Source organism: Rathayibacter sp. AY2B9 (genome assembly GCF_002931595.1).
Classification (GTDB): Bacteria; Actinomycetota; Actinomycetes; order Actinomycetales; family Microbacteriaceae; genus Rathayibacter.
On sequence record NZ_PSUB01000017.1, the window covers coordinates 1 to 56006 of the forward strand.

Sequence of the window (56006 nt, forward strand, 5' to 3'; positions counted from 1 at the left end):
GGCGCGGGGCGTGCCGCCGCGTCCTGCCACTCGTCGTTGACGTTGTGCGCGCCGATGCTGTCGCGGCGCGAGCGGATGTAGATGAGGGAGGCGACGGCGGGGGGCGCGGTCGTGGTGGCGGGGTCCGTGGTGGTGCCGGTCATGCGCGTGCCGCCCCGTAGACCTCGTAGGCCCCCGCGACTCCGCCGCCCACCGGCACGGAGGCGCCCGCGCGGCGCAGCACCGCCTCCAGCGCCGCCAGGGTGGTCAGCACCGCGTCCGTCCGGGCGTTGTAGCCCATCGTGCCGATGCGCCAGACCTTTCCGTGCAGCGGCCCGAAGGACGTGCCGATCTCGATGCCGAAGTCGGCGAGCATCTCCCCGCGCACCGCATCACCGTTCACGCCCTGCGGGATGCGCACCGCGACGACGTTCGTCATCTTGTGCCCGACGTCGCCGAACACCTCGAGATCGAGGCCGCGGACTCCGGCGAGCATCGCCGACCCGTGCAGCGCGTGGCGGGCGACCGTCTCGTCCAGGCCCTCCTCGACGACGATGCGGGCGCACTCGCGCGCGCCGTAGAGCATCGTGGTCGCCTCGGTGTGGTGGTTGAGGCGGCGCGGCCCCCAGTAGTCGAAGATCATCCCGAGGTCGAAGTAGTTGGAGCGGACGCGGCGGGCGCTGACAGTGTCGCCCTCGTCGCGGATCCCCGCCTCGATGCTCCTGCGCGACTCGATCACCGCGACGGCCTTCTCCGAGAAGGTGACGGGAGCCGATCCGGACGGGCCGCCCAGGCACTTCTGGAGCCCCGCGGTGACCGCGTCGAGCCCGAGCTCGTCGGTCGCGAAGGCGTTGCCCGCGAGGGAGGCGGTGACGTCGGTGTAGAAGAGGGCGCCGTGCTTCTCGCAGAGGGCGCCGAGCTCCTCCAGCGGCTGCGCCATGGTGGTCGACGTGTCGCCGTGGACGACGGCCAGCATCTTCGGCTTCACCCGGGCCAGGGCCTCGGCGATCGCCGAGACGGGGAAGACCTGCCCCCACTCGGCCTCGATCACGTGCACCTCCGCGCCGCAGCGCTCCGCGATCTCCCGGAGGAGGTGCCCGAACCGCCCGAAGACCGGCACGAGCACGCGGTCGCCCGGCTCCAGCATCGAGACCAGCGCCGCCTCGATGCCCGCACGGCTCGTGCCGTCGACGAGCATCGTCTTCTCGTTGCGGGTGCGGAACACCTGCCGGTACAGCTCCTGCGTCTCCGTCATCGTCGCCGTCATGAACGGGTCGTACTGCCCGACCAGCTGCGCCGACATCGCACGCAGGACGCGCGGATCCGCGTTGATCGGGCCCGGCCCCATCAGCAGGCGCGGCGGCGGATCGACGGGGAGGAACGGTGCGGGCGCGGTCATGGGCCACCTCTTCACGAGCGGGAGAGAAACAGTCGTTTCACCCGCAGAGCCTATGCGACGGACGTTTCGCCGGTGTTTCGCGGTGTGGCGGGGGTCGAGATTCTCGACAGACGCTCCTCCACAGACGTCTTCCGGAAGCGGGTCCTCCCGATCGGGCGCATCTGCTGCCCGCGTGTCGGTGGTCGCTGGTTCAATACGAGTATGGCGGATGGGATGCGGCAGGGACTCGAGGAGGTCCGCGCCCTCGGCGGCCGCGCGGCGCTGCTCGCCCGCTCCGCGGCTCCGCTCCACCTCGCCTCCGCCGAGGCGCTGCACGAGGCGTACACGGCTGCTCTGCGTCGCCCGGAGGCGTTCGCCCGCGGCGGGTCTCCCGCCGAGTCCCGCGACCTCGTGGAGCGCTCCGTCCGGGCCGAGCTCGCCGTCGCACTCGTCGTGTCCGAGCGGGTGGCCGCGCGCGAGCTCGAGCACGCCCGCCTGCTGGTCGACCACCTGCCCTGCACGCGCGCCGCGCTGGCCGAGGCGCGGTTGCGCTGGGAGGCGGGGCAGATCATCTGCGGAGTCGCGGCCACCCTGCCGCCGGCCTCCCTCCCGGAGTTCGACGAGCGCGCCGCGGGACTGGCCGCCTCGATGACGCCGACCCAGCTGCGGCGACGCCTCGCCCGGCTGCGGGACGAACTCCACGAGAGTCCTCTGGCCGACCGGCACGCCCGCGCTCGGGAGCACCGGTCGGTCCGGGTCTCGCCCGAGCAGGACGGCATGGCCACGCTCTGCGCGACCCTCCCCGCTCCGGCCGCTTTCGGTGCGCTCGCGCGGCTCGACCGGATCGCCCGCACCCTCCGCGACGGGAACGGCGACGGGAGCGGTGCAGCGGAGGAGCGCACGCTCGCGCAGCTGCGGGCCGACGCCCTGGTCGACCTGCTCTGCGACGGCGACGTGTCCGGCACGCCGCCGGGCGACGAGCGTCCGCGCGCGTCCGCTCGCGGCATCCGGGCCGAGGTGCGTCTGACCCTCGCCGCGAGCACCGCGGCCGGGCAGGACGAGACCCCCGCGGAACTGGACGGCTACGGCCTCATCCCGGCCGGCGTCGCGCGCGAGCTCCTCGGAGCCGACTCGGCCGTCACCCCGGTGCTCACCCATCCGAGCACGGGCGCCGTGGTCTCCGTCGGACGCACGCACCGCCTCCCTCCCCCGCGGATGCGCCTCGCCCTCCAGCTGCGCGACCGGACATGCCGCTTCCCCGGCTGCACCCGACCCGCGGCGACCGCCGAGGCCGACCACACGCTCGAGTGGCGTCACGGAGGCGCCACCGCCCTCGACAACCTGGCGTCGCTCTGCGTCGCCCACCACCACGTCCACCACCACGTCCGCCACGGCGACCGCTGGACCTACACGCTCCACCCCGACGGATCGGCCGACTGGACCACCCCCACGGGCCGCCGCGTGGTCACCCGTCCACCCGATCCGCCCGCGCCGCCAGCCCCGCCGCAGCGCAGGCCGAGCTTCAGCGGTGCGCCGCCCCCGTTCTGACGGCGGAAGGAGCCGATTCGCGACGAGGGAGAGAACGAGCTCCGGGCGTAGCCCCCCTCAGAGCGTGCCGGCCAGCTCCAGCAGCGCGAGATCCGACCCCCGCGGTCCCACCAGGCAGAGCCCCACCGGAGCGCCGCCGACACTCAATCGCGGCACCGACAGCGCCGGATACCCGCCGATCCCGGCGACGCAGGTCAGGCCGAGCGTCGCCGTCCGCGCCGCGTCGATCGCCTCGGCCGACGCATCGAGGGCCGGCGCCACCGACGACGTCGACGGCAGGAGGAGCACCCGCCCCTCGAGCGCACGGTCGAGCGCCTCCCGGAACCCCGCGACTCGCGCCCGCGCGTCCGCCTCCGTCTGCTCGTCGACGAGCGAGGCCGCATCGAAGCGCGCCTGGACGTCCGCCGCCAGCACTCCCGGATGCGCCGCGACCCACGAGCCGCTCGACCGCCACGCCTCCGCCGCCTGCACGAGCCGGAACGCCTCGAGCATCTCCGCCACGGGCGGCAGCTCGACCTCGTCGGCGCTCATCCTCCCGACTGCCGATCGGAACGCCGCCCGGACGGCCGCGTCCACTCCGCCCAGCAGCGCCGGCGCCACCGCGAGACTCCGGACCGGCGGGCCGGACGGCAGGCAGACCTCGGCCACCCGCCTCAGCGTGCCGAGGTCCCGCGTGAGCCACCCGACGGTGTCGAAGCTCGGCGCCAGCGGCAGCAGCCCCTCGACGGGCACCGCACCGAGGGTCGTCCTCAGCCCCCACAGGCCCTGGTACGAGGCGGGTACCCGGATCGATCCCGCCGTGTCGGTCGCCAGCCCGACGGCGGCCTGCCCGAGCGACACGGCGGTCGCCGGTCCGCTCGACGATCCGCCCGGGATCGCTCCGGGCACGGCCGGATTGGGCGGCGTCCCGTAGCCGGAGTTCCGGCCGGCGATGCTGTACGCGAACTCGTCGGTCTGAGCGATCCCGCGCACCGACGCTCCCGCTGCGAGCAGCTGCGCGACGGCCGGAGCGGTCGCCGCCTCGATCGGCGCGGAAGCGAGGCGGGCCGGCACTCCCGCGCCGATCCGCTGGCCCTCGATCGCGAAGAGGTCCTTGACCGCGACGTCCAGTCCGTCGAGGGTCCCGGAGCCGGCGGCCGGCACGAGCGGCGCGCCGACGGCCCGCCAGATGCGGGGGTCCAGCGCGGGCGAGGGCGCCTGCACCTGCGCGGCGCGCACCCGCCAGGTCCCGCCCTCGCGCGACCACAGCTGCGTGACGAGCCCGCGCCCGCCACGGGCCGGAGCGTTCACGCTCACCACGAGCGCCGTGCCCGCATCGACCGCCCGCACGTGCAGCTCGACCAGCTCCCGCACCGGCGCACCGCCGCGACGACCCCGGAAGCCGGTGATGACCGCGTGGCCGACGAGCAGTCCGGAGGCGTCGCCCCGGAGCGTCGTCGGCGCGTCCACGAACGCGTCGGCGAGCGCCGCGACGTCGTCAGCCCCGAGCGCCGCCTCGTACGCCAGGACCGCATCCACCAGCCCGTCCGGCAGGTCGCCCTCGAGCGTCGTCACCCGCGGGTCAGTCATCGAAGTCGGCCGTCCGGACGCGGGCGTGCACGCCCTTCACCAGGTCGACGACCTGCGAGATGTCGAAGTCGGTCGCAGCGCTGAGGTAGGCGTAGGCGTGAGCCGGGTCCATCCCGTAGCGGGCCGCCAGCAGCGCGATGGCCGCGCGGACGCACTTCTGCACGGCGACGTCCAGGTCCTCGTCCATCCCGGTGGGCACGAGGAACTCGCCGGTCTCCCCCATCGGCCCGAGCAGCTCCCCGAACGCCGCGATCGCCTCGGCACGCGGGACGACCTCCAGGCGCACCCGGACGCGCAGGCTCGCCTCCATCGCCGTCAGCGCCACCTCGCCGTCGCCCTGCGCGAAGTGGGGATCGCCGACGTACGCGAGCGCGCCCGGGACCTGCACGGGAAGGTAGAGGCTGGTTCCGGCGGTCAGCAGTGCGATGTCGATGTTGCCCCCGTGCGCACCGGGCGGCACGGAGTGCGGGCGCTCCTCCCCTGCGACGGCGACGCCCATGATCCCGAGGAACGGCCGGAGCGGGAACCGGGCGGCCCGCTCTCCTCCCGGCACCAGCGGGATCACGCCGCGGAGACCGCCCTGCGCGTCCTCGTCGACGCGCGCGAAGACGCTGAACGGCCCCTCCTGCAGCGGGTACTCGCCCGGCAGCGCCCCGCGGCCGTGCCGGTTCGAGACGACTCCGTACGGCACGCGCGGCTCGGCCTCGAGGAGGGTCATCCGGAGCAGGTCCCCCGGCAGCGCTCCCCGGACGGCGATCGGCCCCGTGACCATGTGCGGCCCGTCCGTCTCGCCGTCGCGGAACGGCCCGTCCGCGGCGAGCGCGACCGCGTCGCGCAGCACCCCCTCCGGAGCGACTCCGTGGCGGCCGAAGAAGGCGACCGGATCGCGGCCCTGGTCCTCCAGCACGCCCTCGTGGCTGAGCGTGTCGATGACGACCTCGGCCCCCGAGTCGACGGTGAGCACGGGGGCGTCCGCCGCGCACGGCAGGCGTCCCCACAGCACCGAACCCGGCTCGGCCGGCAGGTAGTCCACCCCCGGCGGCACTCCCTCACCGGGCTGCACCGCCCACTCCGTCCACCGCATGCGCGTCCGCCTCCCGCGCGGCCCGTCCGCGCCGTCCGACCCTAACCGCGCCGTGTTTCGAGCATGTGCACGCGTGTGCCACGATTCTCCAGACCCGCCCCCGACGACAGGACTCCTGTGCTCCGACGCCTGCGCACCCGCTCCGAGGGCGCGACCCTCGGCCTGATGCTCGCCCTCACCTTCTCGACCGGCATCATCGACGCCGTCGGGTACCTCGGGCTCGACCGCGTCTTCGCCGGCAACATGACCGGCAACGTCGTCATCCTCGGCATGGCCCTCTCCGGCGCGGCCGACCTGCCCGTGGTCGGGCCCCTGATCGCGCTGGGCGCCTTCATGATCGGCGCCGTGATCGGCGGCCGGGTGCTCCGCCCGGTGAAGAAGGGCTGGACCTCGCGCTCGACCTGGCTCTTCGCGGTGGTCGGCATCCTGCTCGGCGTCCTGGCGATCGTGCTCGCGGTCGTGCCCGAGCACCCCGAGCCGCTCGCCTTCACCGTCACCGGCGTGCTGGGCGGGGCGATGGGCCTCCAGGCCGCGACCGCCCGCCACCTCGCCGTCAAGGACGTCACGACGGTCGTCGTCACCTCGACGATCACGGGCCTCGCTGCGGACTCCCGCTTGGCGGGAGGCTCCGGTCAGCCGTGGTTCCGCCGCGCGGCCGCGATCGTGCTGATCGCCGCGGGTGCCGGAGTCGGCGCGCTCGCCCTGCTGGTCGGACTCTGGCTCGGCCTGGCGATCGCCGCCGTCATCACGCTCGTCGCGACGCTGCTGGGCGAGCTCGTCGTCCACTCCCGGTACGCTCCGGCACCCGCCGACGCCGCCGCCTGAGGCGGCGCCTCCCGGCGCGTCAGCGCGGCAGCTGCTGGCAGTGCGGGCAGAGGTGCGAGGAGCGGTTCATGAACGGCACCCGCACGATCACCGCGCCGCACCGGGCGCACGGCTTCCCCGTCTGCCCGTAGGCGTGCAGGCTGTGCGAGAAGTAGCCGGAGGCGCCGTTCACGTTCACGTACTGCGCATCGAAGCTGGTGCCGCCCTCGGCCAGCGCCCGTTCGAGCACCGAGCGCACCTCGGCGAAGAGGCGGCGGATGCGCGCCTCGCCGAGCGACGAGCTCGGCCGCTCCGGGTGCAGCTCCGCCGCCCACAGCGACTCGTCCGCGTAGATGTTCCCGATGCCGCTCACGAGCGTCTGGTCGAGCAGCGCCCGCTTGATCCCGCTGCTCCTCCTCGCCAGCGACGCGACGACCGAGCCCAGGTCGAAGGAGGGGTCGAGCGGATCGCGGGCGATGTGCGCGACCTGCGAGGGCACGGCGCGCAGCCAGCCGCCTCCGCGGGCCTCCTCGCCCGCGTAGCCGCCCGGCGCTCCGTCCGGGGTCGGCACCAGAGCGTCGACCGCCATCGAGCCGAAGATCCGCTGGTCGACGAAGTGCAGGGCGAGCTCGCCGTGCTCGGGGTGCTCGATCCCGATCCGGATGCGCGCCAGCCGCGGCAGCGCCGCATCCGCCGTGCGCAGCAGCACCTGACCGCTCATGCCGAGGTGCACCAGCAGGGCCTCGTCGCGGCCGACGGGCAGCCAGAGGAACTTGCCTCGCCGCACCGCCGCTTCCAGCGTGCGCCCGACGAGCAGGCGCTCGAAGGTCCCGTGCGGATGCACGTGCCGCTTCAGCGAGCGCTCGTCGACGATCTCGACGCCGGTCACCAGCGAGCCGGTGACCGCGGGAGCGAGACCCGCCCGCACCACCTCGACCTCGGGCAGCTCGGGCACGGTCAGTCCGAGACCGCGGGAGCGGCGGGTGCGCCGGGGGCCGCCAGACGCGTCCACGCGTCGAGCGCGGCGGCCATCTCGGCCGCCTTCTTGCTCGTCCCCTCGCCGCGGGCCGTGACGAGTCCGCCGACGATCACGGTGGCGACGAACACCTTATTGTGGTCGGGGCCGGTGGCGGCGATCTCGTAGCGCGGGGCCGGCGCACCGCGCTCGGCGGCCGCCTCCTGCAGGCTCGTCTTCGGATCCATCGAGACGCCGAAGCGGAGCGGATCGGCCCGCAGAGGGGCGATCAGGCGCAGCACCAGGTCGCGGGCCGCGTCGGGACCGGTGCCCAGGTAGACGGCGCCGATGATGGCCTCGACGGTGTCGGCGAGGATCGACGCCTTGTCGCGGCCGCCGGTCAGCTCCTCGCCGCGTCCGAGGCGGAGGAACTCGCCCAGGCCGATGCCGCGAGCGATCTCGGCGAGCGCGACGGTCGAGACGAGGCTCGCCCGGCGCTTGGCCAGGTCGCCCTCGCTGAGGGCGGGGTACTCGGTGTAGAGCATGACGGTCACGGCCTGCCCGAGGATCGAGTCGCCGAGGAACTCGAGGCGCTCGTTGTGCGGGATGCCGCCGTGCTCGAAAGCGAACGACCGGTGCGTCAGGGCGAGCTCGAAGAGCTCACCGTCGAGGCTCACGCCGAGCGTGGCCTCCAGACGCGACCGGTCGTCGCTGGAGGGTCGTGCGGAGGTCTGGTTCACCATGGACCGCGGTCCGTTCGTCGAGAGGCGGTGCGCCCCGCGCCGTGCGGACCAGGAGCGGGATCAGACGTCGGCGACCTTGCGGCCCTTGTACTCGAGGAACAGCGCGGTGCCCGCGGAGTCCTCGACGACCTTGGCGCGGTGGGGAAGGCTGTAGACGACCTTGCCGTTCTCGATGGTCTTGACGAGGGTGGGGACCTCGGCCTTCCACTGCGAACGACGGGCGTGGGTGTTCGCGCGGGACTTCTTCCTCTTGGGAACAGCCATGATTCTCTCTTCTCTACCTCTAGTCGGATTCGGTGCGGGCGGTCGCGCCCTCACCGCTGTCTGCGGAAGCTCTGTCGGTGGAAGCTCCGGGCGCTGCGGCCCCGCCGTCCCCCTCGCTCAACCCTGCGAGCGCGGCCCACCGGGAGTCGCGCGGCGCCTCGGGTTCGGGCGTGGAGGAATCGGCCAGCCGCTCCCCCGTGACGGGGTCGAGGCCCGGACAGTCCGGCCGGCAGACCGGCTGGAACGGCAGCGACAGAACCACCGCATCCCTGACCAGAGGTTCAAGATCCACGTGGTCGTCGTGAACCTCATAGTCGAAAGCTTCGTCAGAAGAGTACGCGAAAAGTTCCTGGAACTCGACATCGACAGGCAGGGAGATGTCGGTCAGGCACCGGCTGCACTCGCCGTCGGCCCTCGCCGACACCTCGACACTGGCCAGGATCCCCTCGTGCACGGACTCGAGCCGGACGTCGAGATCGACGGCCGATCCCTTGCGGACCGCGACGATCCCCTCGCCGAACTGCTCCGGCGCCTCGAGCTCGAGGCGGTGCTCGCGCATCTCGCCCGGCCGCCTCACGAGGTCGCGCACGTTCACGGTGAACGGCGTCTTCTTGAAAGTAGTCACGAGGGTCCAGCCTACCCCTCCCGGGCCCCTCCGGGGCGGGAGGGGCCGGGAGGGGCGGAGTCCGGGCTCAGGCGCCGCCGGCCTCCAGCGTCACGTCGATCGGCGCGTAGTCGGCACCGCTCGTGTCCACTCCCTCGTCGGCGAGCTCCGCGAGCGCCTTCTCGACGTACTCGTTCGAGTAGGCGGTGGCGGGCGGGTCCGCGCTGATGATCGTCGCGCCCGTCTCGTTCTCCGTCTCCTTCGCGATGTCGACCGTCTGCTGCCACGCGGCCTCGTCGATCATCCCGACGCCGCTCGTCGAGGGCCAGATCAGCTTGTTGACCTCGTTGGTCATCCAGAGCTGGTGGCTGGTGCCGAGCGTGGATCCGGCCGCGGTGACGATGTCGGCCGCCGCCTGCGGGTCGTCCTTCGCGAAGATCCAGCCCTTGATCGAGGCCTTGATGAAGGCGACCGTCTGCTCGGCGTACGCGTCGTCGTCGGCGAGCCTGCCCGCGTCCGCCCAGATCGCGTCCTGGAGCATCGCGGTCCCGATGTCGTTCCAGCTGATGACGTTCAGGTCGTCCGGCCGGTACAGCTCGCCTGTGGCGGGGTTCACGGTCTCGAGGACCTGGGCGTACTCGTTGTAGGTCATCGCCTGGGCCGCGTCGATGTCGCCCGCGAGGAAGCCGTTCATGTCGAACTGCTGCTGCACCAGCGAGATGTCGTCGAGGGAGACGCCGTCCTTCTGCATGCCGGCGAACAGCTCCCACTCGTTGCCGTAGCCCCAGCTGCCCACGCTCTTCCCGGCGAGGTCGGCGGGCGAGGTGATCCCCTTGTCCTTGAAGGAGATCTGCGTGGTGGCGCTGCGCTCGAAGATCTGCGCGACGTCGGTGATCCCGGCCCCCTGCTCGATCGAGCCGAGGACCTTGGGCACCCAGGAGATCGCGTAGTCCGCGTCGCCCGAGGCGAGCACGTCCTGGGGGACGATGTCGCCGCCTCCCTCGGCGATCGTCACGTCGAGGCCCTCGTCCTCGTAGTAGCCCTGGTCGAGCGCGGCGTAGTACCCGGCGAACTGCGCCTGGGCCACCCACTGCAGCTGCAGGGTGACCGGCGTGAGGCCGCCGGAGCCGGAGTCCGACCCCGGGTCGGAGCCGCCGGAGGCGCTGCAGCCGGTGAGCGCGAGGCCCACGGCCGCGAAGGCGGCGGTCGTCGTCAGGGTGATGCGGGTGCGTCTGGTCACGGGTCCTCCTGGTGCGGTCTGCGGGGTCGCCGGTGCGGCGCGCCCCGTGGTGCGGCGGTGCAGGTGGTGCTGTGGTGCAGGTGGCGCTGATGATGCGGGCGGTGCGGATGGTGCGTCGGGTGGAGTCGGGAATCGGGAATCGGGAATCGGGAGGATCGAGGAGGGTGCGGGGACGCGCGGCGCCGCGCTCAGCGCAGCCGGCTGCGGCGCAGCGCGAACGCCTCGAGCGCGGCCGTCACGCAGTAGAACGCGAGGCCGACGAGCACAGCGCCCAGGACGTAGGCGTAGGCGAGCGCGTAGTCGCTGCCCGAGGCCGCCGTCGTGATCGACTTGCCGAGCCCGCCCACGGGTCCGCCGAAGTACTCGGCGACCAGCGCCGAGATCACCGCGAGCGAGGAGGCGATGCGGAGCCCCGTGAAGACGTAGGGCACTGCTCCCGGCAGCGTGATCGTGCGGGCGGTCTGCCAGGGGGTCGCCGCGTAGGCCTTCAGCAGGTCGCGGTGCACCGGAGCGGCCTGCCGCAGCCCGCGCAGCGTCGTCACGTACACCGGCACGAACACGGCGAGCGCCGCGACGAGCTGCCTCGCGGTCTCGGCGTTCGCTCCGAACATCGTGTAGAGCACCGGAGCGAGGGCGACGATCGGCACGACGGCGGCCGCGGCCACGATCGGCGCGACCAGTCCGTCGAAGACCCGCGCGAGCGCCGAGAGCCCGGCGACCACGACCGCCAGCACCGCGCCGACCAGCAGGCCGACCAGCGCGTTGCGGCCGGTCACCGCGCTGCCCTCGGCGACGGAGCCGAGGTTCGCGGCGAACTCCTGTCCGATCGCCAGCGGCGACGGGAGCACGAACGGCTGGATCGCCAGAGCGGTGACCCCGGCCTGCCAGAGCAGGACCGCGGCGATCCCGAGCACGAGCGGCGCGAGCACGCTGCGCGCCAGCGCCGTCGTGCTCACCGGTTCTCCACTCCGCGCGGCACGGCGGCGGGATCCCCGTGCAGCAGCTCGCGCACGGCGCTCACGTCGCGGAAGAACGCCGTGTCCTCCCTGACCGCCGCGTCGCGCTCGGATGCTCCGGGGAGTCCGACCGGGAGGACGTCGCGGATCCTGCCCGGCCGCGGCGACATCACCACGACGCGGTCCGAGAGGAACACCGCCTCCGGGATCGAGTGGGTGACGAAGACGACGGCGGCGCCGGTCTCGCGCCGGATCCGCAGCAGCTCCGTCTGCATCCGCTCGCGGGTCATCTCGTCGAGCGCCCCGAACGGCTCGTCCATGAGGAGCAGACGCGGGCTCTCGGCGAGCGCCCGCGCGATGGCGACGCGCTGCTGCATCCCGCCGGAGAGCTGGTCCGGGTAGGAGTCGGCGAAGTCGCCGAGCCCGACCAGCGCCAGCAGCTCGTCGACGCGCGAGCGCCGGGCGGTCGCGGCGACGCCGTGCAGCTCCAGCGGCAGGGCGATGTTCGCCCGGATCGTGCGCCACGGCAGGAGGCCCGCCTGCTGGAACGCGATCCCGTAGTCCTGGTCGAGCCTCGCCTGCCGGGCCGTCTTGCCGAACACGGCGATCGAGCCGGAGTCCGGCTCGTCGAGGTCGGCGATCAGCCGCAGCAGCGTCGACTTGCCGCAGCCGGACGGGCCGATCAGCGAGACGAACTCCCCCGCGGCCACCTCGAGCGAGACGTCCTGGAGCGCCGTGACGCTCGCGGCGCGGGCGGTGGTGAAGGTCCTCGTGACGGAGTCGACGACGACCGCGGATCCTGCAGGGCTCATGCGGGCTGCTCCCCTCGGCTGTACGGACGGAGGAGGGTGCCGAGCAGAGCGACGGAGCCGGCGGCCGCGAGGCCCACCAGTACCGCCCCGAGGATCGGCGCCCAGGGCTTGGCGGGGTCGCCTCCGGCAGCGGAGGCGAACTCGATGATCATGCGGCCGATCCCGCCGCGCAGGCCGATCGAGACCTCGGCGACGATCGTGCCGACGACGGCGCTGACCGCTCCGAGCCGGAGGGCCGGCAGCAGGTAGGGCACGCTCGCCGGCAGCCTCAGGCGCACCAGCGTCTTCCACCAGCCGACGCCGTAGACGTGCATCAGCTCGACCTGGTGGGCCGTCGGCGAGCCGAGCCCGCGGAGCGCCCCGATCGAGACGGGGAAGAACGCGAGGTAGGAGGCGATCAGGGCCACCGACATCCAGTTCTCCCAGGTCACCGGTCCGAGCTCGAGCTGCGACCCCCAGCGCCGCACCAGTGGGGCGATCGCGATCAGGGGCACCGTCTGGCTCAGCACGATCCAGGGCAGCACCGCCGACTCCGCCGTGCGGAACCGCTGCATCAGGAGAGCCAGGAGCAGTCCGACGACGGTGCCGACGACCCAGCCGACCGCGGCGATCCCGAGCGAGAAGGCACTCGCCCCCAGGACGGCCGACCAGAGCGCCGGGGCGTTCCGCGCTCCGGTGACCGGCTCGCCGAGCCGGGCCGCGATCTCCCAGAGGTGGGGCATCGCGATGGCGCTCGTGCGCGGGAGCACCGTGACTCCTCCGACGACCACCCCGGCCTCGGGCCCGAGCGCCTTCCAGCCCTCCCACACGAGCGCGAGCAGGAGGAGCCCGCCGGCGCCGAGCACGAGCCCGCGCGCGAGGGCCGGTCTCATGCGCGGGCCACGATGTGCTCGCGCAGCTCCGGGATGACCCGCTCGCCGTACACGCGCAGCGTCTCCTCCTTGTTGTCGTGCTGGAGGTATCCCGCGAACTGCGTCACGCCGATGTCGGCGAGCGCCCGGAGCTTCTCGATGTGCTCGTCCGCCGTGCCCAGCACGCAGAAGCGCTCGACGATCTCGTCCGGCACGAAGGCGGTGTGGCTGTTGCCCGCGCGGCCGTGCTCGTTGTAGTCGTAGCCCTCGCGCCCGGCGATGTAGTCCGTCAGCGCCTGCGGCACCGCTCCGGAGGCGCCGTAGCGGCCCACGATGTCGGCCACGTGGTTGCCGACCATCCCGCCGAACCAGCGGCACTGGTCGCGCATGTGCTCCCGGTCGGTGCCGATGTACATCGGCGCCGCGACGCAGAACTGCAGCGACTCGGGATCCCGGCCGGCGTTCGCCGCCGCCTCCTTGACGGCGCCGATCATCCAGCGCGCGATGTCCACGTCGGCCAGCTGCAGGATGAAGCCGTCGCCGACCTCGCCCGCGAGCTTCAGGGCGAGCGGGCCGTAGGCGGCCACCCACATCTCCAGGGACGAGCCCCGGCTCCACGGGAACTGCAGCGTCTGGCCGTTGTACTCGACCGGACGGCTGTTGGCGAGCTCGCGGATGACGTGGATCGACTCCCGCAGCGTCTTGAGCGTCGTCGGAGCTCCTCCGGTCACCCTCACCGCCGAGTCGCCGCGTCCGATCCCGCACACCGTGCGGTTCCCGTACATCTCGTTGAGCGTCGCGTGCAGCGAGGCGATGACCGTCCAGTCGCGCGTGGCGGGGTTGGTGACCATCGGGCCGACCGTGATCCGGTGCGTCCTCTCGAGGATCTGCGAGTAGATCACGTAGGGCTCCTGCCAGAGCAGGTGCGAGTCGAAGGTCCACGCGTAGTCGAAGCCGTGCGTCTCCGCGAGGACGGCGAGCGCGACGGTGCGCGAGGCGGGCGGGTTGGTCTGGAGGACGACTCCGAAGTCCATGGGGTTCCTTCTGCTCGATCAGGTGCTGGCTCGGATCGGGTGCCGGCTCAGATCAGGTACTGGCTCAGACCGCGCGGGATGTACGCCCCGTCGCCCTTCGTGCCGACGTAGGAGCCGTCGTCGACGACGACCCTGCCGCGGGAGATCACCGTGTCGACGTGGCCGTCGATCTCGAAGCCCTCCCAGGCCGAGTAGTCCATGTTCATGTGGTGGCTTCGGCCCTCGCCGATCCCGATCGAGGTGTGCCCGCTCGGGTCGTAGACGACGACGTCGCCGTCGGCCCCGGGCTGGATGACGCCCTTCCTCCCGTACATCCCGAACATCCGCGCCGGGGTGGTCGAGGTGAGCTCGACCCAGCGCGGCAGGGAGATCTGCCCCGACACCACGCCCTGGTACATCAGGTCGATCCGGTGCTCCACCGAACCGATGCCGTTGGGGATCTTCGAGAAGTCGCCGATCCCCATGTCCTTCTGGCCCTTCATGCAGAAGGGGCAGTGGTCGGTCGAGACCATCTGGATGTCGTTGGTGCGCAGCGACTGCCACATGTGGTGCTGATGCCCCTCCGCCTTCGAGCGCAGCGGCGTGGAGCACACCCACTTCGCGCCCTCGAAGCCCGGCGCGCCGAGCTGCTCCTCGAGCGAGAGGTAGAGGTACTGCGGGCAGGTCTCCCCGAAGACGTTCATGCCACGGTCGCGGGCCTGCGCGATCTGCTCCACCGCCTGCTTCGCGGAGACGTGCACCACGTACAGCGGCGCGCCGGTGAGGTCGGCGATCATGATCGCGCGGTGCGTCGCCTCCTCCTCCGCCTGCCAGGGTCGAGAGGTGCCGTGGAAGTACGGCGCGGTGTTCCCGGCGGCGAGGGTCTGCTTCACCAGCTCGTCGATGAGGGCGCCGTTCTCGGCGTGCATCATCATCATCGCGCCGTTCTCCGCGCCCTTCTGGAACGCCCGGAGGATCTGCCCGTCGTCCGAGAGGAACACGCCCTTGTAGGCCATGAACAGCTTGAAGCTGGTCACCCCCTCGCGCATCAGCTCGTCCATCGCGACGAGCGAGGAGTCCTGCACGTCCGAGAGGATCTGGTGGAAGCCGTAGTCGATCGCGCAGTTGCCGGCCGCCTTCTCCTGCCACGCCTGGAACCGGTCGACGACGCTCTCGCCCGGGTACTGCACCACGAAGTCCACGATCGACGTCGTGCCGCCCCAGGCCGCGGCGCGCGTGCCGGTCTCGAAGGTGTCCGAGGCGGAGGTGCCGCCGAACGGCATCTCCATGTGCGTGTGCGCGTCGATCCCGCCCGGGATGACGTACTTGCCGCTCGCGTCGATCACCCGGTCGACGTGGGCAGTCAGGTCGAAGCCCAGCAGCGTGGAGCCGGGGGCGAGGACGGCGGCGATGGTCTCGCCGTCGATCAGGACGTCTGCGGCTCCGGTGCCGGTCGCGTTGACGACCGTCCCGCCGGTGATGAGGGTCTTCATCGGTCTTCCCCGTCTCGGTCTGCGGTCACGGCTTCGGGATGCTGGTGTACGACTCCGGCCGGCGGTCCCGGTAGAACTGCCAGTCGTCGCGCATCTCCTGCACCATGTCCATCTCGAGGTCGCGGATCAGGATCTCCTCGGCCTCGCCCGAGCCCCGCTCCCCGACGAACTCCCCCCGCGGATCGATGATCTGGCTGGTGCCGTAGAAGTCGACCGCGAGGTCGCCGTACTCGTTGTCCTCCCGGCCGACGCGGTTGGGCTGCAGCACGAAGTAGCCGTTCGCCACCGCGGCCGCCGGGCCCTCGACCTCCCAGAGGCGGTTCGACAGGCCAGGCTTGGTGGCGTTGGGGTTGAAGACGAGGTGGGCGCCGTTCAGGCCCAGCTCCCGCCAGCCCTCCGGGAAGTGGCGGTCGTAGCAGATGTGGACGCCGACCTTGCCGACGGCGGTGTCGAAGACCGGGTAGCCGAGGTTCCCGGGCCGGAAGTAGAACTTCTCCCAGAAGCGGTCCAGGTGCGGGATGTGGTGCTTGCGGTACTTGCCGAGGATCGTCCCGTCGGCGTCGACCACGACCGCGGTGTTGTAGTAGACGCCGGTCTGCTCCTCCTCGTAGATCGGGAGGATCATCACCACGCCCAGCTCCTTCGCGAGGGCCGCGAAGCGCTGCACGATCGGCCCGTCGGCGGGCTCGGCGTAGCGGTAGTACTTCTTGTCCTGCGTGATGCCGAAGTACGGGCCGTAGAACAGCTCCTGGAAGCAGACGATCTGCGCGCCGTCGGCTGCGGCGTCCCGGGCCATCCGCTCGTGCTTGTCGAGCATCGACTCCTTGTCGCCGGTCCAGGTCGTCTGGGTGATCGCTGCGCGGACGATGGTCATCGGTACCTCCATGCTCGGGCGTCCCTGTCCGGCTCCGGTGTGCTCCGCCGGGCGGTGCGGAGCCGGGGACGTGGACCCACTGTGGTCCCCGCCGGGCCCGAAGGCAATGACGGACCGTCCGGCTCCGGGGACAGGGCTTCATCGTCGGGGTTCGACGTTTCCCCGGTGTTTCCGGCGCGGATCCGCAGCATTAAGGCTCGCCGGGGGAGGAATCCGTCGGTGCCGCTAGCGTGGGCGGATGCGCATCACGATCCTGGCCGGAGGCGTCGGCGGCGCCCGCTTCACCTCGGCGGTCCGCGAGCACCTCCGCGATCTCGAGGCCGCCGGCGGCGAGGCGAGCGAGATCACCGTCGTCGTCAACACCGGCGACGACATGTGGCTCACCGGCCTCAAGGTCTGCCCCGACCTCGACTCGATCACCTACGCGCTCGGCGGAGTGAACGACACGGAGCGCGGCTGGGGGCGGGCCGGCGAGAGCGAGCGGGTCTCGGCCGAGCTCACCGCCTTCGGCGTCGGCTGGCCGTGGTTCACCCTGGGCGACCTCGACCTCGGCACCCACATCGCCCGCAGCTCGATGCTGCGCGACGGCCTCACCCTCTCGGAGGCGACCGCCCGGATCACCGCCCGCTGGCCGCTGGGGGTCCGCCTGCTGCCGATGTCGGACCAGGACGTCGAGACCCACGTCGAGGTCGACCTTCCCGGCGAGGGCGTGCGGCTCCTCCACTTCGAGGAGTGGTGGGTGCGGCTTCGGGCGTCAGCGCCCGCGCGCCGCTTCGTCCAGCAGGGGGTGGAGAGCGCCCGCCCCGCCCCGGGCGTGCTGGAGGCGATCGCCGACACCGACGCGGTGCTCGTCGCCCCCTCCAATCCCGTCGTCTCGATCGGCACGATCCTCGGAGTGCCCGGGATCGCGGACGCCCTCCGCCGGACCTCCGCACCCGTCGTGGGCGTCTCCCCCGTCATCGGAGGCGCGGTGGTGCGCGGCATGGCCGACGCCTGCCTCAGAGCGATCGGCGTCGAGACCTCCGCCGAGGCCGTCGGCCGGCACTACGGAGCCCGGAGCGGGGGCGGCCTCCTCGACGCCTGGCTCGTCGGCGAGGAGGACGCGGACGCGGTCCCGGCGCTCGATTCGGCGGGGCTCCGCGCCCGCTCCGTGCCGCTCTGGCTGACCGGCCGGGACGCCTCCGTGCGGCTCGCCGCCGACGCTCTCGCCGCCGCGAGGGGCTGAGCGGAGCCTCCTCCCCGGGCCGCGCACCGCCTGTCGCAGCGCGGATGCGGTCACGCCTCCCACGGGGCGCCCCGTTCCCTTGTACGGTCGGAGGCGGACGAACTCCCCGATTCACCCCCGCATCGGATCCGGAGCCCCTCGGTCGCGCGCCCGACCGCGTCCTCACCACGTCTCCGAGCCCTGCGGAACCGCGTGCCGTCCCGTCAGGAGGACACCATGGAGCCCAGCTCGAGGATCAGCACCGAGCGGATCGAGCCCGACATCGTGGTGATCCGCCCCGTCGGCCGGCTCGACCTGTCCACGGCGTGGGAGCTCGAAGCGGTCCTCCAGCGCGCGCTCGAGGCGGGAGAGGTCCGCGTGGTCGTCGACCTGGCGGCCGTCGAGTTCCTCGACTCGTCCGGGCTCGGCGTCCTCGTCGCCGGACTCAAGGAGGCGCGGAAGGCGGGCGGCGAGCTGCGCGTGGCCGCCGCCGGCGAGCAGCCCGCCATGGTGCTCGGCCTGTCCAACCTCGACCGCCTGCTCGGGAGCGCCGAGACCGTCGAGGAGGCCTACCGTGCCTGAGCGCTCCTTCGTCGTGCGCACGCCGCCCGAGGACGGCGTCACCGCCGTCCACGAGGCGCTCGAGGAGCTGTGGCTCGAGGAGCCGGGCGTCGCGCCGGTCGACCGGATGTCGTTCGAGACCGCGCTGGTCGAGCTGACCTCGAACATCGTCCAGCACGCCCGGTCGTACCGGCACATCATCTGCCTGGTCGAGATCCGCGTCGACGCGACCGAGCTGCGCGCCTCGCTCAACGACTCCGCCGAGGAGGCGCCCGCCGAGGTCGCCGACCCCCGCGACATGCCGGACGAGTGGGACGAGGCAGGCCGCGGGATCCCGTTCATCCACGCCCTCGTCACCGAGTTCTCCTACCGCCGTGTCGACGGGCAGAACCTCTGGGCACTCGCCCGGACCCGCACGTGAGCGAGCCGACCGAGCGCGCCCGCCTCGCCGCGATCGCCGAGCTCGGGATCGGCCTGAGCACCCCCCAGGAGCGCTTCGACAGGATCACACGCATCGCCCGCCGGCTCCTGCGCGTCCCCCTCGCCGAGATCAACATCCTCGAGGAGTCGACGCAGTTCACGAAGTCGCCCCAGCGCTCGGCGCGGGCGAGCAGGATGCTGCGCGCCGACTCGATGTGCGACGTCACGGTCCAGCAGGGCGACATCCTCGTCGTCGAGGACGCCACCGCCGATCCGCGGTTCGCCGACCGCGGAGTCGTCACCGGATCCCCTCACGTGCGCTTCTACGCGGGCCGCCCGCTCGTCGTGGGGGACGGCCTCCGCGTCGGCACGATCTGCATCATCGACAGCGAGGTGCGCGGCTTCTCGGAGGAGGAGCGCGAGATCCTCGAGGACCTCGGCCGGTGGGCCGAGCGGGAGCTGCGCGAGATCGCCTTCTCCGGACGCGCGAGCGAGACGCAGGAGCGGCTCCGGCCCCAGCGCCTCGACCTCGGCGAGTGGAGCCTCGACTCGCTGACCACGCCGCTGCACGACGTCGCCGGCGACTACACGGCGTGGCGTCGCAGCGGGGACGACCTCTCCCTCGAGCTGGTCGACGTGATGGGCAAGGGGGTCTCGGCGGCGATCGTCGCCTCCGCGATCCGCTCCGCGTTCCAGGCGCGGCCGGAGCTCCCTCCCGCGGCAGCCGTCGAGGCCGTCAACCGCCAGCTCCTGCCCGACCTGACCGCGACCGGGATGTTCGCGACCGCGCTGATCGCCCGGGTCGACCTCGCGAGCGGCGCCGTCGCGTTCGTGGACAGCGGCCACGGCCTCACCCTCCTGCTGCGCGCCGACGGCACCACGGAGCGGCTCGCCTCCACCGGCGTCCCGCTCGGCATCGCCGCCGACGTCTCCTGGGAGGAGGAGCAGCGCGTGCTCGCCCCCGGCGACGCGCTCTTCTCCTGCAGCGACGGCCTGCTCGACGTCTTCGGCGGGCGCCTCGACGCGCTCGACCGTCTCGCCGAGCTGGTGCGGAGCAACGACGACCCCGCTCTCTTCGAGCGTCTGCATGCTCTCGCAGACGACGCGCACGACGATGTGACAGCGTTGGTGCTGCGGCGCTCCGCAGCGCCCGCCCCCTCCTGATCCTGATCGAAAGGACCTCCCCCATGCCTGGTGCACTCGTCCTCGCCGGCGGCGGCCTCGCCGGAATCGCCTGGGAGCTCGGCGTCCTCCGCGGCCTCGCAGACGCCTCCCCCGAGGCGGCCCGCCTCCTGCTCGATCCGTCGACGACCTTCATCGGCACCTCCGCGGGCTCCGCGGTCGCCGCGCAGCTGAGCACCGGCACCGGCCTCGACGAGTCGTACGAGGCCCAGCTCCAGGAGGAGTCCGCCGAGATCGGAGCGGACGTCGACGGTGAGCGCCTCCAGGCCCTCTTCGCCGCGGCCGTCGAGGGCGCGACCTCGCCCCAGGACGCGCGGCGCCGCATCGGCACCCTCGCGCTCGAGGCCGAGACGCTCCCCGAGGACACGCGCCGGGCCGTCATCTCGGCCCGCGTGGGCGACGCCGACTGGCCCGAGCAGCGTCTGCTCATCACCGCGGTCGACACGGCCACCGGTGAGCTGCGCGTGTTCGACCGCGAGAGCGGTGTCGGCCTCGTCGACGCGATCTCCGCCAGCTGCGCCGTCCCCGGGGTCTGGCCTCCCGTCAGCATCGACGGCGTCCGCTACATGGACGGCGGCGTGCGCTCCGGCAGCAACGCCGACCTCGCCGCGGGAGCCGACTGGGTCCTGATCGTCACTCCGCTGCCGGGAGTCGGCACGCCCGGCGCGGGCCTGATCCCGACCGGCGAGCTCGACGCCCTCGCGGACTCGCGGGTCGAGGTGCTCTACGCCGACGAGGAGTCGGTGCGCGCCTTCGGCCCGAACTCGCTCGACCCGGCCGTCCGCGCCGCCTCCGCCCGCGCCGGACGTGCTCAGGGCGCCCGTCTCGCCTCGCGGATCGCCGCGCTGGTCGGCGCCCAATAGCCGGTCTCAGCGCCGCACGCTGTAGCGCGTGAAGACCGTGCCGTCGGCGAAGCGGTGCTCCTCGCGCAGGTCGAGGCGCGCGTGGAACCCGCACGGGAGGAAGTGGGTCCCGCCGCCCACCGCCACCGGCACCGTGTAGACCTGCACCTCGTCGACGATCCCGGCCAGCAGCGCGTGCCGGGCGAGGGTCGGCCCGCCGATCGAGACGTCGTGGTCGGCGGCGCTGACCTGCGCGGCGACGACGACCGGGTCGAACCCGCCCTCGACGCGGGTGCGGCGGGTCTCGGCCGACTCCAGCGTCGTCGAGTACACGACCTTGTCGGCCGCCCGCCACATCTCCTGGAACTCGCGGATGAACGCGAACTCCTCCGCCAGTGCCCAGGTCTGCTCCCACGCGCGCATGACCTCGTACATGCGCCGCCCGTACAGGTACGTGCGCACCCGCCCCTCGCGCTCCGTGATGAAGCGGTGCACGGCGGGTCGCGGCTCCGCCCAGGCGAATCCGCCGTCCGCGTCGTTCACGTAGCCGTCGAGCGACGCGATCGAGCTGTAGATGAGCGCGCCCACGTCGGCCTCTCTCCGTGGCCGGCTTCGGGACCGCCCACGGGCGCGACCGTAGGCCTCCCGCCTCCGTCCGGCAATGTCCGCCGGGGCCTCTGGCGCGGATCGACGGGTCGCCGCTGCTCCCGACGGCGCTCCCGGCGGTCGGCGCCCCCTCCCGGACCGCGTACCGTGGTCGTGCCGCAGGGAGCGGCCGTGAAGGGTTCGGGATGAAGATCAGCCAGCTGCGCCACTTCGTGGCGGTCGCCGAGGAGCTGCACTTCGTGCGCGCCGCCGAGCGCCTCGGCATCTCGCGGCAGAAGCTCGACTCCTCCGTCGCCGCCGTCGAGCTCGACCTCGGCAAGCCGCTCTTCGAGCCCGGTGCCGCCGCCACGACCCTCACCGCGGCCGGGCGGCAGCGCCTCGCCTCGGCCCGCGAGGAGCTCGCCGCGCTCGGCGACGAGCCGGAGGCGGCCCCGAAGTCGGGAGGCAAGGCCAAGGCCTCCAAGGGGACCGGGCGCGCCCCGATCGTCAAGGGCCAGCCGAAGCCCTACAAGCGCCGCCAGTCCCGCTGACGCGCAGTGTCCGATCGTCGGATGTGGTGGGCCCTACCGGGCTCGAACCGATGACATCCACGGTGTAAACGTGGCGCTCTACCAACTGAGCTAAAGGCCCCCGTCGCGGGAGCACCCGCGGACGATCGACTCGATCCTACGGCAGGCGGAGCGGCCCCCTGCGGGCACTAGCCTCGGCACATGACCGCCGACAGCGACTCCCGGGCGAGGCGGCGCGCCGAGAGCCGCTGGCCCGCCTCCGCCGCGATCCTCGTGGCCGTCGCCCTGAACGTGGCCGGCCACAGCGCCGACACCTCGGTGGTCCGCCTCGTCGCCGCCGGCATCACGCTCGCGCTGCTCGTGCCGCTGTTCGTCGTCAACCCGCACCGGCTCGACAGCGAGACGCGCTGGTCGCGCGGGGTCTCCATCGCCCTGGCGGTCGTGCTCGCCGTGGCGAACCAGGTGAACGTGGTCGCCGTGGTGATCGACCTCGTCGACGGGACGGCCGACGGCCCTCCGCTGCTGCTCACCGCGCTCCAGGTCTGGGTCACCAACGTCGTCGCGTACGCGCTGCTGTTCTGGGAGCTCGACCGCGGCGGTCCGGTCGCCCGCGGAACGCTTACCCGCACCGAGCTGCCGGCGGCCGACTTCGCCTTCCCGCAGGACACCTACCGCGACACCGCGCCCGAGGTCGCCGCGACCTCCTCCGAGCGCGCCGACTGGCGGCCCGGCTTCGTCGACTACCTCTCGGTGTCGACGACGAACACCATGGCGTTCAGCCCGACCGACACGATGCCGCTGTCGAGCCGGATGAAGCTCCTGATGATCGCCGAGGCGTTCACCGGATTCGTCCTGCTGGCCCTCGTGATCTCCCGGGCCGTCAACATCCTCAGCTGACGACCGGGGCGGTCCGCCTCCGGAGGGTCAGACGTGCGCGGGGGCGAGCGCGTCGATGGCGGCGCGGTAGGCGTCGATCGAGCGAGGCTCGCCCGGGGCGGTCATGAACGTGTCCCGGATGACGCCGGCCTTGTCGATGAGGAAGGTCGCGCGGGTCGCGTAGCCCTTCGCCTCGGTGAACACGCCGTACTGCTTGGCGACGTCGCCGTGCGGCCAGAAGTCGGAGAGGAGCGTGAAGTCGTAGCCCTGCTTCTCGCCCCAGGCGCGCAGCGTGTGCTTGGAGTCGACAGAGATGCCGATCAGCTCCACGTCGGCGTGCTCGAAGAGGGAGAGGTTCTCGCGCAGCGCGCAGAACTCGCCCGTGCAGGTGCCGGAGAAGGCGAGGGGGAAGAACACCAGGGCGACGTTGCGCCGCCCGTGGAAGTCGCCCAGCTGGATGCGCTCGCCGTACTGGTTCGCGAGTTCGAAGTCGGGAGCCAGGGTCAGCTTCTCGAGAGCCATCGGTCCGATGTCCTTCCGTGCGCACGAGAGTCGCGCGAGCACGAGGGGCAATGCTAGACCCGCTCCGCGCAGACTCCAAGGAACGGCCCGTCTCCCCCGATCACGGGCCGGTCGACGCGTCCCGTCTGGCGCTCTCCTACAGTCGTCGGCGCCCATTCCTCGTGGATCACCACAGTGCGATTCCAGGTTCGGGGCACGGGAATCGCTAGGCTGACGGAGGTGCCCGCGCGCGGCTCGTCATCCGAGCCCCGGATCCGCGGATCCGCACCGCTTCATGAGAGTGATGTCTCGGGCACGATCTGCCCCCAGAGAGAGGTCGAGGGTGACTGTTAACGATCAGGACCCGTATTCCGTCGGTCACGTGGACTCGGACCCCGAGGAAACGTCGGAGTGGAACGAGTCGCTCGATGCGCTCGTCGAGGAGCGGGGCCGGGGTCGCGGGCGCGACGTCATGCTCAGCCTCCTCAAGCGCTCCAAGGAGCTCCACCTCGGCGTGCCGATGGTGCCCACCACGGACTACATCAACACCATCGCGCCCGAGAACGAGCCCGACTTCCCGGGCGACGAGGACGTCGAGCGCCGCTACCGCGCGTGGATCCGCTGGAACGCGGCCATCCTCGTGCACCGCGCGCAGCGTCCCGGCATCGGGGTCGGCGGCCACATCTCGACGTACGCGTCGAGCGCCTCGCTGTACGAGGTCGGCTTCAACCACTTCTTCCGCGGCCAGGACCACCCGGGCGGCGGCGACCAGGTCTTCATCCAGGGCCACGCCTCCCCCGGCCCGTACGCGCGCGCCTTCCTCGAGGGACGCCTGAGCGAGCACCAGCTCGACGGATTCCGCCAGGAGAAGTCGCACCGGGGCGGCGGGCTCTCCAGCTACCCGCACCCGCGGCTCATGCCGGAGTTCTGGCAGTTCCCGACCGTGTCGATGGGCCTCGGCCCGATCAACGCCATCTACCAGGCGCAGGCGAACAAGTACCTCACCAACCGCGGCATCAAGGACGCCTCCGACCAGCAGGTCTGGGCGTTCCTCGGCGACGGCGAGATGGACGAGGTCGAGTCGCGTGGTCAGCTCCAGGTCGCCGCGAACGACGGCCTCGACAACCTGAACTTCATCGTCAACTGCAACCTCCAGCGCCTCGACGGACCCGTCCGCGGCAACGGCAAGATCGTGCAGGAGCTCGAGTCGTACTTCCGCGGCGCGGGCTGGAACGTCATCAAGCTCATCTGGGGCCGCGAGTGGGACGACCTGCTCGCCCGCGACACCGAGGGCGCGCTGCTCGACCTGATGAACAAGACGCCCGACGGCGACTTCCAGACCTACAAGACGGAGGACGGCGCCTACGTCCGCGAGAACTTCTTCGGCCGCGACCCGCGCGCCAAGAAGCTCGTCGAGGGCTACTCCGACGAGCAGATCTGGGGCCTGCGCCGCGGCGGCCACGACTACCGCAAGATCTACGCGGCCATGAAGGCCGCGACGGAGCACAAGGGCCAGCCCACCGTCATCCTCGCCCACACCATCAAGGGCTACGGTCTCGGCCGCAGCTTCGAGGGCCGCAACGCGACCCACCAGATGAAGAAGATGACGCTGGACAACCTCAAGTCGTTCCGCGACACCATGCGCATCCCGATCACGGACGCGCAGCTCGAGGAGAACCCCTACCTCCCGCCGTACTACCACCCCGGTCAGAACGACGAGGCGATCGAGTACCTGCAGGAGCGCCGCCGCGCGCTCGGCGGCTACCTCCCCGAGCGCCGCTCGAAGTACACGCAGCTGAACCTCCCCGAGGACTCGGCCTACGCGGTCGGCAAGAAGGGCTCGGGGACGCAGGAGATCGCCACCACCATGGCGTTCGTCCGCATCCTGAAGGACATCCTCCGCTCGAAGGACTTCGGCAACCGCGTCGTCCCGATCATCCCGGACGAGGCGCGCACCTTCGGCATGGACGCGTTCTTCCCGAACGCGAAGATCTACAACCCGCGCGGCCAGCACTACACGTCGGTCGACCGCGAGCTCCTCCTGGCCTACAAGGAGAGCCCGCAGGGCCAGATCCTCCACGTCGGCATCAACGAGGCGGGCGCCCTCGCGGCGTTCACCGCGATCGGCACCTCGTACTCGACGCAGGGCGAGCCGCTCATCCCGGTCTACGTCTTCTACTCGATGTTCGGGTTCCAGCGCACGGGCGACGCGATCTGGGCGGCCGGCGACATGATGTCGCGCGGCTTCATGATCGGCGCCACCGCAGGACGCACCACGCTGACCGGCGAGGGCCTCCAGCACGCGGACGGGCACTCCCCGATCCTCGCGGCGACCAACCCCGCCGTCGTGAGCTACGACCCGGCCTACGGGTACGAGATCGCGCACATCGTGCAGTCCGGTCTCGAGCGCATGTACGGCGGGAAGCACACCGACCCGAACGTCATGTACTACATCACGGTCTACAACGAGCCGATCGTGCAGCCGAAGGAGCCGGAGGACGTCGACGTCGAGGGCATCGTCCGCGGCATCCACCGCATCTCCTGGGGCCAGTGGGACGGGCCGAAGGCCCAGCTCCTCGCCTCGGGCGTCGCGGTGCCGTGGGCGATCGAGGCGCAGAAGCTCCTCGCCGAGGACTGGGGCGTCTCGGCGGACGTCTGGTCGGTCACCTCGTGGAACGAGCTGCGCCGCGACGGCATCAAGGCCGAGCAGCACAACTTCCTCCACCCCGAGGACGCCGAGCAGGTGCCGTACGTGACGCAGAAGCTGGCCGACGCGAAGGGCCCCTTCGTCGCCGTCTCGGACTTCTCGCACCAGGTCCCCGACCAGCTGCGCCAGTTCATCCCGGGCGACTTCGCGACGCTCGGCGCGGACGACTTCGGGTTCTCGGACACCCGTGCGGCGGCGCGGCGCTACTTCCAGATCGACGGCCCCTCGGTCGTCGTGCGGACGCTGCAGCTGCTCGCCAAGCGCGGCGAGGTCGACCCCTCGCTCGCCGTCCAGGCGATCGAGAAGTACCGCCTCCTCGACGTCAACGCCGGCACCACCGGCAACGCGGGCGGCGAGAGCTGACGGACGAGTCCGTGCTCTCGCAGGAACCCGCACCGTCGAGTGCGCGGGCTCCTGCTCCTGCGGCGGAGCGTCCGGCCACCCGGCCGGGCGCTCCCCGCACGAAGGAGCAGACCCTCGCCTGGCTGCGCACCCTCGCCGGTGAGCTCTCGACGCAGACGATCAAGCGCCTCGAGGACACGCTGCCCTGGTACGGCAGCATGCCCCCCGGTCGGCGCTCGGCGGTCGGCCTCGTCGCCCAGGCCGGCATCACCTCGTTCATCTCGTGGTTCGACGACCCGTCGGCCACGCCGTGGATCGCGGCGGACGTGTTCGGAGCCGCTCCCCGCGAGCTGCTGCGCTCCGTCTCGCTGACGCAGACGCTGCAGCTGATCAAGGTGACGGTCGAGGTCGTCGAGGACCGGATCAAGAACGGCGGGGAGGACCTCCGCGAGGCGATCCTCCTCTACTCGCGCGAGATCGCCTTCGCCGCGGCCGACGTCTACGCGCGCGCCGCCGAGGCCCGAGGTCTCTGGGACGCGCGCCTGGAAGCGCTGGTCGTCGACTCGATCCTCACGGGCGAGGCCGACGACGAGCTGCCCAGCCGGATCGCCGCCCTCGGCTGGCACGGCCACGGCGAGGTCGCCGTCCTGGTGGGCACCGCCCCCAAGATGCTCGACGTCGACCAGCTGCGCCGCACGGCGCGGCACATGGACGCCGACGTGCTGATCGGCGTGCAGGGCAGCCGGCTCGTCCTGGTCATCGGCCGCGCCGAGCCGAGCGAGAACGCCACGGAGGAGACCGGACCGCCGGTCGCGTTCCTCGAGATCGCGGAGGCGCTCGAGCCCGGCTTCGGGACGGGCCACCTCGTCCTCGGCCACGAGGTGCCGACCCTGGTCGAGGCGTCCCGCAGCGCCCGCGCGGCCCTCGCCGGCTTCGCGGTCGCCCGCTCCTGGCGGAACGCGCCGCGACCGGTCAACGCCGACGACCTCCTTCCCGAGCGCGCCCTCGCCGGCGACCCGCTCGCCCGCCAGAGCCTCATCACGCAGATCTACCGGCCCCTGCAGAAGCACTCGACCGAGCTGCTGACCACGCTGTGGGCCTACCTCGACAACGGCCGCTCCCTCGAGGCGACCGCCCGCGAGCTGTTCGTGCACCCGAACACGGTGCGCTACCGCCTCAAGCGGGTCGCCGAGGTGATCGGCTGGGACGCGACGGGCGCCCGCGAGGCGCTCATCCTCCAGTCCGCCCTCATCCTCGGCTCCATGAGCGACCCGGACGGCGCCGTCCGCCGGAAGCCGTCCCGCCGCTGAGGCCGTCTGCTCGCCGAACCCCTCCCGCCCCTGAACACTTGTAGACCCGCGACAAGCTCTTTGTGCTTTGTCAGTGGCTCCACGCGCCGCACGTGCGAGCGCAGATCGGAAGACTGGATACCGTGATCGTCGTCGTCGCCCCGGGTCAGGGCTCCCAGACCCCCGGATTCCTCGCCCCCTGGCTCGAGATCCCCTCCGTGGCCGAGCAGGTCGCCGCGCACTCGGAGGCGGTCGGCATCGACCTCGCCGCGCACGGCACCGTCTCGGACGCGGACACCATCCGCGACACCGCGGTCGCCCAGCCCCTGATCGTCTCCGCGGGACTCGTGAGCCTCGCCGCCCTCCTCGAGGGTGGACGGCGCGATCGCATCGCGGGCATCGCCGGCCACTCCGTCGGCGAGATCACCGCGGCCGCCGGAGCCGGAGTCCTCACCGAGGCCGACGCGCTGGTGTTCGTCCGCGAGCGCGCCCGTGCCATGGCCGCTGCGGCCGCCGCCGAGCCGACCGCGATGAGCGCGGTCCTCGGCGGCGACGAGCAGGCCCTGATCGCCCGTCTCGACGAGCTCGGCCTCGAGCCGGCCAACTACAACGGCGGCGGGCAGATCGTCGTCGCCGGCGCGGTCGACGCGCTCGAGGCGCTCAAGGCGGAGCCGCTCCGCGGGACCCGCGTGATCCCCCTGCAGGTGGCCGGCGCCTTCCACACCCGCTACATGGCGCCCGCCCGCGACTCCCTCGCCGGCGTCGCCGCCGGGCTGACCCCCTCCGACCCGACGCTCCGTCTCTGGACGAACCGCGACGGGTCGGTCGTCGACTCCGGCGCCGCGTTCCTCGAGCTGCTCGTCGGCCAGGTCGCCTCCCCCGTCCGCTGGGACCTCTGCATGGCGGCCTTCGCCGACGCGGGCGTCACCGGGATCATCGAGCTGGCACCCGCCGGCGCGCTGGTCGGCCTCGCCAAGCGCGGCCTCAAGGGCGTGCCGAGCATCGCCATCACGACCCCCGACGACGTGGACGCCGCCCGCGCCTTCCTCGACGAGCACGCCGCCTAGCAGGAGAGACCCCATGACGACCCCTTCCCTCACCCAGTCCAGCGGCAGCGCGTACACCCGGATCCTCGGCATCGGCGCGGCACGCGGCGACCTCGTCGTCCCGAACGACGACCTGATCGAGCCGATCAACTCCTCCGACGAGTGGATCCGCCAGCGCACCGGCATCATCGAGCGCCGCCGCGCCTCCGCCGACATCCACGCGGTCGACCTCGCGACCACCGCCTCCCTCGAGGCGATCGAGAAGGCGGGCATCCGCCCGGACCAGATCGGCGTCGTGCTCGTCTCCACGATCAGCAACACCGTGCAGACCCCGTCGCTGGCTGCGCTCCTCGCGGACCGCATCGGGGCGAACCCCGCCCCGGCGTACGACATCTCGGCAGCCTGCGCCGGCTACACCTACGGCATCGCCCAGGCCGATTCCTTCATCCGCTCCGGCCTGGCCGAGTACGTGCTCGTCGTCGGAGCCGAGAAGCTGTCCGAGCTGGTCAAGTCGACCGACCGCAGCATCTCCTTCCTCCTGGGCGACGGCGCGGGCGCCGCGGTCGTCGGCCCCAGCGACACCGCCGGCATCTCGAAGACCGTGTGGGGATCCGACGGCTCCAAGTGGGACACCGTCGGCATGGACAACCCGCTCGCGGCCTACCGCGACGGCACCGCCGAATGGCCCACCCTCCGCCAGGACGGCCCGTCGGTCTTCCGCTGGGCGGTCTGGGAGATGGCCAAGGTCGCCAAGCAGGCGCTCGCGGAGGCGGGCGTCCAGCCCGAGGACCTCGCCGCGTTCATCCCCCACCAGGCGAACATGCGCATCATCGACGAGCTCGCGAAGCAGCTGAAGCTGCCCGAGACCGTCGCTATCGGCCGCGACATCGAGACCACCGGCAACACCTCCGCCGCGTCGATCCCGCTCGCCACCCACCGCCTGCTCGAGGAGCACCCGGAGCTGCACGGCGGACTCGCGCTGCAGATCGGCTTCGGCGCCGGACTGGTGTTCGGCGCGCAGGTCGTGGTGCTCCCGTGACCGGCGCGACCCCACCCCTAAACTGACCTACGGTCACTGACGAACACCCGAAGAACCCCCAAGGAGAGAACCATGGCACTGTCCAACGAAGAAGTCCTCGCCGGCCTGGCCGAGCTTGTCAACGACGAGACGGGCATCGCCACCGACTCCGTCGAGATGGACAAGTCGTTCACCGACGACCTCGACATCGACTCCATCTCGATGATGACCATCGTCGTCAACGCCGAGGAGAAGTTCGACGTGAAGATCCCCGACGACGAGGTCAAGAACCTCAAGACGGTCGGCGACGCGGTCCGCTTCATCGTCAAGGCGTCCGAGTAGTCGTCGCCAGCGCACCCCGTCCTCGTGGCGGACACCCCGGCCGGCGATCGTCGGCCGGGGTGAGCCCGGCACCCACCCACACGGAACAGAGAAGCTCGTCATGACCAAGAAGATCGTCGTCACCGGAATCGGTGCCAGCACTCCCCTCGGCGGGACCGCCCGGGAGTCCTGGAACGCACTCCTCGCCGGCGAATCAGGCGTCCGCTCCCTCGAGCAGGACTGGGTCGCCCAGTACGACATCCCGGTCACCTTCGCCGCCCAGGCCAAGGTCCGCCCGGAGGAGGTGCTCTCCCGCCCCGAGGCGAAGCGCCTCGACCCCTCCAGCCAGTTCGCGCTCATCTCGGCCCGCGAGGCCTGGGCCGACTCCGGCATCACCGACGTCGACCCGCTCCGCGTGGGCGTCGACTACTCGACCGGCATCGGCGGCCTCTGGACCCTCGTCGACGCGTGGGACACCCTCCGCGAGCGCGGTCCCCGCCGGGTCCTCCCGATGACCATCCCGATGCTCATGCCCAACGCGGCCGCCGCCGCCATCAGCATGGCCATCCCCTCCCGCGCCTACGCCCGCACCGACGTGTCGGCCTGCGCCTCCAGCACCGAGGCCCTCGCGAACGCCTACGAGCACATGCAGCTCGGCCTCGCCGACGTGGTCGTCGCCGGCGGCACGGAGTCGGTCGTCCACCCGCTCCCGATCGCCGCCTTCGCGTCGATGCAGGCCCTCTCGCGCCGCAACGACGACCCGGCGACCGCCTCGCGCCCCTACGACGTCTCCCGCGACGGCTTCGTCCTCGGAGAAGGCGCCGCGACGCTCATCCTCGAGACCGAGGAGCACGCCCTCGCCCGCGGAGCCCGCATCTACGCGGAGCTCGCCGGCGGCGCCGTCACCAGCGACTCGTACCACATCACGGCGCCGGACCCCGAGGGCTCCGCCGCCGCCCGCGCCATGATCGGCGCCCTCGAGCAGGCCGGAGCCGCGCTCACCGACGTCACCCACGTCAACGCCCACGCGACGAGCACCCCGGTCGGCGACATCGCCGAGTACCGCGCCCTGCTGCGCGTCTTCGGCGACCACCTCCCGAACATCGCCGTCTCCGCGACCAAGGCGTCCACCGGCCACCTCCTCGGCGGCACCGGCGCGCTCGAGGCCATCTTCACCGTGCTCGCCCTCCACGAGCGCACCGCACCCCCCACCATCAACCTCTTCGAGCAGGACCCCCAGATCCCCCTCGACGTCGTCACCAGCCCCCGCGCCCTCGGCGACGGACCGCTGGTCGCCATCTCGAACTCGTTCGGGTTCGGGGGGCACAATGCTGTTGCCGCTTTCCGGACGGTGTAGCGGGGCGTAGCCCCGCTCCACCGTGCGGAAAGCGGGCTGCGCCGCTCCTTGCGCGGCGCAGGCGCGTCCGCTGAGGAGGGGGGCGGGGTTTCCGAGGGCCGGTGCGGTGCGGCGACGGTGATCCGCTGGAACGCGGATCCCCGGATACGCCTCGTGCCGCGAGGGAGCTGCGCCGCCGTCTGGTGCGGGCTGGTGAGCACGCAGTGCTGGTGGGGAGCGCGGGCTTCGCCGCGGCTCGGGTCGGATGATCGGATCAACGAAGCTGTCCGGGTGGGAGCGCGGGCTTCGCCGCGACTCGAGCCTTCGGTGTCGTGCGCAACAGAGGTGCGGGCGGCTCCACGAGTCTTCCGACGCCCTCCGCCGGAACGCGGTGCTCCGCCGACCGTCTGGTCGACGTGCCAGCGAGCGGCAACCGCGAGGCGACGACGCGACTTCGAGGCGGACCTCTGCCGGAACGGGGGTCCGCTGGCCGCCTGGTTCAGGGGTGCGGGAGCGAGCGGCCCCCGCGAGGCGTATCCGCCGATCCGCGTGCCAGCGGATCGGCGTCGCCGGACGCAAGCCGCTCCACGGAACCCGACCACCCGCCCGAGCCGACTGCGCGACGCCGCGCGAGGAGCGGCGTCGAATGAACTCAGCCGACCCCGTGCATCCAGACGACGGGCGCGAAGTCGCCGCCGTAGCGGAAGGGCTCGAGCTCGTCCTCCCAGGCCTGGCCGAGGGCGAGGCGCAACTCGCGGTGCAGCTCGATGGGGTCGGCGCCGGCGAGCTCCATGGCGGAGCGGATGCGGTCCTCGGGCACGACGGTGTTGCCCGCGCTGTCGGTCTGCGCGTAGAAGATGCCGAGCTCGGGAGTGTGCATCCAGCGGCCTCCGTCGACACCGGGCGAGGGCTCCTCGGTGACCTCGTAGCGGACGTCGGCCCAGCCGCGGAGAGCGGACGCGATGACGGCACCGGTTCCGACCGGGCCCTCCCAGGCGAACTCGGCGCGCAGGGTGCTGCGGAGCACGGGCTGCTCGATCCAGGCGAAGTTCACGGCACGACCAAGAGCGCGACCTGTCCCCCACTCGAGGTGGGGGCAGAGCGCGCGGGGGGCGGAGTGCACGAAGAGCACACCCCGAGTCTGCTGCGCCACCATGGTGTCCTCCGTTCGTCCCGGTGCGTCTTCCCCAACGACCCGGACCACGGAACACTCTGCGGTGCGCCTTCTTCGATTATGACGGTGGACGTGCCACCACGCCCGATCATGCAGGAGCGGCGGACCTCCGTCAAGGCGGCTCGCCGCGCCTGCTCGACCGGCCGCGGGCGGCTCCTGCCTATACTCGGGTCGTCCGCGCCGCCGGACGCCGCACACCGCCAGACGCCCGCCGGGAGGAGCACCGTGTCCGTCCGCGACGGCCTGCTCGCCCTGCTCACGCTCGGCCCCGCCTACGGCCTCCAGCTGCACACCGAGCTCCTCGACCGTGCCGCGCACCGGCCCCGGGTCAACGTCGGCCAGATCTACTCGACGCTCGAGCGCCTGCGCGAGCGGGGCCTCGTCGTCTCGGCCGGGTCCACCGACGACGGCCTCCCCCTGCACGCGCTCACCGACGAGGGCCGCGCGGAGGCGGCCGCCTGGCTGACGGGTGACGGAGCGTCCCCGGAGGAGGACTGGGACGACGTCCTCGACCGGGTGCTGCTGGCCTCGAGCCTGTCCGGTGCCGACCTCGCCGCCGTCCTCGACGCGTACGAGAGCTCGCTGCCCGCCACCGCCGACGAGCAGGCGGAGGAGGAGGACGCGCACCCGCAGCGCCGCCTCGCCGCGATCGCCGCCGGCGTGCGGGAGGAGGCCCTGCGGCGCCTCCTCGAGGCGGCCCGCGACGAGCTCACGGGCGACGGGCCGGGACGGGGCGTCCGCGGATACGCTCTCGAGCGTCCCCGTCGGGGCCGTCGAGCCTCGAGCTAGGACGAGACAGGCGCGGGTGCCGTCGCCTAGGGTGGTTCGCATGTCCCGCACCCCCCTCGGTCTCCGCGTCCCCTCCCGGGCGCGCCGGCGCCTCGTCGCCGCCGGAGCGGGCACGGTCCTCGTCCTGTGCGCCGCCCTCGCCGCCCCGCTCTCCGCGTCCGCCGCCTACGACCCGTCCGACTACCCCTCGTGGTCCGATGTCGAGGCCGCGAAGTCGAGCGAGAGCGCCACCGCCGCCGAGGTCGACCGCATCACCGCCTTCCTCGCCGACCTGCGCGACCAGGCCGCCGCCCTCACCGACGCCGCCATCAGCCGGGCCGCGGAGGCGGACGCCGCGCAGAGCGCTCTCGACGAGGCGACCCAGCGCGTGAGCGCCCTGGAGGAGCGCGCCTCCGCCGCCCGCTCGGACGCCGACGCAGCGAAGGAGCAGGCCGGCCGTCTCGCCGCGCAGCTCTACCGCAACGGCGGGACCGATGCGACGCTCAACCTCCTCATCGGCGGCGACGAGTCGAGCGAGCTGCTCTACCGCCTTGGCACCATGACGCAGCTCACCCAGCAGACCAGCCGGCTCCAGACCGCGGCGCAGTCGACCGAGAACCAGGCCGTCTCCCTCGCCGCGCAGGCCGAGCAGGCCCGGGGCGAGCGCGTCTCCCTCGCCACCGCCGCGGCCGACGCGCTCTCGGCCGCCCGCTCCGCGCAGGCCGAGGCCGACGCCAAGGTCGCCGACCAGGAGAAGTACAGCCAGGAGCTCTACACCCAGCTCGCCTCGCTCAAGAACACCACCGCCGAGATCGAGCGGGAGTACGCCGACGGCCAGGACGCGAAGTCGGCGTTCGAGGAGCAGCAGCGCCTCTCCCGCCTCGCCGCCGAGGCCGAGGCCGCCCGCCAGCGCGCCGCGTCGGCTCCCGCCGCGGCCGCGGCTCCGGCAGCGCCCTCCAACAGCGGAGGTGGCGGAGGCGGCCCGGTCGAACTCGGCGACGACGACCCGACCGGCGCGCGCAACAGCTCCGCCAAGACCATCGCCGCCCTCGGCACCTACGCCGGACGCACGGACGGCCTCTCCCCGGCGCAGGCCCAGGCCTACGCCCGGACCGCCGTCGGCCGCTTCGGCTGGGGCGCCGACCAGGTCGACCGGTGCCTCATCCCGCTGTGGAACGGCGAGTCGGGATGGCGCTGGAACGCGCTGAACCGCTCCTCCGGCGCCTACGGCATCCCGCAGGCCCTCCCGGCGAGCAAGATGGCCAACTCGGGAGCCGACTACCAGACGAACGCGGCGACGCAGGTCGACTGGGGTCTCTCGTACATCAAGAGCGCCTACGGCTCGCCCTGCAACGCGTGGTCGAGCTGGAACAACCGCTCGCCGCACTGGTACTGATCCCGCGTCTCACTTCGCCTGGTCGTAGGAGTCGACGACGGCTACGGTGACCGGGAAGTCGACCTCGCCCTCTCCGAAGAGCGAGCGTCCGGCGCGCACCGCCGCCTCGCGGACGATCGCGGCGACCCGCTCGCCGACGTCGGCGGGAGCGTGCACGATCACCTCGTCGTGCAGGAAGTAGACGAGGTGCGCCCGGCCGACCGCGCCGCCCTCGGCGCGCAGTCGCGCCCGCAGCTCGCCCATCCAGCAGAGCGCCCACTCGGCCGCGGTCCCCTGCACCACGAAGTTGCGGGTGAAGCGTCCCCACTCGCGCGCTCGCGCCGCATCCGCCGAGAGCCCCTCGGGTCCGGGAGGCGAGCTGCGCCCGAGCCACGTCGAGACGCTCTCGCCGCGCTCCCCCGCCCGAGCCGCCGCCTCGACGTGCGCGACCGAGCGCGGGTAGGCACGGGCGAGCCTCGGGAGCAGCCGCCCGGCCTCGCCGCTCGTCGCCCCGTACATCGCCCCCAGCATCGCGACCTTCGCCCGCGGCCGATCGGGGACCACGCCGGCGTCGACGATGCCCTGGTAGAGGTCGCGGCCCCGCCCGGCGGCGGCCATGGCCGAGTCGCCCGAGAGCGCGGCGAGGATGCGCGGCTCGAGCTGCGCGGCATCCGCGACCACGAGGCTCCAGCCCGGATCCGCGGTGACCGCGGCGCGGATCTGCCGCGGCAGCTGCAGCGCCCCTCCGCCCGAGGTCGCCCAGCGGCCGGTGACGACGCCGCCCACCACGTACTCCGGCCGGAACCGTCCGTCGCGCACCCACGCGTCGAGCCAGGCCCAGCCGTTGGCGGTGAGCAGCCGGGAGAGCTTCTTGTACTCCAGGAGGGGCGGCACCGCGGGGTGCTCGAGGGACTGCAGCTCCCAGGAGCGCGTCGACTCGACCGGCAGCCCCGCGCGCCGCAGCGCCTTGAGGAGCTCGGAAGGCGAGTCGGGATTGAGCTCGGGCGCGCCGAGCTCGTCGCGCAGGCGGTCGGCCAGCGCCTCCAGCAGGGCCGGGCGGCCGCCGAAGAGCGGGCGGGGGCCGAGCATCCCGGTGAGCACCCGGTCGTGCACATCGGCGCGCCACGGCAGCCCCGCGTGGGCGATCTCGCGAGCGATCAGGGCGCCGACGGACTCGGCGGCGAGCAGCAGGCGGAGCCGGCCGGCCTCGGCGGCGCCGGAGAGCGCCTCCTCCTGCCGGGCCAGCTCGAGGACGGGGTCGAGCTCGTCGGAGCCGCCCGCCGCCTCCTCGAACCCGATCAGCGTGTCCTGCGCGGCGGGGGCCGCGGCTCCCGCGTCCCACGGGTCGAGGGGCGAGCGCGCGAGAGCCGATGCGGCGGCGGAGACCGAGCGGCGGAGGATCGCGCGGGCCAGCCGGAGGTCGTGGCACCGGGCGACGACCACGCCGGCCGACAGCAGTGCGGGGTACCAGCGCGCGGTGTCGTCCCAGACCCAGCGCGGGCGCTCCGGCTCCCGCTCCCGGATGAACGCCGCCAGCTCGGCCGGGCCCCTGCCGCTCCCGGCCTCGGCGCCGCCGACGGGGTCGACCGCCCGCCACGCCCCCGTGGGGCCGCCGACGAGTGCGAGGAGCATCGGGCCATTCTCCCCCGTGGCGGACACGGAGGCCGCCGTCGCGGGGACGGCCGGGCCCCCTCTCGCTGAAGGAGTCACGGCGACGGCCGCGAGGGCGGGTAGCCGGGGAAGGGCTTCTCCTGCGCCGTCGGCGGCTGATGGGCCCACAGGGCGGCCGCGATGGTGTCCATCGAGCGGGAGTAGCCCACGAGCGTCCGCCTCTCCGGCTCCGCCGCCCAGGTCACCGCGCGGAACCAGGTCTCGCGGTACGGGCCGGTCTCGATGCGGCGCACCAGGCCGATCCGGCCGGTGCGCAGGGCGTCGACCATCACCCACTCGTCCTGCCCGCTGCTGCGCAGCATCTGGAGCGGACTCCACTCGATCATCGCGCCTCCCACCGGTCGATCCGCGGCCGTGGCGAGCACGAGCGCCGCGGCGTACACTCGCAGACTATCGAACACATGTTCGAACGGCCAACCGGGTCCGGCGAGTGAACGGGAGCACGACGATGGCGGTGATCGACGAGACGGCGCTGGTCTCGACCGACGGCGAGGGAGTGCCGATCGCGCTCGAGTGGCGGGGCGGGAGCTACCGGGTGACCGACCGGCCGACGGTGTGGACCTGCACGAGCGAGTGGTGGGCGCCCCTCGAGGGGTTCCCGCCGACGTTCGGGCGCACACCGGTGAGCATCGGCGGCTGGCGCTTCCAGGCGACGGACCTCGCGACCGGCGGAGCGTTCGTGCTCGACGTGGTCGCGTCGACGGAGCCGCAGTGGAGCGTGGTGCGGATCTACGAGTAGTGCCGGCGCGAGGCCGGCCGGGCGGCTACTTGTCGGCCGACCAGGGCGCCCGCGTCATGGCGATGAGAGCCGCGACTCCGGAGACGAGGCCCACACCGGCGATGGCGGACACGACGAGCCAGAGAACGAGTTCCATGCCACCAGTCTACCGAGCCCCGGAGCGGATCCTCTCCTCCCCGCTTCCATCCCCCGGCTGTGGAATAGCCTGGGCAGAGTGACCGACGCCCCCACCCGCGCGAGTGTCGGACTGCGCTCGGAGCGCGGCCCGATCCTGCTGTCCCTGATGATCTCGACCGCTCTGGTCGCCCTCGACGCCACGATCCTCTCGACGGCCGTGCCGTCCATCGTCGCCGACCTGGGGGGCTTCGAGCAGTTCCCCTGGCTGTTCTCGATCTACCTGCTGGCCCAGGCCGTCTCGGTCCCCCTCTACGGCAAGCTCGCCGACGTGATCGGGCGCAAGCCCATCATGCTGATCGGCATCGCCCTGTTCCTGGTCGGCTCGCTCCTGTGCGGCCTCGCCTGGAGCATGCCCGCGCTGATCGCGTTCCGAGCCCTGCAGGGCCTGGGGGCCGGAGCGATCCAGCCGATGGGCATCACCATCGCCGGCGACATCTACACGGTCGCCGAGCGTGCGAAGACCCAGGGCTACCTCGCGAGCGTCTGGGGCATCTCCTCGGTCGTCGGGCCGACCCTCGGCGGCGTGCTCTCGGACCTGGGCGCCTGGCGCGGCATCTTCCTCGTCAACATCCCCCTGTGCCTCCTGGCGGCGTTCCTCCTGATCCGCAGCTTCCGCGAGACCACGCGGGGCGAGAAGCAGCGGATCGACGTGGCGGGCGCCTCCGTGCTCGCCGTGGGCACCGCGCTGCTCATCCTCGGGCTGCTCGAGGGCGGCAGCGCCTGGCCGTGGCTCTCCCCCGCCGGAGTCGGCGTGTTCGTCGTCTCGGCCCTCGCGTTCGCCGGCTTCGTCGCGATCGAGCGGCGAGCTGCCGCCCCGGTGCTCCCCCTCTGGGTCCTCACGCGGCGCGTGCTGATCTCGACCAGCCTGGTCTCGGTGACCGTCGGCGCGATCACGCTCGGCGTCACCTCGTACTTCCCGACCTTCGCGCAGGGCGTGCTCGGCAGCTCCGCCCTCGGCGCGGGCTTCGCCGTCGCGGCGATGACGCTCGGCTGGCCGGTCGCGGCGAGCCTGTCGGGCCGGCTCTACCTGCGCATCGGCTTCCGCAACACGGGCTTCCTCGGAGCGGGGCTCGTCGTGATCGGCACGGCGCTGACCGTCCTGCTCGGCGCCTCCTCGACGCTGTGGGAGATCGCCGGCTTCTGCGTGCTGATCGGCGCCGGCATGGGGCTCGTGGCGACTCCGACGCTGATCCGGGCGCAGTCGAGCGTCGACTGGAACGAGCGCGGAGTGGTCTCCTCGACCAACTTCTTCGCCCGGAACATCGGCAGCGCCGTCGCCGTGGCCGTGTTCGGCGCGATCGTGAACGCGAAGGCGGGCGGCGGCGTCCCCGCACCGGCGGACCTCGCCGAGGGCACCCGCTTCGTCTGCATCGCGCTCACGGTCCTCGCCGTGGGCATGCTCGCCGCGGTCTGGGCGATGCCGAAGGAGGGGCGCACCGCGCCCGGAGAGGATCGGGCGGCGGAGGCCGAGCCCGACGCGGCCCGGCCGGACGCGGCCCAGCCCTAGCCGTCAGGCGGCGCCGTCGGTTCTCGTCGTCAGCCGGAGCGGCGCGCCGCGGCCGTCGCTCGCAGGCGGTCGCGGTGGATGCGGCGCACCCGGTGCGTCCAGCGCTGCAGGGACGATCCCATGCCGGGGTGCCGCGCCAGCGTGTGCAGAGCGCGGTCGAACCGGCGGAGCATGTCGGCGAAGGCGCCGAAGGGGCGGGCCGAGATGCCGACCTCGAGGTGGCGGTCGAGTACGATCCGGTGCCGGAGTCCCAGGTGCACGCTGATCTCGACGTCGTCGTGCACGTAGGCGTCGTGCCGGTGCATCTCCTCCGCGATCTCCTCCCACGCCGACCGGCGGACGGCGCAGTTGGAGCCGAAGAGCGGCCAGTTTGCCAGCGCCGACCCCATCAGCACGAAGTAGGCGTCCATGTAGGCGACCCGCGCGATCACCCGGGCGATCGGGCCGAGCTCGTCGAAGCGTCCGGGACCGGTCACCGCTCCGACCTCGGGGTCGGCGAAGTGGCCGGCCAGGCGCGCCAGCCAGTCGGGTCCCGGGCGGGAGTCGGCGTCGAGCCGTGCGAGGACGTCGCCGTGCGCCTCGTCGAAGCCGTGCGCCGTGCTCGCCGGGATCCCGGCTCCGTCGTGCCGCACCACCCGCGCGCCCGCCGCTCGCGCGACGGCGGCGCTGTCGTCGGTGCTCCCGTCGTCGACGACGACGATCTCGAACGGCGCGAGCGTCTGCTCGCGGAGGAGCTCGAGCAGCTGCTCGAGGTGGCGGGCGTCGTCCTTCACGGGGACGACGACCGAGATGCGCCGGTGATCCATCCGCCCAGTCAACGCGATCGGGGCGCTCAGCGGGGACACCGCCACGCGTCTCGCGCGAGCCCGGACCTGTCAACCGGCTCCCGAGCGCGCCGGATCCGCTGATGGGATCGACCCGTGTCCGCCGGATCGGCGGCCCGATCGAGACAGGAGACGACATGAACCAGGGACCTCGAGACTTCCGGCCCACCCGTGCACTGGTGACCGCCTCGGACTCCGGAATCGGCCGGGCGACCGCGGTGGGACTGGCCGAGGCGGGCATGGACGTCGGCATCACCTGGCACAGCGACGAGGAGGGCGCGCAGGGCACGGCGGAGGAGGTGCGCTCCCTCGGCCGGCGCGCCGAGATCGCGCGCCTCGACACGACGGATCTGGAGGGCGCGGGCGACGTGATCGACGACCTCGCGGATCGACTGGGCGGGCTCGACGTCGCCGTCAGCAATGCGGGCGGAGGCGGAGGCGAGCCCTTCCTCGAGCAGAGCCTCGACAGCTGGCGCTCGACCGTCGCCCTGAACCTCGACGGAGCGTTCGTCTGCCTCCAGCGCGCCGCGCGGCGCATGGCGGCCCAGGGCACGGGCGGCAGGATCATCGCGGTCACCAGCGTCCACGAGCACCAGCCGCGGGTCGGCTCCGTCGCCTACACCGCCGCCAAGCACGGGCTGGGCGGCCTGCTGAAGGTCGCCGCACTCGAGCTCGGCTCCCTCGGCATCACCGTCAACGCCGTCGCCCCCGGGGAGATCGCCACGCCGATGAACGACGCCGAGGACGTGGACCCCGTCACGATCGACCGCCCCGGCATCCCCCTCGGCCGCCCCGGCGACGCCCGCGAGATCGCGGCGGTGGTCGCCTTCCTGGCCTCTCCCGCCGCCTCCTACATCACCGGATCCTCGTACGTCGTGGACGGCGGGATGCTGCAGATGGGGCCGCAGGCCGGCTCCCACCTCCGGCAGGACGACTGGCGCGAGGCCTGAGCCGCCGACCACGGCGCCCGCCCGCCGGGTACTCTCGAAGAGGTGCTCCGGCGGGCGGGGCGCCTGCTCCGGGATGTAGGTGACGCACGTGTGGTTCCGGCGTCGACGCAGGTTCAAGATGGAGCCGTACGACCCCGATGAGAACCCGTCGCGCGAGCCCGCCTCCGTCGAGGAGGCCGCCGAGGAGGGCCTGATGCTCGCGCAGTACGCGAGTCGCATGGCCGTGAAGAACCGGGTGCTGATGGACGGCCTCGGTGCTGACGTCCCCTTCGACTCGGGCCGCTACTCCGTCGTCGCCGCGGAGGAGCTCGAGAAGCTGGCGCGCGAGTCCGAGGCGGCCGCCGAGCGCCTGCGCGGCATCGCCGCCGACGTGACCTCCGTGGGCGGCCGCTCCGACCACGTGCACGACTACCGCTCGGCCGACGTCGACAACCTCGACCACCGCGAGCGGCTCTCGCTCCTCGTCGCCGACTCCCTCCACAGGCGCGCGCAGGACGAGGAGTACCTCGCGACGCTCGTCGACGACGCCCGTCAGGACGCGTGGCGCGAGCTCGCGCAGTCGATCGAGGAGACCCTCGACCGCACCTCGCGGATCGACCCGGACGACGAGGAGTACCGCCGCGACCGCTCGGTGCGGATGGCGCTCGTGGTCGTCGACGACCTGGTCAAGCTGGCGGAGGAGCGCGGCGTCAGCCTCGAGGACTGACGGGCTCGTCGTGGGACTCCGGGACGGGGCTCAGGCCCAGCCGGCGCGGAACGACTCGGTCGCCTCGGCGGAGCGCTCCCGGACCGACTCCAGCAGCTCCTCCATGGTGGAGCTGCGGAGGAACGCGAGGCGGTCGAGCTCGGTGACCGGTGCGACGCCGGCGAGCTGCCAGGCGTGCGCGGCCGGATCCTCGGCGAGCTCGACGACCGCCCCGTAGCGCTGCTCGACGAACTCGCTCGCGACCGCCAGTGCCGTGCGGACCGCCGACTCCGCCGCAGCCAGCGCGGGGGCGTGCTTCTCGTCCCACTCCAGATCGGGCAGCAGGCGGACCTCGGCGCGCGGGTACGGGTCGTCCTCGTACCAGCGGACGACCTCGAAGCGCTCCTCGCCCACGGAGTCGAGCGTGACGAACGACTCCGCCCCGTCGATGTTCAGGATGCGCGCGCGGGCGCCGACCGCGAACCGCTGGTCGCCGCCGCCCACCTCCTGGCCGCGCTCGATGAGCACGACGCCGAACGCGAGGGTCTCGTCCTCGAGGACGTCGCCGAGCATCCGCAGGTACCGCGGCTCGAACAGCCGGAGCGGGAGCGGCATGTGCGGCAGGAGCACGGAGCCGAGCGGGAACATCGGAAGATCAGGCACGGGATCAGGCAATCACGTCGAGCGGAGAGCGGCCAGTACGGGCGCGGCGCGTCGGGACGTGCTAGCGCATCGCGCCACCGTGTCGTCCGCTCGCGGATGCTCGCCACGCCCCGGACGATCTCCGACGGCCCGGCCTCACCCTCGAGGCTCCCACTCAGACTGGGAGCATGGATCTCGCTGACCTCCGAGCCGTCGTCCGAGCGGACCTGGCCGCCAAGGGCCACGCCTCCGACCGGCTCACCGTCCTCGTCCTCCGGCTCGGGCAGTACTCGAGCTCTCGGAGGACCCGGCTCCCCCTCCACCTCGTCTACCGCCTGGTCGATCTCGTCTGGACCCGCATGATCGTCGGAGCCGAGCTGCCGCCGACCGCTCAGGTCGGGCCCGGCCTGCGGCTCCCCCACTGGGGCCGCGGCGTGATCCTGCACCCGCGCACGGTCATCGGGAGGAACGCGTTCATCTACCACGGCGTCACCATCGGCGAGTCGAAGGGTCGGACGCCCGTCATCGGCGACGACGTCTACATCGGCGCCCGCGCGACGATCGTCGGGGACGTGACCGTCGGCGACCGTGTGCGGATCGGAGCCGGCGCCGTCGTCGTCCGCGACGTCGCCTCAGACTCGTCCGCCGTCGGCGTGCCGGCGAGGACCGCGTCGGCGGCGCCCTGAGGCACGGCACGCCGGTCCGACAGGAGCGGACCGCCCGCTCCGACGAGACCGGCATCAGGTGGAGGCCCGACCCGGCGCTGGAGAGGAGGAACGACCGCGGGTGGAGCGGAGTAGGGCGTACGGGACTTGAACCCGTGACCGACGGATTATGAGTCCGCTGCTCTGACCGGCTGAGCTAACGCCCCGCGGCGGCCGTCCGAGCGGCCGTCAGGTGGCGGCGGGTGCGGACGCTGCGTCGGAGGCCGGATCGGCCACCGGCTCCCCACGATACAGGCTCTCGAAGGTGCTGATCGTGCGGTTGATGTCGTGCGCGGCGACGATGCGGAGGGACGCGCGCTTCATCGCCTCGAGGTCCTCCTGATCGGCCGTGAGCACGGCGGTGAGGCGCTCGGCGAGGGCCTCGGCGCTGCCCGGAGCGAAGAGGTAGCCGTTCTCGCCGTCGTGCACGAGGTGCGGGAGGGCCATCGCGTCGGCGGCGACGACGGGGAGGGCCGAGGCCATCGCCTCCATCGTCGCGATGCTCTGCAGCTCGGCGATGGACGGCATGGCGAACACGGTGGCGCGGGTGTACGCCTCCTTGAGCTCGGCGTCCGAGACGTAGCCGGTGAAGCGGACGCGGTCGGCGATGCCGAGGGTCGCGGCGAGCTGCTGGAGGTTGCGCATCTGGTCGCCGCCGCCGACGATCTCGAGCTTCGCGTCGAGCGCCGGGTCGAGCAGGGCGACGGCGCGGAGCAGGACGTCGATGTGCTTCTCGCCGGTCACGCGGCCGACGAAGAGGATCGAGTCGCCGGCGCGCGCCGCGAAGTCGGGCGTGTAGTTGTCGGCGTCGATGCCGCAGGAGATGGCGTGGACGCCCCGGAGGCCCGTGTACTTCTCGAGGAACTGCGCGGCCTTGCGGGTCGGCGTGGTGACCGCCTCCGCCCGGCCGAAGGTGCGGCGCGCGGCCCGCCACGCCATCGCCACGGCCTTCGCCTGCACGGCCTTCGGCAGGAGGGTGAACTCGAGCATGTTCTCGGGCATGAAGTGGTTCGTGCCGACGATGCGGATGCCGCGCTTGGCCGCCTCGATCCCGAGGCCGCGGCCGACGATGATGTGCGACTGGAAGTGCACGACGTCGGGCTTCACCTCGTCGAGGATGCGCGCGCTGTTCTGCCGGATGCGCCACGGCATCGCGAAGCGCAGCCAGTCGTGCGGGTACCAGCGCCAGCTGTAGAGCCGGTGCACGATGATCCGCTGGCCCTCGTGCGTCTCGACCCGGGTGCCGCTCCAGCCGTCGGCCGAGGGGGCGACGACGTGGACCTCGTGGCCGCGCTGCGCGAGACCGGCGGCGAGGCGCTCGGCGAACTTCGCGGCTCCGTTCACGTCGGGAGCGAAGGTGTCGCAGCCGATCACGACCGTCAGCGGTCGGGAGTCGGGCGATCCCGGTCGGGACGCGTCGCGGGGATCTGACACGGGAGGTCCTATCGGTGTCGTGCCGCTCGGGGAGAGAAGGGAGCGATCGGCGGAGGTCGGTCGGTTTCGTGGCTCTCGGCGCGGACCCATTGTAGGCAGAGGAGTCCTCACCACTCGGGATCCCGCGCCGTCAGCGCGCCTGCGGGTGGTGCTTGGCGAGGAGGAAGACGCCGTAGATGGCGACGGCACCGGCCGCGATGAAGAGCGGGATCGCCCACGGGGCCGCGTACTGCGCCTCCCCGAGCACGACGATGCCGATCGCGACGGCGACCAGCGGGTCGATGACGGTGAGGCCCGCCACGACGAGGTCCGGCGGGCCGGAGGAGTAGGCGTTCTGCACGAAGTACCCGCCGAGCGCGGTCGCGGCCAGGAGCGCCACGATGCAGACCACCGTCAGCGGGTCGAACTCGCCGTACTTGATGCGGTTGAGCACGACCTTCGCGAGAGTCGCGACGAAGCCGTAGACCACTCCGGCGCCCACGATGTAGAAGATCGCCTTCGCTCCGCGGCGGAAGACGCGGAAGGCGATGACGAAGACCGTGAGCACCACGGCGAGGATCACGAGGATCGTGATGAGCTCGGGCGTCTGGATGGACTTGTCGACCGCGTTGAACGCCGCCACGAGGACGAACGTGCCGACGCCTCCGACGCAGAGCACGATCGCCCGGATCGACGCCGCGTTCAAGCGCACCCGGCTGACCCGCGCGTTGACGACCGCGGTGATCACGAGCGCCACCGCTCCGAGCGGCTGCACCACGATGAGCGGGGAGAAGCCGAGGCTCGTCAGCTGGAAGACGATCGCGAGACCCAGGAGCAGGGTGCCGATCACCCACGAGGGGCGCGAGAGCAGCGCGACCAGCTGGCCGCCGCTGAGCCCGGAGGAGCCGGAGCGCTTCGAGAACCGCTCCACCTTCGCCACTCCCCGGTGCTGGAACTGCGCGCCGAGGGAGAGGAACACCGCGCCCACGAGAGCGATCGGGATGCCGATGAACTTCGCCGGGTCGTTGAGGAGTTCGGCGAGATCGGCGGGCATGGGGTCGACCCTACCCAGAACGCCTCCGCGAGTCCTCCGACGCACGGGTGAGGGGCTGAGCCCAGCGGATGATCCTCGCGGACCCGGTCGACGGCCCCGCGGTACCCTGTCCCCCATGGCCGTCCTCCCCATCCGCATCGCCGGCGACCCCGTCCTGCACTCCCCCGCCGCCCCCGTCACCGAGTTCGACGATGCGCTGCGCACTCTCGTCGCCGACATGTTCGAGACGATGGACACCGCCCCCGGAGTCGGCCTCGCCGGCCCGCAGGTCGGCGTCCCGCTGCGACTGTTCGTCTACGACTACGCCGACGACGACGGCACCCCCCGCCGCGGCGTCGCGATCAACCCCGAGCTGTTCGTCACGCCGACCCCGCTCGGCGAGGCGGACGAGGACACGGAGTCGGAGGGGTGCCTCTCCTTCCCCGGCGAGCGCTTCCCGCTCCGCCGCTCCGAGCGCGCGATCCTCCGCGCGGTCGACCTCGAGCAGGAGCCGTTCGAGATCGTCGCGGACGGCTGGTTCGCCCGCGTGTTCCAGCACGAGTTCGACCACCTCGACGGCGTGCTCTACATCGACCGCCTCGAGCACGACTACCACAAGCCGGTCGCGAAGATCACCCGGAAGCGAGGCTGGGGCGGCCCCGGCGTCTCGTGGCTGCCCGGCGTGGAGCACCTCGAGGACTGACTCAGGCCAGGTCGACCCCGTGCACGCCGTTGTGGTGGCGGATCGCGGGGAACGAGGCGGTGACGCTCCGGCCGACGCCGGGCGTCCGCTTCTCGGTCACGTCACCGCCGAAGAGGGCGGCCCGCTCGCGCAGCTCGGCGAGCGCGGGGCTGTCGATGCGCTCGGTGAGCGAGCGCAGGTCCGCCTCGAGAGCGCTGGCGTCCTGCTCCGCCGCGCCGTGCTGCTCGCGGTCGTCGTCGACCTCCACCCGGAGGCCCGTGGTCGTCCATCGGGAGCTGATGCGGACCTCGGTCCCCGCGCCGCCGGTCTCCAGCGCCGAGTCGAAGGCGTACTCGAGCACCCGGAGCACGGCCACCTCGGCGCCGTCCTGCAGCGGGAACGGCTCGCCGAACGACTCCTCGCGGACGCTCAGGCCTCGCTCGCGGGCGCCCTCGATCAGGGGGACGGAGCCGCCGGTGCGCGGCAGCTCCCCCGGATCGACGGAGGCGACGGTCGCGATGCGGCGCAGCTGCGCCAGCGAGGCCTCGGCCGCCCGCACGGCCCGCTGCGCCGACCGCGCGGCTGCGGCGGGGTCGCGGTCGATCGTGAGCCGGACGCTCTCGGCCTCCTCGACGACGTGCGCGGCGCTGCGGACCGCGAGCTGCTCGAGCTCGCCGACGATGCGGAGCCTCGCCTCCTGCTCGCCGACCGCCAGCTCGAGGCGGACGACGCGCGCCGCCTCCTCCGCACGGCTCTCGGCGGCACGGCGCTCGGCGCCGACGGCGCGGCGCCACAGCACGACGACCGCGACCAGGGCGATCAGGGCGAGGACGAGGACGACTTCGAGCACGACGGCCTCCGGGGGGACGGGACGGGTTCGGCACAGGAGCGCCGGAGAGAGATCGTACCCGCGCCGCGGACAGCGGACCTGAGGCCGCGGAGGGGGTTGCGGAGCCGTACTCAGCCGTCGGAGCGCACGGAGCGGGTGACGGTGAAGCGGCGGTCGCGCGCTACCACCGTGGTCGGCCCGACCGCGCGGCGCAGCTCGGCCGGATGCGCGAGGTGGGAGTTGAAGACCGTCCACAGCACGCCTCCGGGGCGCAGCACGCGGCCGGCCGCGCGCAGCATGCGCCGGGCGACGAGGTCGGTGACGGCACCGTCGGAGTGGAACGGCGGATTGCAGAGCACGACGTCGACGGAGGACGCCTCCAGCGTCGAGGCGTTGTCGTCGCGGAGGACGCGGACGGCGAGCCCATTGGCCGCCGCGGTCGCCCGGGCGGACTCGACCGCGGCACGCGAGGTGTCCGTCGCGGTCACGGCGAGGTCGGGGCGGGCCCGGGCCACCACGGCGGCCAGGACGCCGGTTCCGCAGCCGAGGTCGAGTGCGGTGCCCGCGGGAAGGGAGTCGACATCGAGGGCGGCGAGGAGGGCGCGGGTGCCGAGGTCCAGTCGCGCCCCGGCGAAGGCTCCCGGCAGCGCGACGACCTCGAGGTCGAGCTCGTCCAGACGGCGCCGCTCGGGCCCTGGCGCGGGCGGCTGGTCGGGGAGCGCGCCGCTCGCGAGCAGGGCGCGCGACTTCTGCCGGGCGAGGGAGACGTCGATCCGCTCGTAGCGCACGGCGAGCACGTCGTTCATCGTGCGGGTCATGTGCTTGATGCGGCCGGCGCCGATCAGGGTCGCCGCCGGGTTCGCGAGTGCGGTCCCGGCCGCGACGGCGGCCAGCGCGTCGAGCGAGCGCGGCAGGCGCAGGAGCACCGCGTCGGCGTCGCGGACGGCCTCCGCGACGGAGTCGACGATCTCGATCGGCGCGAGATCGACGCCCGACCCCCGCACCGTCTCGAGGTTCTGCGCGAGAGCGCGCTCGGCGGTGATCGAGTCCTGCACGACGCGCACGGCACGGCCGTCGGCGGCGAGGCCGAGGCTCAGTGCCCCGTAGGCGTCCCCGATCACGGCGAGGCGGCCGCGATCGGCGGCGAGGTCGAGCAGCAGACGGTCACTGGCGTCGACGGCGACGAGATCCGGCGCCTCGACGTCGGGGCGGCGGCGCAGGAGAGCGAGCACGTCCTCGCGCATCGCCCCTCCGATCGTCGGTCCGAGCGGGTGGGCCCTCGAGGGCGACCGCTCGCGGGCACGAAAAAAGGGCCCGAGAGTGGAGTCCCGGACCCTTCGCTCCCCGACTTGGACTCGAACCAAGAACCTACCGGTTAACAGCCGATTGCTCTGCCAATTGAGCTATCGAGGATCATCCGACCGCCCGGAGGCGATCAGCGCGGTACTACTTTAGCAAACTCTCCGCGAACGCAAAATCGGGCGCGCACTCAGTAGCCGGAGCCCGGGTCGACGCGGCCGACGAACCGCCCGCCGGCGGCACAGGCGGCCACGTTGGCGCGCACGCGCTCGGCCAGGAGCGGCGCGGTGATCTCGGGGGTGTCCGCGCTGTGGGGCGTGATCAGGCACCGGGGCTCGCTCCAGAGCGGATGCCCGTCCGGCAGCGGCTCGGGGTCCGTCACGTCGAGCGCGGCGCCCGCGAGACGGCCTTCGGCGAGGGCCGCGACGAGCGCGTCCGTGTCGACGAGGCTCCCCCGGGCGACGTTGACGAGCACGGCGTGGGCGGGGAGCCGCGCGAGCAGACCCGCGTCGACCATCCGCTCCGTGCCCGCGGTGGCGGCGGCGGCAAGGACCAGCACGTCGGCGTCCGCCGCGGCCTCGGCGAGCCGCGACGCCGGCAGGGTGCGGGCCGCGCCCTCCACCGGCTCGTCTCCGCGGCGGACGATCGTCACCCGGCAGTCGAAGACGGCGAGCAGCCGCAGGAGCTCGCGAGCGATCCCTCCTGCTCCGACGATCACCACGGAGGCGCGGTGCAGCGTGACCGCCTTCTTCGGCCCCCACGACGCGGCGCGCGCCCGCTCCGGCAGCGAGCGCAGGAGGGCGAGCACCAGCGCGAGCGCGTGCTCCGCCACCGGCTCCGCGTAGGCGCCCTTGGCGCTGGTCCAGACCACGTCCGCGCGAGACGCGGCGAGCACGGGCGCGAAGACGTCGACGCCGGCCCAGGGCAGCTGCACCCAGCGGATCGACGGGTGCTCCTCCAGCACAGCGGCCAGCTCGTCCGTGCGGCCGTAGGACAGCCAGAGCAGCGCGTCCGGACTCCCGTCGAGTCCGACGACCACTCCCCCGCCCGACTCGACCGCCTCGGCGAACACCGGTTTCGGCCGCGGGAGCACCGCGACGCGCGGGACGGTCACTGGTCGGCCGCCTCGACGCGCTGCGCTCGGGAGGCGTCGAAGCGCTCGTACTCGGCGAAGGCCGCTCCGAGCTCGCGCACGTAGGGGTGCCGCGCCTCGATCAGCACGTCCAGCAGCGGCCCGTACGCGACGACCTCGCCGCCGACCAGCACTGCGATCCGGTCGGTCGCCCGGCTCAGCACATCGATGTCGTGGCTGACCACGACGGCCGCGAATCCCTCCCGGCGCCGCAGGTCGGCGAGGAGGTCGACGATCGACTCGCGCACCGTCGCGTCGATGCCCGAGGTCGGCTCGTCGGCGATCAGCACCTTCGGCCCGAGCACGAGCGAGCGGGCCACGGCCACGCGCTGGCGCTGGCCGCTGGAGAGCTCGTAGGGGTAGCGGTCGAGCAGGAACAGCGGCAGGTGCACGGAGTCGAGCAGCGTCGCCACCCGCACCGCCGCGGCCTTCGGGTCGTAGTGGCGGTCGCGGAGGAAGATCGGCTCGGCGATCAGCTCCGAGACGGTCAGCTCGGGGCGGAGGGTCGCTCCGGCGTCCTGCGCGAGATGCGCGACGTCGACGGTGAAGCGCTTGAGCTCGCGGGCGGGGAGCGAGCGGAGGCGGTGCCCCGCGACCGTCGCGTCCCCTCCGATGATCACCGGGCGCGTGCGGCCGCCGTCGTGCCCCAGGCCGTCGCCGCCGAGCACGCGCGCGAGCGTGGACTTGCCCGAGCCGCTGCCGCCGAGGATCCCGAGCACCTCCCCCGGCTCCACGCGGAGGCTCACTCCCCGCAGCGCCGTCCACCGGCGGCTGATGCCGCGCGGCGGGTACTCGACGCTGAGGTCGTCGACGACGATGGGGGCCGGATCCTCGGCGGTCCGGCTCACGCCCGGCGCTCCGCCTCGACGATGCTGCGCAGGAGCTCGCGCCTCGAGGCCTGCTCGACCGGGTCGGGCACGGGCAGGGAGGCGAGCAGGCGCTGCGTGTAGGGGTGCTTCGGCGCGGCGAGCACCTCGGCCCCCGTCCCCTCCTCGACCAGCTCGCCGCGGTAGAGCACCGCGATGCGGTCGGCGAGCAGGTCGACCACGGCGAGGTCGTGGCTGATGAACAGCGAGGCGAAGCCGAACTCGCGCTGCAGCTCGGCGAACAGCTCGAGCACGCGGGCCTGCACCGACACGTCGAGCGCCGAGGTGGGCTCGTCGGCGATCAGCAGCTTCGGCTCGAGGGCGAGGGCCCGGGCGAGGCTGGCGCGCTGGCGCTGGCCGCCGGAGAGCTCGTGCGGGTAGCGGTCGCCGTAGGAGCGGGGCAGCTGAACCGCCTCCAGGAGCTCGTCGACGCGCGAGCGCGCCCCGGCGGCGTCGCCGGCCCGTCCGTGCACGATCAGCGGCTCGGCCACGCACTCCGCGATGGTGAGCAGCGGGTTGAAGCTCGACGCCGGGTCCTGGAACACGAAGCCGATGTCGCCGCGGACCGGCCGGAAGGCGCGCTCGCGGATGCCGCGCATCTCCTTGCCGAGGACCTTCAGCGACCCGCCGGTCACCGGCGTCAGGCCCGCGATGGCGCGCCCGATGGTGGTCTTGCCCGAGCCGCTCTCGCCGACGAGGCCCAGCACCTCGCCCGCGCGGATGCGCAGCGAGACGCCGTCGACCGCGACGAAGCCGGGACGGCCGAGCCGGCCGGGGTACTGGATCCGCAGGCCCTCGGCGGCGACGAGCGTCTCGGTCTCGGGGGCCTCGGCGCGCTCGACGGCGCGGACGCGGGCGCGCTCGACGCCCTGGCCCACGTGCGGGACGGCGGCGAGGAGTTTCCTCGTGTACTCGGCCTTCGGCGCCGAGAACAGCTCGGAGACCGTCGCCTCCTCGATCAGCTCGCCCTGGTACATCACGGCGACGCGGTCGGCCAGATCGGCGACGACGCCCATGTTGTGGGTGATCAGCACGATCGAGGTGCCGAACTCGTCGCGGCACCGGCGGAGCAGGTCGAGGATCTCGGCCTGCACGGTCACGTCGAGCGCGGTGGTCGGCTCGTCCGCGACGATCAGGCCGGGATCCAGGACCAGGGCCATCGCGATGACGACGCGCTGCTTCTGGCCGCCCGAGAACTGGTGCGGGTAGTAGTCGACCCGCTTCTCCGGCTCCGGGATGCCGACGGTGCGCAGGACGTCGATCGCGCGCTTGCGCGCCTCCTTCTTCGAGACGGAGCCGTGAGCGCGCAGTCCCTCCGCGATCTGCCAGCCCACCGTGAAGACCGGGTTGAGGGCGGTTCCCGGCTCCTGGAAGACCATGGCGACGTCGGTGCCGCGCAGCTCCCGGAGGCGGGCCTTCGGCACGGAGACGACGTCGGTCGCCGCGCTGCCGTCCTTCTTCGAGAGCAGGACCACTCCGGAGGCGGTGGCCGTCTCGGGCAGGAGGCCGAGGATGGTCTTCGCGGTCACGGTCTTGCCGCTGCCGGACTCGCCGACGATCGCCAGGACCTCGCCGCGCTCGACGCGCAGGCTCACCCCGGCGACGGCGCGGACGGCGCCGCGGTCGCTCGCGAAGGCGACCTCGAGGTCGGTGATGTCCACGATCGGACGCGCTGAGGCGTCCCGGACGATGCGCTGGTCGCTCATCGCGTCTCCTCCACTCCGGCGACGGGGTCGTGCCCCGGCGTCTCCAGGCCGTCGGCGGCGAGGACGCCGCCCGGCACGACGGACGTCGCGGCGACGTCGCCGGCACCGGCGGCCACCGCGCGCCGACCGCGCAGGCGCGGGTCGGCGAGGTCGTTCAGGCTCTCGCCCACGAGGGTGATGCCCAGCACCACGAGCACGATCGCCAGGCCCGGGAAGACCGAGGTCCACCAGATGCCGCTCGTGACGTCCGACAGCGCCTTGTTGAGGTCGTAGCCCCACTCCGCGGCCGACGTCGGCTCGATGCCGAAGCCGAGGAAGCCCAGGCCGGCGAGGGTCAGGATCGCCTCGGAGGAGTTCAGCGTGAAGATCAGCGGCAGCGTGCGCGTCGCGTTCCGCAGGACGTGGCGGAACATGATCCGCGGCGTCGACGCTCCGATGACCTTCGCCGACTCGACGAAGGCGTCGCCCTTGATCCGCACGGTCTCGGCCCGGATCACGCGGAAGTACTGCGGAATGTAGACCACGGTGATCGAGACCGCTGCGGCGAAGATGCCGGCCCAGAGGTTCGACTGCCCGCCGGAGATGACGATCGACATCACGATCGCCAGCAGCAGGGTCGGGAACGCGTAGATCGCGTCGCAGATCACGACGAGCACGCGGTCGAGCCAGCCGCCGAGGTAGCCGGAGACGAGGCCGAGGAAGACGCCGAGGAAGATCGACAGGACCACGGCGACGACGATCACGAGGAACGCGGTCTGCGCTCCCCAGATCACTCGCGAGAGGACGTCGTAGCCGCCGACGGTGGTGCCGAGCAGGTGCTCCGCGCTCGGCGGCTCCTGCGCGCCGAACGACTCGCCGCCCGAGCGCAGCTGCGAGTAGCCGTAGGGCGCGATCAGGGGCGCGAACAGGGCCACCAGCAGGAACGCGCCGGTGATGATCAGGCCGGTGACGAGCATTCCCCGCTGGAGGCCGACGCTCTGCCGGAGCTGGTGGACGACCGGCAGGCGGTCGACGAGGCGGCGGCGCGGACGCGCCGGGGAGGTGGTGCTCATGCTCAGTACCTCACTCGCGGGTCGATGAGCGCCGCGATGACGTCGACGATGAAGTTGGTGAGCGCCACGATGACGGCGAGCAGGGCGACGATGCCCTGCACGGCCACGAAGTCGCGGGCCTGGAGGTACTCGGCGAGCTGGAAGCCGAGGCCCTTCCACTCGAAGGTGGTCTCGGTGAGGACGGCGCCGCCGAGCAGCAGGGCGATCTGCAAGCCGATCACAGTGATGATCGGGATGAGCGCCGGCCGGTAGGCGTGGGTGCGGACGAGCCGGAACTCGCTGACGCCGCGCGAGCGCGCCGCGTCCACGTAGTCGGTGCCGAGCGTGCCGATCACGTTGGTGCGCACCAGGCGCAGGAAGATGCCCGCGGTGAGCAGTCCCAGTGCGACGGCGGGGAGCACCGCGTGCGAGAGCACGTCCGAGATCGCGGCCGGGTCGCCGGTCTGGATCGCGTCGATCAGGTAGATGCCGGTCTTGTTCTCGAGGAACTGGAGCGAGAGCTCGGTGCTCGTCGAGGCGCGCCCGGCGACGGGGAACCACTTCAGCCAGACGGAGAACACCAGCTTCAGCAGCAGGCCCGCGAAGAACACCGGGGTCGCGTAGCAGAGGATCGCCAAGATGCGCAGCACCGCGTCGGGGGTGCGGTCGCGGTGGTAGGCGGCGAGCATCCCGAGCGGGATGCCGACCAGGAACGCCACGATCAGGGCGTAGAAGGCCAGCTCGACCGTCGCGGCGCCGTAGGTGAGGAGCACCTCGGTGACGGGGCGGTTGTCGCTCAGGGTGGTGCCGAAGTCGCCGGTCAGCAGCTTGCCGAGGTACTCGAGGTACTGCACGATCAGCGGCCGGTCGTAGCCGGCGGCGGCTACGCGCTCGGCGAGCTGGTCCGCGGTCAGGCGGCCGCCGAGGGCCGCCGTGATCGGGTCGCCCGTGGAGCGCATGAGGAGGAACACCAGCGTCACGAGGATGAAGACGGTGGGGATGATGAGCAGGAAGCGGACGAGCAGGTAGCGCCCGAGTCCGCCCCCGGAGCCGCGCGGTCGCCGGGTGGGCGCCGTCGCCGCAGCCGTCGTGGCTGTCGTCACGTGATGCCTTTCGTGGAGAACGGCCGGCGCCTCCTGTCGGGGAGGCGCCGGCCGCGAGGGGGGTGGATCAGCCCTTGCTGAGTGCCGCGTAGCGGAACTTGAACGAGGCGTCGAGGGTGTCCTCGGCTCCGCTCACGGTGCTGCCGACGACCGCGACCTGCGAGCCCTGCAGGTAGGGGACGGTCGAGAGCTGCGCCGCGACCTTCTCCTGGATCTGCTCGATCAGCGCGGTGCGCGCGTCGGCGTCGGTGGTCGAGACCTGCTGCGCGATCAGGCTCTGCACCTCGGCGTCGTCGAAGTGGTTGGCGAGGAAGTTCTCCTTGATGAAGAACGGCGAGAGGTAGTTGTCGGCGTCGGAGTAGTCGGGGAACCAGCCGAGCTGGTACGCCGGGTAGACGTCGCTCGAGCGGTCCTTCGAGTACTGCACCCACTCCGTGGTCTGCAGGTTCACGGTGAAGAGGCCGGTCGACTCCAGCTGGTCCTTGATCAGCGCGTACTCGTCGCCCGAGGACGGACCGTAGTGGTCGTTCGAGTACTGCAGGTTCAGGGTGACCGGAGCGGTGACGCCGGCGGCCTCGAGGGTCGCCTTCGCCTTGTCGGCGTCGGGCGCGCCGTTGCCGTCGCCGTAGAGCGACTTGAGCGGCTCGACCGCGCCGGTCAGGCCGGCGGGGACGTAGGAGTAGAGGGGGGTGTAGGTGCCCTTGTAGACCTGGTCGGCGATCTCGTCGCGGTCGATCAGGTCGGCGACGGCCTGGCGCACGGCGAGGGCCTTGGCGCTGTCGGCCTCACCGGTCGTCGCGCCGAAGGGCTGGGTGTCGAAGTTGAAGACGATGTAGCGGATCTCGCCGCCGGGGCCGTCCACGACCTTAACCGTGTCGTTGCCGCGGAGGTCGTCGATGTCCGTCGCCGAGAGGCTGCGGAACGCGACGTCGATGTTCCCCTCCTGGATGTCCAGCTTGAGGTTGGACGAGTCCGCGTAGTACTTGACGTTGACGGTGTCCGTCTTCGCCTCGCCGAGAACGCCCTGGTAGTCCGGGTACGCCTTGTACTGGATGAGGTTGTTCACGTCGTAGTTCGCGATCGTGTACTGGCCGGCGAAGGCGTCGCCCGAGACGATGTCGGCGTCCGCGGTCAGCTCGTCGGCCGAGAAGACCTCCTCGTCCACGATCGGGCCGGCGGGGCTCGAGAGGATCTGCGGGAAGGTCTGGTCGTTCTCGGACTTCAGCGTGAAGACCACGGTCGTGTCGTCCGGAGCCGCGACGCTGTCGAGGTTCGCCAGGAGCGAGGAAGGGCCGTTCTCGGCCGCGATGCCGACCTGGCGGTCGAAGGAGAACTTCACGTCGGAGGAGGTGAGGTCGTGGCCGTTGGCCCACTTCAGTCCCTCCTTCAGCTTCACGGTGTACTCCGTGGGAGCGGTGAACTCCGCCGACTCGGCGATGTCGGGCTCGACGTCCGGGCTGCCGTAGGGGGTGTTCATCAGGAACGGGAACACCTGGTTCATCACGGCGAACGAGCCGTTGTCGTAGGAGCCCGCGGGGTCGAGCGTCGTGATCTTGTCGGTGGTGCCGATGGTCAGGGCCCCTCCGGCGCTGCCGCCGGACGAGTCGTTCCCGCCGGCGGCGCAGCCCGTCAGCACGAGCGCGACCGCGGCGAAGCCTGCGGCGGCGGCCAGTGCACGGGTGCCGCGAGTGGATGCGGAATTCATCTCCGTCTGCCTCTTCCTGTCAAGGATGGGATGCGGGCGCGCTCCGGGCGCGCGGACTCTCGGCGCACAGATCTCCTGTGGGCTGTGGCGTCACGACACTGGACGCCCGCATTGCTGTTCCTCATAGGTAACACAGTTGGAAGCGCTCTCCGAACCGGCACGGGCGTGCGGCCGATTTCTTCACACGACCGCAACACGCTCACTCCGTGCGCAGCGCCCGCTTCTCGCGCTCGAGCTCGACCAGGCGCACCTGCACCGCGCGCGCCATCACCGGATCGGCGGACGCGCGCTGGAGCGCCCCGCGCAGCTCGGCGATCTCGCGGAGCAGGTCGCGCTCGATGAGCGAGATCGCCACGTCGCGGGAGTAGCGGGCGAGCCCCTCCTCGTCGGCGGCCGGGATGGGCGCCACCGCGAGCTGGCGCACCAGCGAGGCGAAGGGGCCGGGGACGTCGTCGGCGACGTGCTCGACCCAGTCGCGGTCCTCCGCCCGCTCGAGGTTCGCGACCACGGCGTCGCGGACCACGCGGAGGGTCTCGTTGGTGACCGCCGCGTGCGCCGCCCTGGCCAGGAGCTCCGGACCCATCGCCTGCGGAAGCTGGAGCATCGCCATCAGCGCCTCGCGCTCGATGCGCGTGACGACGTCGACGGGGAGGTCGGCGATGCGGGCGCCGAGGGGCGCCTCGGCCGCGGGTGATTCGCCGCCGCCCCGCCCGCCCTGCTGGTCGCGGCCCTCGGGTCCGGAGGAGCGGGGCCGGGATCCGGCGGAGCGCACGGCGGAGTTGACCTCGGTCATGTCCAAACCGAGCATCCGGGCGAGCTCGCGGGAGTAGCCGGGCCGCAGCGCCGGGTCGCGGATCTCGGCGACGACCGGGGCGGCCGCGCGCAGGGCCGCGATCCGGCCCTCGACCGTCTCGAGGTCGTAGCGGTCCAGCAGCTGCCGGATCACGAACTCGAACATCGGCTTCTTGTCGTCGATGAGGCGGCGGACGGCGTCGTCTCCGCGGTTCAGGCGGAGGTCGCAGGGGTCCAGGCCCTCGGGCGCGACGGCGACGAAGGTCTGCGCG

The 56006-nt window shown here is 72.6% G+C and carries 55 protein-coding genes and 3 tRNA genes (1 of these 58 running past the window's edge); 23 read left to right on the plus strand and 35 right to left on the minus strand.

Translation table 11 applies throughout. The features are described 5' to 3' along the window. Positions 1-139: 139 nt before the first annotated feature. Positions 140-1378, minus strand: a complete 1239-nt coding sequence (locus C5C25_RS13900; RefSeq protein WP_244229434.1) for an alanine--glyoxylate aminotransferase family protein — start codon at positions 1376-1378, stop codon at positions 140-142. A gap of 213 nt (positions 1379-1591) precedes the next feature. On the opposite strand from C5C25_RS13900, the gene C5C25_RS13905 reads away from it, so the two are divergent. Beyond that, entirely contained in the window at positions 1592-2905 is a 1314-nt protein-coding gene (locus tag C5C25_RS13905; protein WP_104250949.1) for an HNH endonuclease signature motif containing protein, read from the plus strand. Positions 2906-2962: 57 nt separating this feature from the next. Here C5C25_RS13905 and C5C25_RS13910 read toward each other — a convergent pair whose 3' ends face one another. Both C5C25_RS13910 and C5C25_RS13915 read right to left on the minus strand, forming a co-directional pair. Then, positions 2963-4474 (minus strand): AtzH-like domain-containing protein, encoded by a 1512-nt coding sequence (locus tag C5C25_RS13910; RefSeq protein WP_104250950.1) that lies wholly within the window; start codon positions 4472-4474, stop codon positions 2963-2965. After that, on the minus strand, positions 4467-5558 hold the full coding sequence (locus C5C25_RS13915) for an acetamidase/formamidase family protein (RefSeq protein WP_104250951.1): 1092 nt from the start codon (positions 5556-5558) through the stop codon (positions 4467-4469). The genes C5C25_RS13910 and C5C25_RS13915 overlap by 8 nt, the downstream gene beginning before the upstream one ends. Positions 5559-5675: 117 nt before the next feature. Here C5C25_RS13915 and C5C25_RS13920 point away from each other — a divergent pair, with 117 nt between their 5' ends. Continuing rightward, entirely contained in the window at positions 5676-6383 is a 708-nt protein-coding gene (locus C5C25_RS13920; protein ID WP_308470800.1) for a YoaK family protein, read from the plus strand. A gap of 19 nt (positions 6384-6402) precedes the next feature. On the opposite strand, the gene mutM is transcribed toward C5C25_RS13920, so the two are convergent. From mutM to C5C25_RS13975, 11 genes are all read right to left on the minus strand, one after another. Continuing rightward, a complete protein-coding gene (gene mutM, locus C5C25_RS13925; RefSeq protein WP_104250983.1) occupies positions 6403-7317 on the minus strand; it encodes a bifunctional DNA-formamidopyrimidine glycosylase/DNA-(apurinic or apyrimidinic site) lyase in 915 nt (304 codons plus the stop codon). A 2-nt stretch (positions 7318-7319) separates the two neighbouring features. Beyond that, on the minus strand, positions 7320-8060 hold the full coding sequence (gene rnc / locus C5C25_RS13930) for a ribonuclease III (protein WP_104250952.1): 741 nt from the start codon (positions 8058-8060) through the stop codon (positions 7320-7322). A 60-nt stretch (positions 8061-8120) separates the two neighbouring features. After that, entirely contained in the window at positions 8121-8324 is a 204-nt protein-coding gene (rpmF, locus tag C5C25_RS13935; RefSeq protein ID WP_104223482.1) for a 50S ribosomal protein L32, read from the minus strand. A gap of 19 nt (positions 8325-8343) precedes the next feature. Continuing rightward, a complete protein-coding gene (locus C5C25_RS13940; RefSeq protein WP_104226701.1) occupies positions 8344-8883 on the minus strand; it encodes a DUF177 domain-containing protein in 540 nt (179 codons plus the stop codon). Positions 8884-9016: 133 nt separating this feature from the next. Next, entirely contained in the window at positions 9017-10168 is a 1152-nt protein-coding gene (locus tag C5C25_RS13945) for an ABC transporter substrate-binding protein (RefSeq protein WP_258069423.1), read from the minus strand. Between the two features lie 188 nt (positions 10169-10356). Continuing rightward, on the minus strand, positions 10357-11124 hold the full coding sequence (locus C5C25_RS13950; RefSeq protein WP_104226660.1) for an ABC transporter permease: 768 nt from the start codon (positions 11122-11124) through the stop codon (positions 10357-10359). Beyond that, positions 11121-11936, minus strand: coding sequence for an ABC transporter ATP-binding protein (locus C5C25_RS13955; RefSeq protein ID WP_104226661.1), 816 nt, complete (start codon positions 11934-11936; stop codon positions 11121-11123). The genes C5C25_RS13950 and C5C25_RS13955 overlap by 4 nt, the downstream gene beginning before the upstream one ends. Next, entirely contained in the window at positions 11933-12808 is an 876-nt protein-coding gene (locus C5C25_RS13960; protein ID WP_104250953.1) for an ABC transporter permease, read from the minus strand. The genes C5C25_RS13955 and C5C25_RS13960 overlap by 4 nt, the downstream gene beginning before the upstream one ends. Next, positions 12805-13821 (minus strand): TIGR03842 family LLM class F420-dependent oxidoreductase, encoded by a 1017-nt coding sequence (locus C5C25_RS13965; RefSeq protein WP_104238194.1) that lies wholly within the window; start codon positions 13819-13821, stop codon positions 12805-12807. Before C5C25_RS13965 ends, C5C25_RS13960 begins: the two co-directional genes overlap by 4 nt. A gap of 47 nt (positions 13822-13868) precedes the next feature. After that, positions 13869-15293, minus strand: a complete 1425-nt coding sequence (gene hydA / locus C5C25_RS13970) for a dihydropyrimidinase (protein ID WP_104250954.1) — start codon at positions 15291-15293, stop codon at positions 13869-13871. 25 nt (positions 15294-15318) lie between these two features. Further along, the gene (locus C5C25_RS13975; protein ID WP_104238196.1) at positions 15319-16167 is read right to left on the minus strand and encodes a nitrilase-related carbon-nitrogen hydrolase; all 849 of its coding nucleotides are present in this window, start codon (positions 16165-16167) and stop codon (positions 15319-15321) included. A gap of 238 nt (positions 16168-16405) precedes the next feature. On the opposite strand from C5C25_RS13975, the gene cofD reads away from it, so the two are divergent. From cofD to C5C25_RS14000, 5 genes are all read left to right on the plus strand, one after another. Further along, complete coding sequence (gene cofD / locus C5C25_RS13980) at positions 16406-17392, plus strand: 2-phospho-L-lactate transferase (protein ID WP_104250955.1); 987 nt, start codon at positions 16406-16408, stop codon at positions 17390-17392. Positions 17393-17608: 216 nt separating this feature from the next. Beyond that, positions 17609-17953 carry an STAS domain-containing protein gene (locus C5C25_RS13985; RefSeq protein WP_104223474.1) on the plus strand — a complete coding sequence of 115 codons (345 nt, stop codon included), beginning with the start codon at positions 17609-17611 and terminating at the stop codon, positions 17951-17953. Continuing rightward, the gene (locus C5C25_RS13990; RefSeq protein WP_104223473.1) at positions 17946-18353 is read left to right on the plus strand and encodes an ATP-binding protein; all 408 of its coding nucleotides are present in this window, start codon (positions 17946-17948) and stop codon (positions 18351-18353) included. Before C5C25_RS13985 ends, C5C25_RS13990 begins: the two co-directional genes overlap by 8 nt. Further along, a complete protein-coding gene (locus C5C25_RS13995) occupies positions 18350-19516 on the plus strand; it encodes a PP2C family protein-serine/threonine phosphatase (RefSeq protein WP_181127411.1) in 1167 nt (388 codons plus the stop codon). The genes C5C25_RS13990 and C5C25_RS13995 overlap by 4 nt, the downstream gene beginning before the upstream one ends. A gap of 23 nt (positions 19517-19539) precedes the next feature. Further along, positions 19540-20397 carry a patatin-like phospholipase family protein gene (locus C5C25_RS14000; RefSeq protein WP_104250957.1) on the plus strand — a complete coding sequence of 286 codons (858 nt, stop codon included), beginning with the start codon at positions 19540-19542 and terminating at the stop codon, positions 20395-20397. A 6-nt stretch (positions 20398-20403) separates the two neighbouring features. Here C5C25_RS14000 and C5C25_RS14005 read toward each other — a convergent pair whose 3' ends face one another. Further along, a complete protein-coding gene (locus C5C25_RS14005) occupies positions 20404-20964 on the minus strand; it encodes a dihydrofolate reductase family protein (RefSeq protein ID WP_104250958.1) in 561 nt (186 codons plus the stop codon). A 203-nt stretch (positions 20965-21167) separates the two neighbouring features. Between C5C25_RS14005 and C5C25_RS14010 the strand changes: the two genes are divergently transcribed. Next, a complete protein-coding gene (locus C5C25_RS14010; RefSeq protein WP_104223469.1) occupies positions 21168-21512 on the plus strand; it encodes a LysR family transcriptional regulator in 345 nt (114 codons plus the stop codon). 24 nt (positions 21513-21536) lie between these two features. Here C5C25_RS14010 and C5C25_RS14015 read toward each other — a convergent pair. After that, positions 21537-21612, minus strand: a tRNA-Val gene (locus C5C25_RS14015). Positions 21613-21692: 80 nt separating this feature from the next. Here C5C25_RS14015 and C5C25_RS14020 point away from each other — a divergent pair. Further along, positions 21693-22388, plus strand: a complete 696-nt coding sequence (locus C5C25_RS14020) for a hypothetical protein (protein ID WP_104250959.1) — start codon at positions 21693-21695, stop codon at positions 22386-22388. Positions 22389-22415: 27 nt separating this feature from the next. Here C5C25_RS14020 and C5C25_RS14025 read toward each other — a convergent pair whose 3' ends face one another. Further along, positions 22416-22889 (minus strand): peroxiredoxin, encoded by a 474-nt coding sequence (locus C5C25_RS14025; RefSeq protein ID WP_104238203.1) that lies wholly within the window; start codon positions 22887-22889, stop codon positions 22416-22418. A 322-nt stretch (positions 22890-23211) separates the two neighbouring features. Between C5C25_RS14025 and aceE the strand changes: the two genes are divergently transcribed. The 6 genes from aceE (at position 23212) to C5C25_RS14055 (ending at position 30948) form a co-directional block, all read left to right on the plus strand. Next, positions 23212-25938 carry a pyruvate dehydrogenase (acetyl-transferring), homodimeric type gene (aceE, locus tag C5C25_RS14030; RefSeq protein ID WP_104247522.1) on the plus strand — a complete coding sequence of 909 codons (2727 nt, stop codon included), beginning with the start codon at positions 23212-23214 and terminating at the stop codon, positions 25936-25938. A 122-nt stretch (positions 25939-26060) separates the two neighbouring features. Next, positions 26061-27227: a CdaR family transcriptional regulator gene (locus tag C5C25_RS14035; RefSeq protein WP_181027189.1), complete on the plus strand. Its 1167-nt coding sequence runs from the start codon at positions 26061-26063 to the stop codon at positions 27225-27227. A gap of 122 nt (positions 27228-27349) precedes the next feature. Beyond that, positions 27350-28273 carry an ACP S-malonyltransferase gene (locus C5C25_RS14040; RefSeq protein WP_104250961.1) on the plus strand — a complete coding sequence of 308 codons (924 nt, stop codon included), beginning with the start codon at positions 27350-27352 and terminating at the stop codon, positions 28271-28273. A gap of 13 nt (positions 28274-28286) precedes the next feature. Continuing rightward, positions 28287-29291: a beta-ketoacyl-ACP synthase III gene (locus C5C25_RS14045; protein WP_104223464.1), complete on the plus strand. Its 1005-nt coding sequence runs from the start codon at positions 28287-28289 to the stop codon at positions 29289-29291. 72 nt (positions 29292-29363) lie between these two features. Continuing rightward, entirely contained in the window at positions 29364-29612 is a 249-nt protein-coding gene (locus C5C25_RS14050) for an acyl carrier protein (protein ID WP_104223463.1), read from the plus strand. A gap of 100 nt (positions 29613-29712) precedes the next feature. Further along, positions 29713-30948 (plus strand): beta-ketoacyl synthase, encoded by a 1236-nt coding sequence (locus C5C25_RS14055; protein ID WP_104226673.1) that lies wholly within the window; start codon positions 29713-29715, stop codon positions 30946-30948. Positions 30949-31579: 631 nt separating this feature from the next. Here C5C25_RS14055 and C5C25_RS14060 read toward each other — a convergent pair. Then, complete coding sequence (locus tag C5C25_RS14060; RefSeq protein ID WP_104226674.1) at positions 31580-32083, minus strand: DUF3145 domain-containing protein; 504 nt, start codon at positions 32081-32083, stop codon at positions 31580-31582. 243 nt (positions 32084-32326) lie between these two features. Here C5C25_RS14060 and C5C25_RS14065 point away from each other — a divergent pair, with 243 nt between their 5' ends. After that, complete coding sequence (locus C5C25_RS14065) at positions 32327-32890, plus strand: PadR family transcriptional regulator (protein WP_181133708.1); 564 nt, start codon at positions 32327-32329, stop codon at positions 32888-32890. A 40-nt stretch (positions 32891-32930) separates the two neighbouring features. Then, positions 32931-34265 carry a hypothetical protein gene (locus tag C5C25_RS14070; protein ID WP_104267569.1) on the plus strand — a complete coding sequence of 445 codons (1335 nt, stop codon included), beginning with the start codon at positions 32931-32933 and terminating at the stop codon, positions 34263-34265. A 9-nt stretch (positions 34266-34274) separates the two neighbouring features. Here the strand turns inward: C5C25_RS14070 and C5C25_RS14075 are convergent, their stop codons facing one another. Both C5C25_RS14075 and C5C25_RS14080 read right to left on the minus strand, forming a co-directional pair. Next, positions 34275-35876 carry a bifunctional 3'-5' exonuclease/DNA polymerase gene (locus tag C5C25_RS14075; RefSeq protein ID WP_104250963.1) on the minus strand — a complete coding sequence of 534 codons (1602 nt, stop codon included), beginning with the start codon at positions 35874-35876 and terminating at the stop codon, positions 34275-34277. A gap of 74 nt (positions 35877-35950) precedes the next feature. Continuing rightward, positions 35951-36298, minus strand: a complete 348-nt coding sequence (locus tag C5C25_RS14080) for a hypothetical protein (protein ID WP_104223458.1) — start codon at positions 36296-36298, stop codon at positions 35951-35953. 71 nt (positions 36299-36369) lie between these two features. On the opposite strand from C5C25_RS14080, the gene C5C25_RS14085 reads away from it, so the two are divergent. Further along, on the plus strand, positions 36370-36654 hold the full coding sequence (locus tag C5C25_RS14085) for a hypothetical protein (protein WP_146076961.1): 285 nt from the start codon (positions 36370-36372) through the stop codon (positions 36652-36654). Positions 36655-36937: 283 nt separating this feature from the next. Next, positions 36938-38338, plus strand: a complete 1401-nt coding sequence (locus tag C5C25_RS14090; RefSeq protein WP_104250985.1) for an MDR family MFS transporter — start codon at positions 36938-36940, stop codon at positions 38336-38338. A 29-nt stretch (positions 38339-38367) separates the two neighbouring features. On the opposite strand, the gene C5C25_RS14095 is transcribed toward C5C25_RS14090, so the two are convergent. Then, the gene (locus C5C25_RS14095; RefSeq protein ID WP_104250964.1) at positions 38368-39144 is read right to left on the minus strand and encodes a glycosyltransferase family 2 protein; all 777 of its coding nucleotides are present in this window, start codon (positions 39142-39144) and stop codon (positions 38368-38370) included. Positions 39145-39299: 155 nt separating this feature from the next. On the opposite strand from C5C25_RS14095, the gene C5C25_RS14100 reads away from it, so the two are divergent. Further along, positions 39300-40112: an SDR family oxidoreductase gene (locus tag C5C25_RS14100; RefSeq protein WP_104250986.1), complete on the plus strand. Its 813-nt coding sequence runs from the start codon at positions 39300-39302 to the stop codon at positions 40110-40112. Positions 40113-40230: 118 nt separating this feature from the next. Then, positions 40231-40818, plus strand: a complete 588-nt coding sequence (locus tag C5C25_RS14105) for a hypothetical protein (RefSeq protein WP_104223455.1) — start codon at positions 40231-40233, stop codon at positions 40816-40818. A gap of 30 nt (positions 40819-40848) precedes the next feature. Here C5C25_RS14105 and C5C25_RS14110 read toward each other — a convergent pair whose 3' ends face one another. Then, on the minus strand, positions 40849-41460 hold the full coding sequence (locus C5C25_RS14110; protein ID WP_244229436.1) for an LON peptidase substrate-binding domain-containing protein: 612 nt from the start codon (positions 41458-41460) through the stop codon (positions 40849-40851). Between the two features lie 167 nt (positions 41461-41627). Here C5C25_RS14110 and C5C25_RS14115 point away from each other — a divergent pair, with 167 nt between their 5' ends. After that, entirely contained in the window at positions 41628-42125 is a 498-nt protein-coding gene (locus tag C5C25_RS14115) for a serine acetyltransferase (protein ID WP_104250965.1), read from the plus strand. Between the two features lie 111 nt (positions 42126-42236). Here C5C25_RS14115 and C5C25_RS14120 read toward each other — a convergent pair. The 3 genes from C5C25_RS14120 to C5C25_RS14130 all read right to left on the minus strand — a co-directional run bounded on the left by C5C25_RS14120 (position 42237) and on the right by C5C25_RS14130 (position 44610). Further along, positions 42237-42310, minus strand: a tRNA-Ile gene (locus tag C5C25_RS14120). A 22-nt stretch (positions 42311-42332) separates the two neighbouring features. Then, positions 42333-43577: a glycosyltransferase gene (locus C5C25_RS14125; protein ID WP_258069424.1), complete on the minus strand. Its 1245-nt coding sequence runs from the start codon at positions 43575-43577 to the stop codon at positions 42333-42335. Positions 43578-43707: 130 nt separating this feature from the next. Continuing rightward, positions 43708-44610, minus strand: a complete 903-nt coding sequence (locus tag C5C25_RS14130; RefSeq protein WP_104223451.1) for a DMT family transporter — start codon at positions 44608-44610, stop codon at positions 43708-43710. A 115-nt stretch (positions 44611-44725) separates the two neighbouring features. On the opposite strand from C5C25_RS14130, the gene def reads away from it, so the two are divergent. Beyond that, positions 44726-45292 carry a peptide deformylase gene (def, locus tag C5C25_RS14135; protein WP_104223450.1) on the plus strand — a complete coding sequence of 189 codons (567 nt, stop codon included), beginning with the start codon at positions 44726-44728 and terminating at the stop codon, positions 45290-45292. 1 nt (position 45293) lies between these two features. Here the strand turns inward: def and C5C25_RS14140 are convergent, their stop codons facing one another. The 10 genes from C5C25_RS14140 to dnaG form a co-directional block, all read right to left on the minus strand. Next, complete coding sequence (locus C5C25_RS14140; RefSeq protein WP_104223449.1) at positions 45294-46121, minus strand: hypothetical protein; 828 nt, start codon at positions 46119-46121, stop codon at positions 45294-45296. A gap of 110 nt (positions 46122-46231) precedes the next feature. Continuing rightward, a complete protein-coding gene (locus C5C25_RS14145) occupies positions 46232-47344 on the minus strand; it encodes a class I SAM-dependent methyltransferase (RefSeq protein ID WP_104250967.1) in 1113 nt (370 codons plus the stop codon). Positions 47345-47440: 96 nt separating this feature from the next. Further along, positions 47441-47513: transfer RNA gene (locus tag C5C25_RS14150), tRNA-Asn, on the minus strand. 76 nt (positions 47514-47589) lie between these two features. Then, positions 47590-48513 (minus strand): NAD(P)-dependent oxidoreductase, encoded by a 924-nt coding sequence (locus C5C25_RS14155; protein ID WP_258069425.1) that lies wholly within the window; start codon positions 48511-48513, stop codon positions 47590-47592. Continuing rightward, positions 48510-49379, minus strand: a complete 870-nt coding sequence (locus C5C25_RS14160) for an ATP-binding cassette domain-containing protein (RefSeq protein WP_104250968.1) — start codon at positions 49377-49379, stop codon at positions 48510-48512. Before C5C25_RS14160 ends, C5C25_RS14155 begins: the two co-directional genes overlap by 4 nt. Further along, entirely contained in the window at positions 49376-51103 is a 1728-nt protein-coding gene (locus C5C25_RS14165) for an ABC transporter ATP-binding protein (RefSeq protein ID WP_104250969.1), read from the minus strand. Before C5C25_RS14165 ends, C5C25_RS14160 begins: the two co-directional genes overlap by 4 nt. Continuing rightward, positions 51100-52155, minus strand: coding sequence for an ABC transporter permease (locus C5C25_RS14170; RefSeq protein WP_104226685.1), 1056 nt, complete (start codon positions 52153-52155; stop codon positions 51100-51102). Before C5C25_RS14170 ends, C5C25_RS14165 begins: the two co-directional genes overlap by 4 nt. Positions 52156-52157: 2 nt before the next feature. Beyond that, positions 52158-53237, minus strand: a complete 1080-nt coding sequence (locus C5C25_RS14175) for an ABC transporter permease (protein ID WP_104250970.1) — start codon at positions 53235-53237, stop codon at positions 52158-52160. 67 nt (positions 53238-53304) lie between these two features. Further along, entirely contained in the window at positions 53305-54942 is a 1638-nt protein-coding gene (locus C5C25_RS14180; RefSeq protein WP_104223443.1) for an ABC transporter substrate-binding protein, read from the minus strand. 199 nt (positions 54943-55141) lie between these two features. Beyond that, positions 55142-56006, minus strand: the end of a protein-coding gene (dnaG, locus tag C5C25_RS14185) for a DNA primase (protein ID WP_104250971.1). 1007 nt of this gene lie beyond the right edge of the window; 865 of the gene's 1872 nt are visible here — the last part of the coding sequence; the start codon falls outside the window, past its right edge — the gene reads right to left on this strand; it ends in the stop codon at positions 55142-55144.

Excerpts from the sequence above, each read along its gene's own strand:
- rpmF (WP_104223482.1), bottom strand. The coding sequence starts at position 8,324 with ATGGCTGTTCCCAAGAGGAAGAAGTCCCGCGCGAACACCCACGCCCGT.
- C5C25_RS14115 (WP_104250965.1), top strand. The coding sequence starts at position 41,628 with ATGGATCTCGCTGACCTCCGAGCCGTCGTCCGAGCGGACCTGGCCGCC.
- C5C25_RS13940 (WP_104226701.1), bottom strand. The coding sequence starts at position 8,883 with ATGCGCGAGCACCGCCTCGAGCTCGAGGCGCCGGAGCAGTTCGGCGAG.
- C5C25_RS14145 (WP_104250967.1), bottom strand. The coding sequence starts at position 47,344 with ATGCGCGAGGACGTGCTCGCTCTCCTGCGCCGCCGCCCCGACGTCGAG.
- def (WP_104223450.1), top strand. The coding sequence starts at position 44,726 with ATGGCCGTCCTCCCCATCCGCATCGCCGGCGACCCCGTCCTGCACTCC.
- C5C25_RS14105 (WP_104223455.1), top strand. The coding sequence starts at position 40,231 with ATGGAGCCGTACGACCCCGATGAGAACCCGTCGCGCGAGCCCGCCTCC.
- C5C25_RS13905 (WP_104250949.1), top strand. The coding sequence starts at position 1,592 with ATGCGGCAGGGACTCGAGGAGGTCCGCGCCCTCGGCGGCCGCGCGGCG.
- C5C25_RS13910 (WP_104250950.1), bottom strand. The coding sequence starts at position 4,474 with ATGACTGACCCGCGGGTGACGACGCTCGAGGGCGACCTGCCGGACGGG.
- C5C25_RS13975 (WP_104238196.1), bottom strand. The coding sequence starts at position 16,167 with ATGACCATCGTCCGCGCAGCGATCACCCAGACGACCTGGACCGGCGAC.
- C5C25_RS14180 (WP_104223443.1), bottom strand. The coding sequence starts at position 54,942 with ATGAATTCCGCATCCACTCGCGGCACCCGTGCACTGGCCGCCGCCGCA.
- C5C25_RS14045 (WP_104223464.1), top strand. The coding sequence starts at position 28,287 with ATGACGACCCCTTCCCTCACCCAGTCCAGCGGCAGCGCGTACACCCGG.
- cofD (WP_104250955.1), top strand. The coding sequence starts at position 16,406 with ATGCGCATCACGATCCTGGCCGGAGGCGTCGGCGGCGCCCGCTTCACC.
- C5C25_RS14050 (WP_104223463.1), top strand. The coding sequence starts at position 29,364 with ATGGCACTGTCCAACGAAGAAGTCCTCGCCGGCCTGGCCGAGCTTGTC.
- C5C25_RS14170 (WP_104226685.1), bottom strand. The coding sequence starts at position 52,155 with ATGAGCACCACCTCCCCGGCGCGTCCGCGCCGCCGCCTCGTCGACCGC.
- C5C25_RS13900 (WP_244229434.1), bottom strand. The coding sequence starts at position 1,378 with ATGACCGCGCCCGCACCGTTCCTCCCCGTCGATCCGCCGCCGCGCCTG.
- rnc (WP_104250952.1), bottom strand. The coding sequence starts at position 8,060 with ATGGTGAACCAGACCTCCGCACGACCCTCCAGCGACGACCGGTCGCGT.
- C5C25_RS14020 (WP_104250959.1), top strand. The coding sequence starts at position 21,693 with ATGACCGCCGACAGCGACTCCCGGGCGAGGCGGCGCGCCGAGAGCCGC.
- C5C25_RS14010 (WP_104223469.1), top strand. The coding sequence starts at position 21,168 with ATGAAGATCAGCCAGCTGCGCCACTTCGTGGCGGTCGCCGAGGAGCTG.
- C5C25_RS14090 (WP_104250985.1), top strand. The coding sequence starts at position 36,938 with ATGATCTCGACCGCTCTGGTCGCCCTCGACGCCACGATCCTCTCGACG.
- C5C25_RS13915 (WP_104250951.1), bottom strand. The coding sequence starts at position 5,558 with ATGCGGTGGACGGAGTGGGCGGTGCAGCCCGGTGAGGGAGTGCCGCCG.
- C5C25_RS13960 (WP_104250953.1), bottom strand. The coding sequence starts at position 12,808 with ATGAGACCGGCCCTCGCGCGCGGGCTCGTGCTCGGCGCCGGCGGGCTC.
- C5C25_RS14075 (WP_104250963.1), bottom strand. The coding sequence starts at position 35,876 with ATGCTCCTCGCACTCGTCGGCGGCCCCACGGGGGCGTGGCGGGCGGTC.
- C5C25_RS14055 (WP_104226673.1), top strand. The coding sequence starts at position 29,713 with ATGACCAAGAAGATCGTCGTCACCGGAATCGGTGCCAGCACTCCCCTC.
- C5C25_RS14095 (WP_104250964.1), bottom strand. The coding sequence starts at position 39,144 with ATGGATCACCGGCGCATCTCGGTCGTCGTCCCCGTGAAGGACGACGCC.
- C5C25_RS13955 (WP_104226661.1), bottom strand. The coding sequence starts at position 11,936 with ATGAGCCCTGCAGGATCCGCGGTCGTCGTCGACTCCGTCACGAGGACC.
- C5C25_RS14025 (WP_104238203.1), bottom strand. The coding sequence starts at position 22,889 with ATGGCTCTCGAGAAGCTGACCCTGGCTCCCGACTTCGAACTCGCGAAC.
- C5C25_RS13965 (WP_104238194.1), bottom strand. The coding sequence starts at position 13,821 with ATGGACTTCGGAGTCGTCCTCCAGACCAACCCGCCCGCCTCGCGCACC.
- hydA (WP_104250954.1), bottom strand. The coding sequence starts at position 15,293 with ATGAAGACCCTCATCACCGGCGGGACGGTCGTCAACGCGACCGGCACC.
- C5C25_RS14000 (WP_104250957.1), top strand. The coding sequence starts at position 19,540 with ATGCCTGGTGCACTCGTCCTCGCCGGCGGCGGCCTCGCCGGAATCGCC.
- C5C25_RS14060 (WP_104226674.1), bottom strand. The coding sequence starts at position 32,083 with ATGGTGGCGCAGCAGACTCGGGGTGTGCTCTTCGTGCACTCCGCCCCC.
- C5C25_RS14130 (WP_104223451.1), bottom strand. The coding sequence starts at position 44,610 with ATGCCCGCCGATCTCGCCGAACTCCTCAACGACCCGGCGAAGTTCATC.
- C5C25_RS14165 (WP_104250969.1), bottom strand. The coding sequence starts at position 51,103 with ATGAGCGACCAGCGCATCGTCCGGGACGCCTCAGCGCGTCCGATCGTG.
- C5C25_RS14100 (WP_104250986.1), top strand. The coding sequence starts at position 39,300 with ATGAACCAGGGACCTCGAGACTTCCGGCCCACCCGTGCACTGGTGACC.
- C5C25_RS14070 (WP_104267569.1), top strand. The coding sequence starts at position 32,931 with ATGTCCCGCACCCCCCTCGGTCTCCGCGTCCCCTCCCGGGCGCGCCGG.
- C5C25_RS13985 (WP_104223474.1), top strand. The coding sequence starts at position 17,609 with ATGGAGCCCAGCTCGAGGATCAGCACCGAGCGGATCGAGCCCGACATC.